Annotated in this window: 55 protein-coding genes (1 of these 55 cut by a window edge); 29 read left to right on the top strand and 26 right to left on the bottom strand. The window is 70.4% G+C overall.

The window, feature by feature from the left end:
* The 3 genes in view from ACIA5G_RS48660 to ACIA5G_RS48650 are tightly spaced (each overlapping or abutting the next) and all read right to left on the bottom strand, a layout consistent with a single transcriptional unit that may run on beyond the window.
* Positions 1-910 carry the 5' portion of an NAD(P)-dependent alcohol dehydrogenase gene (locus ACIA5G_RS48660; protein ID WP_395936414.1) on the bottom strand. The gene continues 53 nt to the left of window position 1, outside the view, so only the first 910 of its 963 coding nucleotides appear in the window; it begins with the start codon at positions 908-910; its stop codon lies off the left edge, out of view.
* Complete coding sequence (locus ACIA5G_RS48655) at positions 907-1,131, bottom strand: helix-turn-helix transcriptional regulator (RefSeq protein ID WP_257921202.1); 225 nt, start codon at positions 1,129-1,131, stop codon at positions 907-909. Before ACIA5G_RS48655 ends, ACIA5G_RS48660 begins: the two co-directional genes overlap by 4 nt.
* On the bottom strand, positions 1,125-1,577 hold the full coding sequence (locus ACIA5G_RS48650) for a hypothetical protein (RefSeq protein ID WP_395936412.1): 453 nt from the start codon (positions 1,575-1,577) through the stop codon (positions 1,125-1,127). The genes ACIA5G_RS48655 and ACIA5G_RS48650 overlap by 7 nt, the downstream gene beginning before the upstream one ends.
* A 115-nt stretch (positions 1,578-1,692) precedes the next feature.
* On the opposite strand from ACIA5G_RS48650, the gene ACIA5G_RS48645 reads away from it, so the two are divergent.
* Positions 1,693-2,043 carry a YciI family protein gene (locus ACIA5G_RS48645; protein ID WP_395936410.1) on the top strand — a complete coding sequence of 117 codons (351 nt, stop codon included), beginning with the start codon at positions 1,693-1,695 and terminating at the stop codon, positions 2,041-2,043.
* Positions 2,044-2,048: 5 nt separating this feature from the next.
* Positions 2,049-3,287, top strand: a complete 1,239-nt coding sequence (locus tag ACIA5G_RS48640) for an RNA polymerase sigma factor (RefSeq protein WP_395936408.1) — start codon at positions 2,049-2,051, stop codon at positions 3,285-3,287.
* A 50-nt stretch (positions 3,288-3,337) separates the two neighbouring features.
* Here ACIA5G_RS48640 and ACIA5G_RS48635 read toward each other — a convergent pair whose 3' ends face one another.
* Complete coding sequence (locus ACIA5G_RS48635) at positions 3,338-3,961, bottom strand: enoyl-CoA hydratase/isomerase family protein (protein WP_395936406.1); 624 nt, start codon at positions 3,959-3,961, stop codon at positions 3,338-3,340.
* Positions 3,958-4,551: a TetR/AcrR family transcriptional regulator gene (locus ACIA5G_RS48630; RefSeq protein ID WP_395936404.1), complete on the bottom strand. Its 594-nt coding sequence runs from the start codon at positions 4,549-4,551 to the stop codon at positions 3,958-3,960. Before ACIA5G_RS48630 ends, ACIA5G_RS48635 begins: the two co-directional genes overlap by 4 nt.
* Before the next feature lie 54 nt (positions 4,552-4,605).
* Here ACIA5G_RS48630 and ACIA5G_RS48625 point away from each other — a divergent pair, with 54 nt between their 5' ends.
* From ACIA5G_RS48625 to ACIA5G_RS48615, 3 genes are read left to right on the top strand one after another with little or no spacing between them, the layout of a single operon-like run.
* Positions 4,606-4,962 carry an arsenate reductase family protein gene (locus ACIA5G_RS48625; RefSeq protein ID WP_395936402.1) on the top strand — a complete coding sequence of 119 codons (357 nt, stop codon included), beginning with the start codon at positions 4,606-4,608 and terminating at the stop codon, positions 4,960-4,962.
* Between the two features lie 10 nt (positions 4,963-4,972).
* Positions 4,973-5,770, top strand: coding sequence for a thymidylate synthase (locus ACIA5G_RS48620; protein WP_395936400.1), 798 nt, complete (start codon positions 4,973-4,975; stop codon positions 5,768-5,770).
* Positions 5,767-6,225, top strand: coding sequence for a dihydrofolate reductase (locus ACIA5G_RS48615; RefSeq protein WP_395936398.1), 459 nt, complete (start codon positions 5,767-5,769; stop codon positions 6,223-6,225). Before ACIA5G_RS48620 ends, ACIA5G_RS48615 begins: the two co-directional genes overlap by 4 nt.
* On the opposite strand, the gene ACIA5G_RS48610 is transcribed toward ACIA5G_RS48615, so the two are convergent.
* Positions 6,222-7,433, bottom strand: coding sequence for a threonine synthase (locus ACIA5G_RS48610; RefSeq protein ID WP_395936396.1), 1,212 nt, complete (start codon positions 7,431-7,433; stop codon positions 6,222-6,224). The two genes, ACIA5G_RS48615 and ACIA5G_RS48610, sit on opposite strands and share 4 nt — an antisense overlap.
* 12 nt (positions 7,434-7,445) lie before the next feature.
* The gene (locus tag ACIA5G_RS48605) at positions 7,446-7,937 is read right to left on the bottom strand and encodes an EXPERA domain-containing protein (RefSeq protein WP_395936394.1); all 492 of its coding nucleotides are present in this window, start codon (positions 7,935-7,937) and stop codon (positions 7,446-7,448) included.
* A 30-nt stretch (positions 7,938-7,967) separates the two neighbouring features.
* Here ACIA5G_RS48605 and ACIA5G_RS48600 point away from each other — a divergent pair, with 30 nt between their 5' ends.
* Positions 7,968-8,762, top strand: coding sequence for a DUF1295 domain-containing protein (locus tag ACIA5G_RS48600; RefSeq protein ID WP_395936392.1), 795 nt, complete (start codon positions 7,968-7,970; stop codon positions 8,760-8,762).
* Positions 8,759-9,577: a carbon-nitrogen hydrolase family protein gene (locus ACIA5G_RS48595; RefSeq protein WP_395936390.1), complete on the top strand. Its 819-nt coding sequence runs from the start codon at positions 8,759-8,761 to the stop codon at positions 9,575-9,577. The genes ACIA5G_RS48600 and ACIA5G_RS48595 overlap by 4 nt, the downstream gene beginning before the upstream one ends.
* On the opposite strand, the gene ACIA5G_RS48590 is transcribed toward ACIA5G_RS48595, so the two are convergent.
* On the bottom strand, positions 9,561-10,844 hold the full coding sequence (locus ACIA5G_RS48590; protein ID WP_395936388.1) for a cytochrome P450: 1,284 nt from the start codon (positions 10,842-10,844) through the stop codon (positions 9,561-9,563). The genes ACIA5G_RS48595 and ACIA5G_RS48590 overlap by 17 nt on opposite strands.
* Before the next feature lie 46 nt (positions 10,845-10,890).
* Here ACIA5G_RS48590 and ACIA5G_RS48585 point away from each other — a divergent pair, with 46 nt between their 5' ends.
* Positions 10,891-11,619: an alpha/beta fold hydrolase gene (locus ACIA5G_RS48585; RefSeq protein WP_395936386.1), complete on the top strand. Its 729-nt coding sequence runs from the start codon at positions 10,891-10,893 to the stop codon at positions 11,617-11,619.
* 195 nt (positions 11,620-11,814) lie between these two features.
* Positions 11,815-15,117: a tetratricopeptide repeat protein gene (locus ACIA5G_RS48580; protein ID WP_395936384.1), complete on the top strand. Its 3,303-nt coding sequence runs from the start codon at positions 11,815-11,817 to the stop codon at positions 15,115-15,117.
* Between the two features lie 97 nt (positions 15,118-15,214).
* Here ACIA5G_RS48580 and ACIA5G_RS48575 read toward each other — a convergent pair whose 3' ends face one another.
* The gene (locus tag ACIA5G_RS48575) at positions 15,215-15,994 is read right to left on the bottom strand and encodes a methyltransferase (protein ID WP_395936382.1); all 780 of its coding nucleotides are present in this window, start codon (positions 15,992-15,994) and stop codon (positions 15,215-15,217) included.
* Positions 15,995-16,022: 28 nt separating this feature from the next.
* Here ACIA5G_RS48575 and ACIA5G_RS48570 point away from each other — a divergent pair, with 28 nt between their 5' ends.
* From ACIA5G_RS48570 to ACIA5G_RS48555, 4 genes are all read left to right on the top strand, one after another.
* A complete protein-coding gene (locus ACIA5G_RS48570; protein ID WP_395936380.1) occupies positions 16,023-17,477 on the top strand; it encodes a PLP-dependent aminotransferase family protein in 1,455 nt (484 codons plus the stop codon).
* A 161-nt stretch (positions 17,478-17,638) separates the two neighbouring features.
* Positions 17,639-19,408: an MFS transporter gene (locus ACIA5G_RS48565; protein ID WP_395936378.1), complete on the top strand. Its 1,770-nt coding sequence runs from the start codon at positions 17,639-17,641 to the stop codon at positions 19,406-19,408.
* A 66-nt stretch (positions 19,409-19,474) separates the two neighbouring features.
* Positions 19,475-20,497, top strand: a complete 1,023-nt coding sequence (locus ACIA5G_RS48560) for a hypothetical protein (protein WP_395936376.1) — start codon at positions 19,475-19,477, stop codon at positions 20,495-20,497.
* 133 nt (positions 20,498-20,630) lie between these two features.
* Positions 20,631-20,786: a hypothetical protein gene (locus tag ACIA5G_RS48555; protein ID WP_395936374.1), complete on the top strand. Its 156-nt coding sequence runs from the start codon at positions 20,631-20,633 to the stop codon at positions 20,784-20,786.
* A gap of 1 nt (position 20,787) precedes the next feature.
* On the opposite strand, the gene ACIA5G_RS48550 is transcribed toward ACIA5G_RS48555, so the two are convergent.
* A complete protein-coding gene (locus tag ACIA5G_RS48550) occupies positions 20,788-21,450 on the bottom strand; it encodes a peptidylprolyl isomerase (protein ID WP_395936372.1) in 663 nt (220 codons plus the stop codon).
* Positions 21,451-21,475: 25 nt separating this feature from the next.
* The gene (locus tag ACIA5G_RS48545; RefSeq protein WP_395936370.1) at positions 21,476-21,730 is read right to left on the bottom strand and encodes a DUF2631 domain-containing protein; all 255 of its coding nucleotides are present in this window, start codon (positions 21,728-21,730) and stop codon (positions 21,476-21,478) included.
* Between the two features lie 94 nt (positions 21,731-21,824).
* On the opposite strand from ACIA5G_RS48545, the gene dxr reads away from it, so the two are divergent.
* The 3 genes from dxr (at position 21,825) to ispG (ending at position 25,515) form a co-directional block, all read left to right on the top strand.
* Entirely contained in the window at positions 21,825-23,027 is a 1,203-nt protein-coding gene (gene dxr / locus ACIA5G_RS48540) for a 1-deoxy-D-xylulose-5-phosphate reductoisomerase (protein ID WP_395936368.1), read from the top strand.
* A gap of 3 nt (positions 23,028-23,030) precedes the next feature.
* A complete protein-coding gene (locus tag ACIA5G_RS48535) occupies positions 23,031-24,245 on the top strand; it encodes a M50 family metallopeptidase (RefSeq protein WP_395936366.1) in 1,215 nt (404 codons plus the stop codon).
* 118 nt (positions 24,246-24,363) lie between these two features.
* Complete coding sequence (gene ispG, locus ACIA5G_RS48530; RefSeq protein WP_395936364.1) at positions 24,364-25,515, top strand: flavodoxin-dependent (E)-4-hydroxy-3-methylbut-2-enyl-diphosphate synthase; 1,152 nt, start codon at positions 24,364-24,366, stop codon at positions 25,513-25,515.
* A 390-nt stretch (positions 25,516-25,905) separates the two neighbouring features.
* On the opposite strand, the gene ACIA5G_RS48525 is transcribed toward ispG, so the two are convergent.
* Positions 25,906-26,160 (bottom strand): hypothetical protein, encoded by a 255-nt coding sequence (locus ACIA5G_RS48525; protein ID WP_247062465.1) that lies wholly within the window; start codon positions 26,158-26,160, stop codon positions 25,906-25,908.
* Between the two features lie 82 nt (positions 26,161-26,242).
* Here ACIA5G_RS48525 and ACIA5G_RS48520 point away from each other — a divergent pair, with 82 nt between their 5' ends.
* Positions 26,243-27,049: a helix-turn-helix domain-containing protein gene (locus ACIA5G_RS48520; RefSeq protein WP_395936361.1), complete on the top strand. Its 807-nt coding sequence runs from the start codon at positions 26,243-26,245 to the stop codon at positions 27,047-27,049.
* On the top strand, positions 27,046-27,441 hold the full coding sequence (locus ACIA5G_RS48515; protein WP_395936359.1) for a VOC family protein: 396 nt from the start codon (positions 27,046-27,048) through the stop codon (positions 27,439-27,441). The genes ACIA5G_RS48520 and ACIA5G_RS48515 overlap by 4 nt, the downstream gene beginning before the upstream one ends.
* Before the next feature lie 5 nt (positions 27,442-27,446).
* On the opposite strand, the gene ACIA5G_RS48510 is transcribed toward ACIA5G_RS48515, so the two are convergent.
* Positions 27,447-27,653: a DUF4177 domain-containing protein gene (locus ACIA5G_RS48510; protein ID WP_395936357.1), complete on the bottom strand. Its 207-nt coding sequence runs from the start codon at positions 27,651-27,653 to the stop codon at positions 27,447-27,449.
* Positions 27,654-27,752: 99 nt separating this feature from the next.
* Here ACIA5G_RS48510 and ACIA5G_RS48505 point away from each other — a divergent pair, with 99 nt between their 5' ends.
* The 3 genes from ACIA5G_RS48505 to map all read left to right on the top strand — a co-directional run bounded on the left by ACIA5G_RS48505 (position 27,753) and on the right by map (position 31,346).
* Positions 27,753-28,607: a GNAT family N-acetyltransferase gene (locus ACIA5G_RS48505; RefSeq protein WP_395936355.1), complete on the top strand. Its 855-nt coding sequence runs from the start codon at positions 27,753-27,755 to the stop codon at positions 28,605-28,607.
* 61 nt (positions 28,608-28,668) lie between these two features.
* Positions 28,669-30,465, top strand: a complete 1,797-nt coding sequence (locus ACIA5G_RS48500) for a penicillin-binding transpeptidase domain-containing protein (RefSeq protein ID WP_395936353.1) — start codon at positions 28,669-28,671, stop codon at positions 30,463-30,465.
* Positions 30,466-30,488: 23 nt separating this feature from the next.
* Positions 30,489-31,346 carry a type I methionyl aminopeptidase gene (gene map, locus ACIA5G_RS48495; protein ID WP_395936351.1) on the top strand — a complete coding sequence of 286 codons (858 nt, stop codon included), beginning with the start codon at positions 30,489-30,491 and terminating at the stop codon, positions 31,344-31,346.
* 4 nt (positions 31,347-31,350) lie between these two features.
* Here the strand turns inward: map and ACIA5G_RS48490 are convergent, their stop codons facing one another.
* From ACIA5G_RS48490 to ACIA5G_RS48470, 5 genes are all read right to left on the bottom strand, one after another.
* The gene (locus tag ACIA5G_RS48490; protein WP_395936349.1) at positions 31,351-32,154 is read right to left on the bottom strand and encodes an ABC transporter permease; all 804 of its coding nucleotides are present in this window, start codon (positions 32,152-32,154) and stop codon (positions 31,351-31,353) included.
* Positions 32,154-33,110 (bottom strand): ATP-binding cassette domain-containing protein, encoded by a 957-nt coding sequence (locus tag ACIA5G_RS48485; RefSeq protein ID WP_395936347.1) that lies wholly within the window; start codon positions 33,108-33,110, stop codon positions 32,154-32,156. Before ACIA5G_RS48485 ends, ACIA5G_RS48490 begins: the two co-directional genes overlap by 1 nt.
* 27 nt (positions 33,111-33,137) lie before the next feature.
* Positions 33,138-33,980 (bottom strand): DUF4097 family beta strand repeat-containing protein, encoded by an 843-nt coding sequence (locus ACIA5G_RS48480; RefSeq protein ID WP_395936345.1) that lies wholly within the window; start codon positions 33,978-33,980, stop codon positions 33,138-33,140.
* Positions 33,981-34,045: 65 nt separating this feature from the next.
* The gene (locus tag ACIA5G_RS48475) at positions 34,046-34,537 is read right to left on the bottom strand and encodes a hypothetical protein (RefSeq protein ID WP_395936343.1); all 492 of its coding nucleotides are present in this window, start codon (positions 34,535-34,537) and stop codon (positions 34,046-34,048) included.
* Positions 34,538-34,659: 122 nt separating this feature from the next.
* On the bottom strand, positions 34,660-35,343 hold the full coding sequence (locus ACIA5G_RS48470; protein ID WP_395936341.1) for a FadR/GntR family transcriptional regulator: 684 nt from the start codon (positions 35,341-35,343) through the stop codon (positions 34,660-34,662).
* Between the two features lie 49 nt (positions 35,344-35,392).
* Here ACIA5G_RS48470 and ACIA5G_RS48465 point away from each other — a divergent pair, with 49 nt between their 5' ends.
* The 3 genes from ACIA5G_RS48465 (at position 35,393) to ACIA5G_RS48455 (ending at position 39,490) form a co-directional block, all read left to right on the top strand.
* Positions 35,393-36,628: a CynX/NimT family MFS transporter gene (locus tag ACIA5G_RS48465; protein ID WP_395936339.1), complete on the top strand. Its 1,236-nt coding sequence runs from the start codon at positions 35,393-35,395 to the stop codon at positions 36,626-36,628.
* A gap of 45 nt (positions 36,629-36,673) precedes the next feature.
* Entirely contained in the window at positions 36,674-37,588 is a 915-nt protein-coding gene (locus ACIA5G_RS48460) for an XRE family transcriptional regulator (protein WP_395936337.1), read from the top strand.
* 84 nt (positions 37,589-37,672) lie between these two features.
* Entirely contained in the window at positions 37,673-39,490 is a 1,818-nt protein-coding gene (locus ACIA5G_RS48455) for a proprotein convertase P-domain-containing protein (RefSeq protein WP_395936335.1), read from the top strand.
* Positions 39,491-39,535: 45 nt separating this feature from the next.
* Here the strand turns inward: ACIA5G_RS48455 and ACIA5G_RS48450 are convergent, their stop codons facing one another.
* Together ACIA5G_RS48450 and ACIA5G_RS48445 are read right to left on the bottom strand one after the other, a co-directional pair.
* On the bottom strand, positions 39,536-40,930 hold the full coding sequence (locus ACIA5G_RS48450) for a mycothione reductase (RefSeq protein ID WP_395936333.1): 1,395 nt from the start codon (positions 40,928-40,930) through the stop codon (positions 39,536-39,538).
* Positions 40,931-41,027: 97 nt separating this feature from the next.
* Positions 41,028-41,900 (bottom strand): M15 family metallopeptidase, encoded by an 873-nt coding sequence (locus ACIA5G_RS48445; protein ID WP_395936331.1) that lies wholly within the window; start codon positions 41,898-41,900, stop codon positions 41,028-41,030.
* A 165-nt stretch (positions 41,901-42,065) separates the two neighbouring features.
* Here ACIA5G_RS48445 and ACIA5G_RS48440 point away from each other — a divergent pair, with 165 nt between their 5' ends.
* Both ACIA5G_RS48440 and ACIA5G_RS48435 read left to right on the top strand, forming a co-directional pair.
* The gene (locus tag ACIA5G_RS48440; protein ID WP_395936329.1) at positions 42,066-42,878 is read left to right on the top strand and encodes a S1 family peptidase; all 813 of its coding nucleotides are present in this window, start codon (positions 42,066-42,068) and stop codon (positions 42,876-42,878) included.
* Positions 42,879-42,895: 17 nt separating this feature from the next.
* Positions 42,896-43,327, top strand: a complete 432-nt coding sequence (locus tag ACIA5G_RS48435; protein WP_395936327.1) for a GNAT family N-acetyltransferase — start codon at positions 42,896-42,898, stop codon at positions 43,325-43,327.
* A 58-nt stretch (positions 43,328-43,385) separates the two neighbouring features.
* On the opposite strand, the gene ACIA5G_RS48430 is transcribed toward ACIA5G_RS48435, so the two are convergent.
* From ACIA5G_RS48430 to ACIA5G_RS48420, 3 genes are all read right to left on the bottom strand, one after another.
* A complete protein-coding gene (locus ACIA5G_RS48430) occupies positions 43,386-44,561 on the bottom strand; it encodes an 8-amino-7-oxononanoate synthase (protein WP_395936325.1) in 1,176 nt (391 codons plus the stop codon).
* Positions 44,562-44,660: 99 nt separating this feature from the next.
* Positions 44,661-46,259 (bottom strand): DEAD/DEAH box helicase, encoded by a 1,599-nt coding sequence (locus ACIA5G_RS48425; RefSeq protein WP_395936323.1) that lies wholly within the window; start codon positions 46,257-46,259, stop codon positions 44,661-44,663.
* A 344-nt stretch (positions 46,260-46,603) separates the two neighbouring features.
* A complete protein-coding gene (locus tag ACIA5G_RS48420) occupies positions 46,604-47,587 on the bottom strand; it encodes a serine protein kinase RIO (protein WP_395936321.1) in 984 nt (327 codons plus the stop codon).
* 275 nt (positions 47,588-47,862) lie between these two features.
* Between ACIA5G_RS48420 and ACIA5G_RS48415 the strand changes: the two genes are divergently transcribed.
* On the top strand, positions 47,863-49,392 hold the full coding sequence (locus ACIA5G_RS48415; RefSeq protein WP_395936320.1) for a phytoene desaturase family protein: 1,530 nt from the start codon (positions 47,863-47,865) through the stop codon (positions 49,390-49,392).
* On the opposite strand, the gene ACIA5G_RS48410 is transcribed toward ACIA5G_RS48415, so the two are convergent.
* Both ACIA5G_RS48410 and ACIA5G_RS48405 read right to left on the bottom strand, forming a co-directional pair.
* Positions 49,393-50,286 carry an MBL fold metallo-hydrolase gene (locus ACIA5G_RS48410; RefSeq protein WP_395936319.1) on the bottom strand — a complete coding sequence of 298 codons (894 nt, stop codon included), beginning with the start codon at positions 50,284-50,286 and terminating at the stop codon, positions 49,393-49,395.
* A 97-nt stretch (positions 50,287-50,383) separates the two neighbouring features.
* Positions 50,384-50,617, bottom strand: coding sequence for a hypothetical protein (locus ACIA5G_RS48405; protein WP_395936318.1), 234 nt, complete (start codon positions 50,615-50,617; stop codon positions 50,384-50,386).
* 163 nt (positions 50,618-50,780) lie between these two features.
* Between ACIA5G_RS48405 and ACIA5G_RS48400 the strand changes: the two genes are divergently transcribed.
* Positions 50,781-52,451 (top strand): recombinase family protein, encoded by a 1,671-nt coding sequence (locus tag ACIA5G_RS48400; protein WP_395936317.1) that lies wholly within the window; start codon positions 50,781-50,783, stop codon positions 52,449-52,451.
* A gap of 52 nt (positions 52,452-52,503) precedes the next feature.
* Here the strand turns inward: ACIA5G_RS48400 and ACIA5G_RS48395 are convergent, their stop codons facing one another.
* Positions 52,504-54,234 (bottom strand): ATP-dependent nuclease, encoded by a 1,731-nt coding sequence (locus ACIA5G_RS48395; RefSeq protein WP_395936315.1) that lies wholly within the window; start codon positions 54,232-54,234, stop codon positions 52,504-52,506.
* A gap of 77 nt (positions 54,235-54,311) precedes the next feature.
* On the opposite strand from ACIA5G_RS48395, the gene ACIA5G_RS48390 reads away from it, so the two are divergent.
* Complete coding sequence (locus tag ACIA5G_RS48390; protein WP_395936313.1) at positions 54,312-55,313, top strand: hypothetical protein; 1,002 nt, start codon at positions 54,312-54,314, stop codon at positions 55,311-55,313.
* The last annotated feature ends 127 nt before the right edge of the window (positions 55,314-55,440 follow it).

Raw genomic sequence — 55,440 nt, 5'->3', positions numbered from 1 at the left:
TCGCGGCGACGGCGTCGGCGAGGGGGTAGGTGCGGTCGAGCGGCGGGGTGAGCTGCCCGGCCTCGACCTTCTCGCGCAGGACTTCGATGTCCGTGCCGCGGACGCTCGAGATCAGCCCGGCCAGTCGGTGCTTCACGAACGGGTTCAGCAGGGCCGCGCGGAACACCCGCTGGATGCCGCCCAGCCAGCGGCCGCCCTCGCCGCCGACGATGACGAGCGTGCCGCGCGGGGTGAGCGCCCGGCGCAGTTGGGTCAGCGAGCGCAGGCCCGCGGTGTCCAGGATCAGGTCGTATTGCTGCGCCGTGAAGTCCTCGCGCGTGTAGTCGACAACGTCGTCGGCCCCGAGTGTGCGGACGAGGTCGGTTTTTGTGGTGCTGCACATCGCCGTCACGTGTGCGCCGAAGCTCTTGGCCAGCTGCACCGCGAAGGATCCGACACCGCCCGCCGCGCCGATCACCAGGACACGCTGCCCGGGCTGGACGCGGCCCGCGTCGCGCAAGGCCTGCAGGGCGGTGCAACCGGAGACCGTGACGGCCGCCGCCTGCTCGAACGACAGACGGGCGGGTTTGGCCGCGAGCAAGTCTTCCCGGGCGACGGCGTGCTCGGCGAACGCCCCTCGGCAGTTGCCGAACACCTCGTCACCCGGGCGGAACCGCGTGACACCGGCGCCGATCTGCTCGACCGTGCCCGCGAAGTCGAGACCCGGCACGGGCTGCTTCGGCGCACGCAGCCCGAAACCCAGGAGGCGCAACAGATACGGCTGCCCGGTGGTGAGATGCCAGACGCCCGGGTCGACGCCGGCCGCGTGCACCCGCACGAGGACCTCGCCGGCACCGGGCGCCGGTCTGTCGACGTCCCGGAATTCGAGGACGTCGGGCGGGCCGTAGCGGTCTTGGACGATGGCTTTCACGAGGACTCCTCCGGGTACTGGAACACTTCTTCGAGCGGGACGCCGAACACGTGCGCGAGCTGGAACGCCATCTCGAGCGAGGGGGAATAGCGGCCCTGCTCGATCGCGATGACGGTCTGGCGGGTGACGCCGATCCGGGTGGCGAGCTCGGCCTGGGTCATCTGGCCGTGTGCGAACCGGAGGGCGCGGAGCGAGTTGGTGACGCGGGTCGGTTTCACCACGGCTGGAAACCCCGCCGGTAGGCGAAGATCCGGGCGATCGACCCGAGGATCGCGGAGAGCGTGAAGGCCAGGTAGACGGCGTTGGCGATCCAGAAGTGCGGCGCTTCGGCCATCGCCAGCAGCAACGCGGCGACGGCGCCGATCACGACGAACGAGTGGCCCACGTACTCGCCGAACCGGCCGATCTCGCGGTCGCGCTGGTCCTTTTCGCCGTCCCTCGAGATCACCGCGGCGAGGATGCTCGCCACGATCGTCGCCGCGATGGACACGCCGACCGTCCACAGCAGTGCGGCGACGTAGGGGACTTCGGCCAGCGGACGTCCGCCGGCCCGGCCGAGGACCAGCGCCAGGTACACCGCGTAGCTCGCTATCGCGGCGATCCCGAGGATCCAAGCGCGCTTTTCTTCGTGGGTCACCTCTTCAAAGTAAAACAAACCGGACATCATGTCAAAGTTTCTTGACATCGGGATGCTCTCGGAAGATTTTCGGGAGAGGGTGTCCAAGACGCCATGGGCCGTTCGTTGTCGTCGCGTACGGCAACCGAGCCACTGGAGGAACACCGTGAAGTACCTGATGCTGATCAACGCCTCGCTCGACGCGGACGGCGCGCCCACCGGCTGCAGCACCCCCGAGGACTGGATGTTGTTCGACAAGTCGCTCAAGGACGCCGGCGTCTACGTCGGCGGGAACTCGCTCGCGGACTTCACCACAGCCGCCGCGGTGCGCGTCGACGAGAGCGGTGAGCGGATCGTCACCGACGGGCCGTTCGCCGAGTCCCGGGAGGTGCTCGGCGGTTACTTCGTCGTCGACGTGCCGGACTTCGACGTTGCGCTCGACTGGGCGGCGCGCTGCCCGGGCGCTCGAGACGGCGGGCACATCGTGGTCCGGCCGCTCGCTTCGTACGGGGACTGACGGCGGTGACGCGGGCAGCGGCGTCGATCGAGGCGGTGTTCCGGGAGGAGCGTGGGCTGCTGCTGGCCGCGCTCGTCCGGCGGTTCGGCGACCTCGACCTGGCCGAGGAGGTGACGTCGGACGCGATCGAAGCCGCGCTGGTGCACTGGCCGGCCGAAGGTGTGCCGCCGAAGCCGGGCGCCTGGCTGATGACGACGGCGCGGCGCAAGGCCGTCGACCGGCTGCGCCGCGACCAGGCCTACGCGGCCCGGCTCGCGGTGCTGCAGGTCGAGGCCGAGCGTGCGGCACCTGCCCCGTCGCCCGGCGGCGACCTGCCGGACGAGCGGCTCCAGCTGTTCTTCACCTGCGCGCACCCGGCGCTGTCGGCCGAGGACCGCACGGCGTTGACGCTGCGCTGCCTCGCCGGTCTGACCACGCCGGAGGTCGCGCGTGCGTTCCTCGTGCCGGGCGCGACGATGGGGAAGCGGATCGTGCGGGCGAAGAACCGGATCCGCACACTGCGGATCCCGTTCCGCGTGCCGGACGCCGACGAGCTGCCCGCGCGGCTGCCGGGGGTGCTCCAGGTCGTCTACTCGATCTTCACCGAGGGGTACGCGGCGAGTTCGGGGCCGGACCTGCAGCGCCTCGACCTGGCGGAGGAGGCGATCCGGCTGGCCCGGATCCTGCGCCGGCTGCTGCCCGGCGAGCGCGAGGTCGCGGGCCTGCTCGCGCTGATGCTGCTGATCCACGCCCGCCGCGCGGCCCGCACCGGCCCGGACGGCGACCTGGTGCTGCTCGACGACCAGGACCGCGGCCGCTGGGACCGCACGATGATCGAGGAGGGAGCCGCGCTGGTGGTCGTCGCGCTGACCGGCGGACCGCCCGGGCTGTACGGCGTCCAGGCGGCGATCGCCGCGCTGCACGACGAAGCCGCGGACGTGGCGAGCACCGACTGGCCGCAGATCGTCGGGCTCTACGACGTGCTGCGCGGACTGGCGCCGTCCCCGGTGGTGGAGCTGAACCGGGCGGTCGCGGTGGCGATGCGCGACGGCCCGGCGGCGGGCCTGGCTCTGCTCGACGGCCTGGCGGAGGAGCCCCGGCTGCGCGAGTACAGCCCGTTCCCGACGGCCCGAGGTGACCTCCTCAGCCGCCTGGGCCGGCACGCCGACGCCGCGGCCGCCTACCAGGAGGCCCTCGCCCTGGCCGGCACCGAGCCGGAGCGCGAGCACCTGCGCCGTCGCCTCGCCGAGTGCCCAAAGCCGTAGCCCGGGATTGTCGGTGGCCGCCGGTAAGCTGGAAACCGGGGGCCGGAGGCCTAAGCGGGCGTGCGCAGGGCCGTGACGGCGGGGGCGAACATCGTCGCCTTGATCGCGCCCAGCGTCCCCCGGTCCTTGCCCGCCAGCGCCTGGACTCGTTCCGTAGCCACCTTCACCACGTCGCCCTCGGCCGCGATCTCGTCCACCAGCCCGACGGAAAGCGCGTCCGCACCACCGAACCGGCGTCCGGTCGTCATCGACGCGATCGCCGCCGACGGCGTCAGCTTGCCCTGGATCAGCGCCGCCATCCCCGGGGTGAACGGGATGTTGATGTCCGCCTCCGGAAAGCAGAAGTACCCCCGGTCCGAGCGCATCACGCGGAAGTCGTGCGCCATCGCGAGCATCGCGCCCGCGCCGAACGCGTGGCCGTTGATCGCCGCGACCGTCGGCACCGGCAGCGTCAGCACGCGCGCGAACAGCTCCTGCACGTCCGCCACGTACTCGGAAGCCTTGTCCCCGTTGGCCATCAGCCAGTCGAGGTCGAGGCCGTTCGAATAGAACTTGCCGCCGCCGGTGGTCACCAGCGGTCCTTCCACACCGTCCAAAAAGGAATGGGCGCGCTGCAGCCAGTCGGGCGAGAAGCGGTTCTCGTCGTCGCCCAGGTCGAACACGGAGACGGTCACGGTCGGTCCTTTTCTCGAGGGGGCACGGTCAGCACGGCCCGCACGGCGGCGGCGAGCCTCGCCCGTACCAGGGGATCGGTGATGTCCCGCCGGAAGAACGCGGTCGGCAGGTCCACGACGCAGGTGGTGACGACCTCGACGGCCAGGCCGTCACCGCGGTCCCAGAGCAGCCGGGCGAGCCGCACGAGGAGTGCGACCAGGCGTTTGTCCAGTGCGTGCAGGGCGTCAGCCAGTTCGTCGGGCAGTTCGGGACCGAAGAGCCGGTCCGCCTTGACCGCCAGCAGCATCCGGGCCCCGTCGGGACGCAGGGAGGCGAACACCGCGGGTGTGTCGGCCGCCGCGACGACCGCGTCCACCGGGGCGGAAGCGGCGTCCACGGCCGCGGTCTGGAGGTCGAGGAACGCCGTCGCCGCGCGCAGCCAGGTGCGGGCCAGCACCGCGCTGAGCGAGCCGAACGCGTGGTAGATCGTCCCGTTCGGCACGCCCGCGGCCGCGGCCAGGCCACGCACGGTGACCTCGCCCGACGAAGCGATCAGCCGCTCGGCGACGTCGAGGAGCGCGTCGAGGTCGTGGACTCGGGGGCGGGGCATGCCGCGACCGTAACAGAACGAGTGCTCCAAAACCAGGACGGTAGGCTGCCGTCCGTGGAGATCTGGGTCAACCCGGCGTGCGCGAAGTGCCGGTCCGCCGTGTCCTTGCTGGACGAAGCCGGCGCGGAGTACACCGTGCGCCGCTACCTCGACGACCCGCCGACCGCGGCGGAGCTCAAGGCGGTGCTGAAGCGCCTCGGCCTCGAGCCGTGGGACATCACGCGCACCACCGAGCCGGTCGCCAAGGAGCTGGGCCTCAAGACGTGGGGCCGCACGCCGGCCGACCGGTCGCGCTGGATCGACGCGCTGGCCGAGTACCCGAAGCTGATCCAGCGGCCGATCATCACCGCCGACGACGGCACGACGGTCGTCGCGCGGACGCCCGAAGCGGTGCGTTCGGTCCTGCCTTAGGCTCGCGGGCATGCCGGACACGCAGTACGAAGACCTGCTCCGCCACGTGCTCGACACGGGCGCCCGCAAGGAGGACCGCACCGGAACGGGCACGCGGTCGATCTTCGGGCACCAGCTGCGCTACCGGCTCGCCGACGGCTTTCCGCTGGTCACGACGAAGAAGGTCCACTTCCGCTCGATCGCCTACGAGCTGCTGTGGTTCCTGCGCGGCGACTCGAACGTCACCTGGCTGCAGGAGAACGGCGTCTCGATCTGGGACGAGTGGGCGTCACCCGAAGGGGAGCTCGGCCCGGTCTACGGCGTCCAGTGGCGTTCGTGGCCGACCCCGGACGGCGGGCACATCGACCAGATCAGCGAGGTGCTGCGCACGCTGCGCGAGAACCCCGACTCGCGGCGGATCATCGTGTCCGCCTGGAACGTCGCCGACATCCCGCGGATGGCGCTGCCGCCGTGCCACGCGTTCTTCCAGTTCTACGTCGCCGACGGCGAGCTTTCCTGCCAGCTCTACCAGCGCAGCGCGGACCTGTTCCTCGGCGTGCCGTTCAACATCGCGAGTTACGCGCTGCTCACGCACATGGTCGCCGAGCAGGTGGGCCTGCGGGTCGGCGACTTCGTCTGGACCGGTGGTGACTGCCACATCTACGACAACCACACCGAGCAGGTCCGCACGCAGCTCGCCCGCGAGGCGCGGCCGTTCCCGACGCTGAGCCTGAAGCCGGCGGACAGCCTGTTCGGCTACACCTACGAGCACTTCGCGATCGAGGGGTACGACCCGCACCCGGGCATCAAGGCGCCGGTGGCCGTGTGATCGGGCTCGTCTGGGCGCAGTCGGCGAACGGCGTCATCGGCCGCGACGGCACGCTGCCGTGGCACCTGCCGGAGGACCTGAAGCACTTCCGGTCGGTGACTGCCGGCGCGACCGTCCTCATGGGCCGCCGCACCTGGGAGTCGCTGCCGCCACGGTTCCGGCCGCTGCCGGACCGGCGCAACCTCGTGCTGTCACGCACGCCGCAGCAAGGCGTCGAGACGTTCCCCGACCTGCCCGAGGCGCTCGCCGCGGTGTCCGGCGACGGCTGGGTGATCGGCGGCGCGGCGGTCTACCGGGCGACACTGCCGTTCGCGGACCGGATCGTGGTCACCGAACTCCAGGAGTCGTTCGACGGCGACACCTTCGCCCCGGACGTCGGCCGCCCGCCGGACGCCGTCGGGGAGTGGCACGAGTCGTCGACCGGCCTGCACTACCGGTTCCTGACCTGGGGCTAGGGGATCCGGCCGTCCTTCGCGAGCAGCGGGACGTCGAGCGGGACCGTCTCCGGGTACTTGATCCCGGCGCCGGTGTTGAGGACCACGACGTCTTCGTCGCCTTCGAGCCAGCCTGACTCGCGAAGGTGCCGCAGCGCGGCGAAGCACGCTCCGCCTTCCGGGCAGACGAAGGTGCCTTCGCGTTCGGTGAGTTCCCGTTGCGCCGCAAGCAGTTCCTCGTCGGTGACGGCCACCGCGGTGCCACCGGTGGCGTAGACCGCGTCGAGCACCAGGAAGTCGCCCAGGGCCTTCGGGACGGTGATGCCGAAGGCCACCGTCCGCGCGTCCGGGAACGGCTCGCTCTCGCGGGCGCCCTGCTCGAACGCCGTGACGATCGGCGCGCACCCGGTGGCCTGCACCGCCACCAGCCGCGGCAGGTCGCCGGACACCCAGCCCAGCTCCCGCATCTCCAGCAGCGCCTTGTGGATGCCGATGATCCCGACCCCGCCGCCGGTGGGGTAGAGGATGACGTCGGGCAGCCGCCAGCCGAACTGCTCGGCGATCTCGTACCCCATCGTCTTCTTGCCCTCGATGCGGTACGGCTCCTTCAGCGTCGAAACGTCCTGCACGTCCGAACGACGCCGGACCGCCTCGGCGACGAGCTTGCCCGCGTCGCCGATCAGACCGTCCACCCGGTACAGCTCGGCGCCGGCCGCGACGCACTCGCGCATGGTGATCTGCGGCGCGTCGTCCGGCATCGCGATCAGGCTCGTCATCCCCGCGCGGGCCGCGTACAACGCCCACGCCGCGCCCGCGTTGCCGTTGGTCGGCATCGCGATCCCGCGGACACCCAGCTCGGCCGCCCGTGAGACGCCGACCGCGGCGCCCCTGGCCTTGAACGTGCCGGTCGGGACCAGGCCTTCGTCCTTCATCCACAGCCGGGACAGCCCCAGCTCACGGCCGTAACGCGGCAGGCGCAGCAACGGCGTCATGCCCTCACCGAGGCTGACGACGTTTTCGGCCGACCGCACCGGCAGCACCTCGTGGTAGCGCCACAGCGTCGGCTCCCGCCCGGCGATGTCCTTCGGCGTCACGGCTTCGCGGACGCCGTCGAGGTCGTACCGCGCGAGCAGCGGCGCGCCGGCCGGCGACAGCCCCTGGACGGCGTCGGCGTCGAGGCGCTCGCCGGTCCGGGAGCAGTCGAGGTGGCTGAGGAACGAGTGCGGCACGGCGCCTCCGGGTCAGAAACGGCGGGTGAACGGCAGCGGCGACCGCATCCGGACCAGCAGCAGGAGCGGCACCAGCACGTAGGGCAGGTTGAACGCGAGGAACTTCGCCGGGTTGCCGGTGCGCATCGCCGGGTCGCCGAAGAACTCGACACCGAAGACGACGACCCCGGTGAGCGTGACGATCATCGTCGCGTAGATCACCGACGGCAGCTGGATCCAGTTCCGGCCGGTCAGCAGCGCGAACACGAGCACGACGTAGAACGGCATGTAGACGAACGCCGAGAGCCCGGTGACGATCCGCATCCAGTCCGGCGGGTGCATGAACAGCTGGTCCGCGTCGTGGGCGTACCAGTAGTTCGAGTTGACGAAGAAGTTGTCCGACGGCTTCGAGAAGTCGACGCCGACGGTGGGCAGCAGGTCGCTGATCAGCGACGTGACCGTGAAGGCCGAGAACAGCACCGCGAAGAAGATGTCGATCTTCCGGTCCCGCAGCGGCAGGTTCATGTGATCGATCCTAGGTCCTATTGTGAGCGCATGGACGCGCTGCGGGTCTGCCTGTACGTCTTCGCCGGGGTGACGCTCGGCACCTGGCTGGTGTCCGTGCTGACCAGGGAGTACTCCTGGGTCGACCGGATCTGGTCGATCGTCCCGGTGGCCTACCTGGCGATCTTCGCCGGCGCGGCCGGGTTCGCCGACGCGCGGCTGGACGTGATGTTCGCGCTGGTCACGCTGTGGGGCATCCGGCTGACGTTCAACTTCGCCCGGAAGGGTGGTTACGCCCGCGGCGGGGAGGACTACCGGTGGGCGGTGCTGCGCGAGCGGATGGCGCCGTGGCAGTTCCAGGTGTTCAACTTCTTCTTCATCTCGCTCTACCAGAACGCGATCCTGCTGCTGATCACGCTGCCGGCGTACACGGCGCTGGAGCACCAGGGCTCGTTCGGCGTGGCGGACGTCGTCGTCGCGGTGATCTTCGCCGCGTTCCTGGTCGGCGAGACGGTCTCGGACCAGCAGCAGTGGGTGTTCCACCGCGAGAAGCACGCGGGCCGGGCCTCGACGCGGTTCCTCCAGGAGGGGCTGTTCCGCTACTCGCGGCACCCGAACTTCTTCTTCGAGCAGGCGCAGTGGTGGATGATCGCGGTGTTCGGCGTCGTTGCGGCCGGTCTGCAGTGGACGGTGCTCGGCGCGGTCCTGCTCACCCTCCTGTTCGTCGGCTCGACGCGGTTCACCGAAAGCATCACCAAGTCGCGGTACCCGGAGTACGCGGACTACCAGCGGCGGACGTCCGCGGTCGTGCCGTGGTGGCCCCGGCGCGAACCGGTCCGCGGATGACGGTGGTCGGCGCGCTCCAGATCGGGACCGGTGTTCCCCTGGAGCGGGTGCTGGCGTTCGAGGACGAGATCCGCGCGTCCGGCGCCGCCCTGGTCGTGCTGCCCGAAGCCGTCCTCGGCGGATATCCGCGCCGGGAGCCGTTTGTCGGCTACTTCCGCTCGTCGGTCACGGTGCCCGGACCCGAGGTGACGGCGTTGGCGGGGCTCGCGTCGCGGACCGGGGCGAGCCTGGTGGTCGGTGTCATCGAGCGGGACGGCTCGACGCTGTACAGCACGGCGGTGTTCCTCGACCCCGGGCTCGGGCTGGTCGCGAAGCACCGGAAGCTGGTGCCGACCGCACGCGAGCGGCTGGTCTGGGGCCGTGGTGACGGCTCGACGCTCCCGGCCGTGCCGACGGCGGCGGGCCTCGCCGGGGCGGCGATCTGCTGGGAGAACCACATGCCGCTGCTGCGCGCGGCGATGTACGCGAAGGGTGTCGAGATCTGGTGCGCCCCGACGGCGGACGACCGCGAGGTCTGGCAGGCCTCGATGCGCCACATCGCCGACGAGGGACGGTGTTTCGTGATTTCGGCGTGCCCGTACGAGACTTCGGCGGACGACCCGTTCCGGGGCGGGAGCGTGATCGTCGGGCCGCTGGGGGACGTGCTCGCGGGCCCGTTGCGGGACGCGGAGGGCCTGATCACGGCGTCGATCGACCTCGACGAGATCGTGGCCGCACGCCACAGCCTCGACGTTTCAGGGCACTACGCGCGGCCGGACGTCTTCGCGCTGACCGTGGACGAGCGGCCCCAGGACGGCGTCACCTTCCGGCGGTGACGGCGGTGACGGCCCAGCGGATCGGCAGCGACTTCAGGCCGTTCTGGAAGTTCGACCGCAGCCGCACCGGTTCGCCGGCGAGTTCGGCTTCGCCCAGCAGGTCGAGCACCGCGCCGAACATCGCGCGCAGCTGGACCCGCGCCAGGTGGGCGCCGAGGCAGAAGTGCGGGCCGTGGCCGAAGGTCAGGTGGTCGTTCGGTGTGCGCGTGATGTCGAAGGTGTCCGGGTCCTCGAAGACGGCCGGGTCGCGGTTGGCCGCGGAGAACCAGACCACCACCTTGTCGCCTTCCCGGATGTCCACATCGGACAGCCGGGTGTCCGCGGTAGCCGTGCGGCGAAAGTGCATGACGGGCGTCCAAAAGCGCAGCATTTCTTCGACCGCGGACGGCAGCAGCGACCGGTCGGCCAGCAGCCGCCGGTACTGCTCCGGGTGGGAGAGCAGCGCGAGCATCCCGCCGGGCAGGCCGTTGCGGAGGGTTTCGTTGCCCGCCAAGGAAAACAGCCAGAAGAGGTTCTCGAACTCGGCGAGCGAGACGCGCCCGCCGTCGTCGGCGACGTGCTGCATGAGGTTGCTCATCACGTCGTCGCCGGGGTGCTCGCGCTTGTACTCGCCGAGCGCGTTGGCGTACGCGTAGAGGTCCGGCATGCCCGCACGGGTCCGCGGATCCGGCATCACGCCACCGGGGCCGGGGGAGGGGCGGACGGCGAGCGCGGCCCGGGCGAGGTCGGTGACTTCGGCGGTGTCGACACTGGCGCTGACCGCGTACTCGGCGTCCTGGTAGCCGATCACGCGGTTGCTCCAGTCGTACATCAGCCGCCGGTCCTGCTCCGGCACGCCGAACACGGCGGCGAGGGTGAGCAGCGGCAGGTCGGCGGCGACCTTCGCGAAGTCGCATTCGCCCTGCCCGGCGACGGCGGTGACGAGGTCCCGCGCTTGCGTCTCGATCCGCTCGGTCAGCTTCGCGACGGCGCGCGGGGTGAACGCCCGGGTGAGCAGCCCGCGCAGCCGGCCGTGCTCCGGCGGGTCCATGTTGAGCATCATCCGGCGCACGTAGGCCAGGTCGGCTCCGGTCGCCGGGTCGCGGATCTGCGTCCCGCCGAGCTGCGAGGAGAACAGGCCGGGGTCGCGGAGCACGTCGCGGACGTCGGCGTGCCGCAGCACGGCCCAGAAGTCGTCCACCCGCACCACCGGCGACCCGCGCCGCAGCCGCGCCAGCTCGTCGTACGGGACACCCCGCACGTAGGTGTCCGGATCGGTGATCCCCACTCGCCCGACCCTAGCCGGGCTCGGCGACGTCAGGCAGTCTGCTCCGATGGACACGCTGAACATGCGCACCGGCGGCGAGGGCGAACCGGCCATCCTCTTCCTGCACGGCCTCGGCGCGACCGGCGCCGTCTGGGCCCACCTGACCGAGCTGGTGCCGCGGCGCGTGCTGGTGCCCGACCTGCCCGGCCACGGCCGGTCCTCGCCGCTCCCGCACTACAGCTTCGAGACGCTCACCGCCGCCGTCGCGCGGGCGTTGCCGGACGGCAGGCCGCTGATCGTCGCCGGGCATTCGCTCGGTGGGGTGCTTGCGCTGGAACTGGCGTCCGGGAAGTACGACGTCGAAGTCACCGGGGTGCTGGCGCTCGGGGTGAAGGTCGAGTGGAGCCAGGACGACCTGGGCCGCGCGGCGTCGTTCGCGGTGCGGCCGCCTCGGGTGTTCGAGACGCAGGCCGACGCCGACCAGGCGTACCTGAAGGTGTCCGGGCTGCTGGGGATCGCCCCCGCGGACCCGGCCGGGCTTCGCGAGACCGAGGGAGGTTGGCGTCTCGCGATGGACCCGGCCGCGTTCGGCGTCGGCGCGCCGGACATGCCGGCGCTGCTCGCCGCGGCGCGGTGCCCGGTCGTGCTGGCGGCGGGTGAGACCGACCCGATGAGCCGTCCCGAGCAGCTGCGCGCGCTCGATCCGGACGCGGTCGTCCTCACCGGTCTTGGGCACAACGCCCATGTCGAGGATCCAGCCGCCGTCCGCGCCCTTTTGGCGCGCTTCGACGTCTGAAGGCTCGGGGGCAGCCGTCGTACCCCACGCGACGGCTGCTCCGAACCCCTCGCCACCACCGGACGCGAAAAGCTTAGGAACTCGTGGTGGACGAGCGCCTGTACTCGCGCGATACGCCGTCGTCACCCTCGGTACCTGCGGAAACGGTTATCTTCGCCGTTCGGTGGTACTCGTGGAGCGGCACGATCGTGATGCTTGAGGGGTACGTTCCGCTGGGGCACGCGGGAGAGGACACCTGTGGAGGAAGGCCTGTCGTTCGCAGGCTGGCTGCGAGAGCGGCGCGTGCTCGCCGGACTCACCCAGGCGCAGCTGGCCGAGCGCGCCGGCGTGAGCCAGCGCGCGGTCCGCAACGCCGAGCTGGGCAGCGTCCGGCGGCCCCGGCCGGAGACCGAACGGCGGTTGCGGGAAGCGCTTGCCGAGGCTCCGCCGGAGCCGGTGCGGATCGGCGTGCTGGGGCCGCTCGTGGTGCGGTGCGGCGATGCGCCGGTCGAGATCGGCGCGGAGAAGCAGCGCCTGCTGCTCGCGATGCTGGCTCTGCAGCCGAACCGGACCGTGCGGCGCGAGGACCTCGTCGACGTCATCTGGGACGAGCCGCCGCCGTCGTGCCTGGAGCTGCTTCACACCTACGTCGCGCGGCTGCGGCGGGCGCTGCGGCCCGCCGACCTGATCACCACCGACAAGGGTGGCTACCGGCTCTCGGCCGGTGAGGACGAGCTGGACCTCCTCGAGTTCGAAGCGCTGCTGGCCCGCGCCGACCGGGAGCCGAAGGCCTACCGCGAGGCGCTGGACCTGTGGCGCGGCCCGGCGCTCGCCGACGTCGAACCGCTCCGCCAGCACCCGGCCCGGCTGGCGCTGGGGATGAAGCGGGCCCAGGCCGTCCTGGCCTACGCCGGGGTCGCCGAGCCCGAAGACGCGGCCGTGCAGCTGCGGGTGCTGACCGCGGAAGAGCCGCTGAACGAGTCGGCGCACGCCCGGCTGATGCTCGCGCTCGCCGCGTCCGGACGGCAGGCCGCCGCGCTGGACGTCTTCACCGAGGTGCACCGGCGGCTGGCCGGTGAGCTGGGCATCGAACCCGGCCCCGAGCTGCGCGCGGCCCAGCGCCAGGTGCTGCAGCAGGACTTCGCCGTCCCCGGGCGGCCGTCCCGGGCCCCGGCGCAGCTGCCCGCGGACGTCCCCGGCTTCCGTGGCCGCGCCGCGCAGCTGGCCGAGCTGGACACCCTGCTCGAGCGCGACGAAGACGACACCGGCGCGCGCATCGCCGTCCTGTCCGGGACCGGCGGGGTCGGCAAGACCGCGCTCGCCGTGCACTGGGCGCAGCGGTCCCGGCCGGAGTTCCCGGACGGTCAGCTCTACCTCGACCTGCACGGGTACGGCACGGTCCGGCCGGTGGAGCCGGGCGACGCGCTGTCCGGGTTCCTGCGCGCCCTCGGGGTCGACGGCGCGGACATCCCCGCCGAGCCGGACGAGCGCGCCGCGAAGTTCCGCACCGTGCTGGCCGGCCGGCGGATGGTGCTGGTGCTGGACAACGCCGGGTCGGTCGGGCAGGTCCGCCCGCTGCTGCCCGGCTCGTCGTCGTGCCTGGTGCTGGTGACCAGCCGGGACGCGCTGCCGGGGCTGGTCGCCCGGCACGGCGCCCGCCGGGTGCTCGTCGACCTGCTCACCGGTGACGAGGCCCGCGACCTGCTGCGGACGCTGCTCGGCCGGCGGGTCGACGACGAGCCCGGCGCCACCGCCGCGCTGATCGGCTACTCGGCCCGGCTGCCGCTCGCGTTGCGGCTCGTCGCGGAGCTGGCGCTGAGCCGGCCGGGGGAGCGGCTCGCCGCGCTCGCGGCCGAGCTGGCCGACGAACGGAAGCGGCTGGACCTGCTCGACGGCGGCGGTGACCCGCTGACCGCGGTCCGCGCCGTGTTCTCGTGGTCGTACCGGCACCTGGCGGCCGATGCCGCGCGAGTGTTCCGGCTCTGCGGCCTGCACCCGGGCCGCGACCTGACCCCGGCCGCGATCGCCGCGCTCGCCCGCGTCCCGCTGCCGGAGGCGGAACGGCTGATCGGCACCCTGGTGCGCGCCCACCTCGCCCAGGAGATCGGCGAGGACCGCGTCCAGCTGCACGACCTGCTGCGCGTCTACGCCGCCGAGCTCGCGGCCGAGTCGGCCGGCGAGAGCCACGAGGCGCAGGAACGGCTGTTCGACTTCTACGTCCGGTCGGCCGCGCAGGCGATGGACGTCGTCCTGCCGCAGGAACGCCACCTGCGGCCGGAAGTGCCGGATCCCGACGTCAAGGTGATCGACGCGCCCGCCTGGCTGGAGGCCGAGCGCCGCAACCTCCTCGCGGTCGCCGCGCACGCGACGCGGCACGGGTGGCCGGACCACCTGCGGCTGCTGTCCGGGATCCTGTGGCACTACCTCGACGTCGGCGGTTACCACGAGGAATCGCTGGTGCTGCATTCGCACGCCATGGCGCTGGCCCACGACGCCGGTGACCGGGTGGCCGAAGCCGAGCCGCTCATCCTGATCGCGCTGGGCCACTGGCGCGTCGGCCGGTCACGCGAGGCGCGGCGGTACCTGGAGGAGGCGCTCGTCCTCGCCCGCGAGACCGGCGACCGGCGCACCGAGATCCACTCGGTCAACACCCTCGGCCTGGTCTGCCGGGCGCTGGGCCGGTTCGCCGAAGCGATCGAGTACTCGACGGAAGCGCTCGCGCTGGCCCGCAAGACCGGCGACCGCACCAGCGAAGGCCTCGTCCTGGTGGTGCTCGGCTGCTCCTACCGCGGCATCGGCCGATACGGCGAAGCGATCGCCCACCACGAAGACGCGCTCGCCCTCGCCCGCGAACTCGCCGACCGCACCGGCGAGGGCTACGCCCTGGTCAACCGGGGCGACGCGTTGTCCGCGCTGGGCCGCCACGACGAAGCCGCGCGTTCGCTGGCCGAAGGCCTGGAACACTTCCGCGCCATGGGCGTGCGGGTCAGCGAGGGGTACGCGCTGGGCATCCTCGGCGACGTCGACCACGCGCGGGGCCGCTACCCCGAGGCTGCGGCCCACCTGGAGCGCGCGCTGGAAATCGCACAGGAGACCGGAAGCCCGATGAACCGGAGCATCGCGCTGAAGCACCTGGGCGACGTCCGGCTGGCGCAGGGCCGGCCCGCGGAAGCGGCTCAGCACCTCGAAGAGGCGCTGGGGCTGGCCCGCGAATGCGGCGACCGGGGTGTCGAATCGCGGGTGCTCAACAGCCTCGGTTCGCTGGCTTCCGCGCGCGGAGTCTCGTCGGACGCGCTCAGGTACCACCGGGAAGCCCTTGCCGTGGCGAAGGAAACAGGCTGCCGGCCCGAGCAGGGCCGCGCCCACTGCGGGCTCGGCGAAGTCCACTGTGGACTCGGCGAGCCCGAGTCGGCACGTGAGCACTGGGAGCGGGCCGCGGCTTGTTACGCCGGGGAGTGGGTGCCCGGGGCGAGCCGGGTCCAGGACCACTTGGCGGCCTTGGACCGCGTGGCCGGATAGCGCCGCTCGAGGGCGACGAGGTCGCCTTCGACGCGCTGGACGTCCCGGTCGACGAAGTTCGTGCTGCCCGCCAGGCGGCGGGAACGGCGCCAGGTGCTCACGACGTGCCTCCGGTGGCCTTGAAGAACGTGTAGTGGAAGGTGCCTTTGGTGGTGCGGTGCAGATCCGCGACGCCGCGAGCCCAGGCGGCTTCGGTGCTGAGCCCGGTCGCCACGGCGGTCTCGCCGACACCTTCGACCATCGCGGTGAAGGTGTCGCGGGTGAACCCGGTGACCAGGTCGGGCCGGGACGCGTCGACGTAGACCGTTCGCGGTTCGACCACCACGTCGGCGAACCCGGCGCCATCGAGCAACGGGTAGAGGCGACGGCCGATGAGCGCGTCACCGCCGGCGTCGGCCTGGAGCCGGATGAGGCAGTCGATCGCGGCCTGGGCGTGCTCGCTGCGCGGGTGGTGGAAGGCCGAGCCGTGGTCACCCTCGATCACCGTGATGGTGCCGCCCGGCCGCAGCAGCGTCTTCAGGTGGGTGAGGGCCTTCTCCGGCTCCGGCAGGTGTTCCAGTACGAAGCAGACGAAGAGGTGGTCGTAACGGCCGTCGAGGTCGAACAAGTCGGCTCGGAGCCATTCGACGCGGTCGCCGACGCGCGCTCGGGCCTGCGCCAGGGATTCGGCCGAGACGTCGACGGCGGTCAGGTGCACGTCCGGGCTGCGGGCGACGAGGTGGACGGTCTGCGCGCCGACACCGCAGCCGACCTCCAGCACGCGGCTCCCGGCGGGGTAGGCCGTGCCGGCGTGCAGCAGCTCGGCCAGGGTGTCGGCCTGGTCGCCCAGGCGGCGGGACTCGGGTTCGGTGTATCCGTGCACGTAGGTGGTGTCCATGAGTCCAGCGTGCTGCGACAATGGCCTGATGGACAGGGCCAAAACCGCGCTCCCGGAGGGGTCCATAGGTTCGGACTTCCTCCAGCTCGACGTCCGTGAGGCGCCGCCCGGCGGGCTCGCGGACTGGCTCGCCGGCCAGCTGCGCGCCGCGGTCGCCGACGGCCGGCTCCCGGTCGGCGGCCGGTTGCCCGCGTCCCGGGTGCTCGCGGCTGAACTGCAGGTCTCGCGGGGTGTGGTCACCGAGGCCTACCAGCGGCTGATCGACGACGGCCACGCCGCGGGCCGCGGCCGGGCAGGCACCGTCGTGGTCGCCGCGCCCGTTGTCGCGCCGGACCCTTCGCCGGTTCCGCCTCCCGCGAAGGTGATCACGCCGATGCCGGGCGTCGGGGTCTTCGACGAGATCCGCGCGACCCCGGCCCGGATCGACCTCACGCCCGGCGTGCCCGACCTGACGGCGTTCCCCCGCGCGGCGTGGCTGAAGGCCGAACGCGCGGTGCTCGACGAGCTCGAGCCGGCCCACTTCGGCTACGGCGACCCGCGCGGGGCGCCGGCGATGCGGCTGGCGGTGTCGCACTGGCTGGCGCGCAGCCGCGGCATCCGCGCCGACCCGGGCGAGATCATCGTGGTCGCCGGGGTCGCGCAGGCGTTGACGCTGGTCGGGGAGGTGCTCCGGCAGCACGGTCTCGACACGATCGCCGTCGAGGACCCGAGCTCGCTCGGCGCGCGGCAGCACCTGCACCACTGCGGCCTGGTCACCCCGCCGGTCCCGGTGGACGACGACGGCCTGCGCGTCGCCGACCTGCGCGCCGGCGGCGCCCCGGCGGTGCTGCTGACCCCGGCCCACCAGTTCCCGACGGGCGTGGTGCTCGGCGGCGAGCGCCGTCGCGACCTGATGCGCTGGGCGAACGACGGCGGCGTGGTCATCGAGGACGACTACGACGCCGAGCACCGCTACGACCGCGCGCCGGTGCCCGCGGTCCGGTCGATGCTGCCCGAAGTCTGTTACACGGGAAGCGTTTCGAAGCTGCTGGCGCCGGCGTTGCGGGTCGGCTGGCTGCTCGCGCCGCCCCGGTTCCGTGACGATCTGGTGGCTGCGAAACGGTTCGCGGATCTCGGCAACGCGGTGCTGGCGCAGCTGGTGCTGGCCCGCCTGATGGAGACCGGCGAGCTGGAGCGGCAGCTGCGGGTGGTCCGGACCCGCCACCGCCGTCGCCGCGACGCGATGATCCGCGCGGTGGCCGAGGAGCTGCCGGGCGCGGTCGTCCACGGCGCGGCGGCGGGCCTGCACCTGACGATCACGTTCGGCACCGACGTGGACGACGTCGCGGTGGCGGCGGCCGCGCTGGGCGAAGGGGTGAAGGTGCAGCCGCTGTCGTGGCACCGCCAGCGCCCGGGGCGGCCGGGGCTGGTGCTGGGCTACGCGGCCCGGACGGCGACCGAGATCGCCGAGGGTGTTGCACTGCTGGGCCGGTTGCTGCGCTGACGTCGGGTCGACTCCTGCCGTGCGGTCCTGAGTAAAGGTTCTACAAAGGACAGTCAAGCGGGTGTGATCATGCTCTCCCAGGCGATTCCGGAACTTGGTTGCCATACGCAAGCAAGTTGCTTAGCCTAGCTAAGGGACTTTGCGAGCAGAAGGGTTGCACAGTGGCGAAACGCCGGACGTATTCGATCGCGGAACTGGGGCCGCGGTACAAGTGGATCGCGCTGTCCAACACGACGCTGGGCATGCTGATCGCCACGATCAACTCTTCGATCGTGCTGATCGCGCTGCCCGACATCTTCAAGGGCATCGGCATCAACCCCCTCGAACCGGCCAACACGAGCTACCTGCTGTGGATGATCATGGGCTTCCTCGTGGTCACCGCGGTGCTGGTGGTGAGCTTCGGCCGGCTCGGAGACATGTACGGCCGCGCGAGGATGTACAACCTCGGCTTCGCCGTCTTCACCGTTTCTTCCGTGCTGCTGGCCGTCACCTGGTTCGACGGTGACGCAGCCGCGTTGTGGCTGATCGGCTGGCGGATCGTGCAGGGCGTCGGCGGCGCTTTCCTGATGGCGAACTCCTCGGCGATCCTCACCGACGCCTTCCCGGCCAACCAGCGCGGCCTCGCGCTCGGCATGAACGGCGTCGCGGCCATCGCGGGCTCGTTCCTCGGCCTGGTCGTCGGCGGCGTGCTGGCGCCGATCGACTGGAACCTGATCTTCCTGGTCTCGGTGCCCTTCGGCGTGATCGGCACGATCTGGGCGTACCTCAAGCTGCACGACACCGGCGTCCGCAAGCACGCGCGGATGGACTGGTGGGGCAACATCACCTTCGCCGTCGGCCTGATCGCGGTGCTGGTCGGCATCACTTACGGCATCCAGCCCTACGGCACGTCGCAGACCGGCTGGGCCAGCCCGATGGTGCTCTCGTGCCTGATCGGCGGCGTTGCGGTGCTGGTCGCGTTCGTGATCATCGAAACCAAGGTCGACAACCCGCTGTTCCGGCTCTCGCTGTTCAAGATCCGGTCGTTCACGTGGGGCAACGTCGCGAACCTGACGGCGTCGCTCGGCCGCGGTGGGCTGCAGTTCATCCTGATCATCTGGCTGCAGGGCATCTGGCTGCCGCAGCACGGCTACACGTTCGAGCAGACGCCGTTGTGGGCGGGCATCTACATGCTGCCGATGACGGTCGGGTTCCTGGTGGCCGCGCCGACGTCGGGCATCCTCGCCGACCGGATCGGCAGCCGCATGCTCGCGTCGAGCGGCCTGGCGATCACCGCGCTGACGTTCCTGCTGCTGATCATCCTGCCGGTGAACTTCAACTACTGGGCGTTCGCGGCGATCCTGCTGATCAACGGCATCGGCATGGGCATGTTCTCCTCGCCCAACCGCGCCGAGGTGATGAACAGCCTGCCGGCGGACTCGCGCGGCTCCGGCGCGGGCATGATGACGACGTTCCAGAACGCGGCGATGGTGCTCTCGATCGGCTTCTTCTTCAGCCTGATCATCTCGGGCCTGTCGAGCACCCTCCCGTCGACGATGAAGGCGGGCCTGCTGGCCCACGGCGTCCCCGACGCGGCGGCCACGCAGGTGGCGAGCCTGCCGGCGGTGGCGGTGCTGTTCGCGGCGTTCCTCGGGTACAACCCGATCCAGCAGCTCCTGGGCGGCCAGCTGTCGTCGCTTCCGCCGGAACAGGCGTCCTTCCTGACCGGCCGCAGTTTCTTCCCGAACCTGATCTCGGGCCCGTTCCAGTCGGGTCTCGCGGTGGCGTTCGGCTTCGCGATCGCGGTCTGCCTGATCGGCGCGGTGGCGTCGCTGCTGACGAAGGACGCACGCCCGAAGGACCGCGAGTCGGTGGGCGAGGAGCTGGCGGCGGTCGCCGGGGAGTCCGGTGGCGGGCCGAGCGAATTGGTGTCGCCGGTCAGCGAACGCTGACGGTAGTTTCGGAAGCCGGGTGCCGCGCTCTGCGGCACCCGGCTTTTCACGTCCTGGGGGAGCGGAATGGCGCGCACGTACGAAGCCTGGTGCGACCGGGAACCGGAGCTGCCGGTGGTGGCCCGGCTGGCGACGCCGATGATGCGCGACCTGACCGGGGCGGACGACGAGGTCGTCGTCGAAGGCAGCGAGTTCCGCTTCGGCTCGGCGTCCGTGCAGATCCAGGTGACCGGGCGGGAACCCGTTGGCCTGCGCACGATCGCCGAGAATCCCGAGAGCACCTCCCTCGCGCTCGTGACGGCGGTCTTCGCGGCCCTCGAGTACCACGGCTACCTGGGCACCGATCCCCCTCCGGAGGAGCGGCAGCTTGCCCGCCGCGCCTTCCGGTCGAGGTACGGCCCGGTGCTGACCGCCGAGCACCTCGGCGAGCTGCTGGCCGAGGCCGGTACCGAGGCAGCCGCCCTCGCCCGCGAGGCGCTGCTGGCGGGCACGACGGCCGATCTTCCGGACCGCGCAGGTGCGGCCTGGGCCGCGCGGTCGCGTTACGGCCGCCGCGAACGCACCAGCCGCCGGGCCGGGCAGGGTTCGGTCGGCTTCGAGACGGCTCTGCGCGCGCTGGGGGCGTACCCGGGTGTCGCGCTCACGCATGCCCAGATCGACGACCGTTCGCGCGAGCGCTACTTCTTCGAGGTGTTCCTGACCCCGGACTTCAGCCGCGTCATCGCCTGTTTCGGCGTCGCGCGGCCGCAGGCGTCGCGGGCGCCGGACGCACCCCCGTGGTCACGCCTGGACGAGATCGTGCTCAGGACGATCCCGGAAGCAGCCGAGAAGGTCGCCGCACTGCGCGAAGAGGGCGTCTCGGACGTGGCGGCGGGGCTGGTCGCCGGGCTGGAGAAGTACCTCGCGACTCGGGGCTGGTCGTACTTCGGGAGGTACGCCGAGCTGGTGCCCGCGTTCCCGTCACCCGAGGCCGCGCGCTACCTCACGGCCGCACTTGAAGACCCCTACCTCGACGATGCCCTGATCGCGATCGTGGAAGACGCGCTGGCGGTGGTGAGCGTCAGACCCGGGCCGGAGCGGGCTCGGTGACCTCGGCCCAGCGGTAGCGCAGGTCGGCGGCCGGCAGCCCGACGACGGCCGTCTTCGGGCCGGTAGCGAGTCCCCGCCCGTGGGCGGCGAGCGGAGTCCTCGCGACAGGGACTGGTCTTCCTTCGACCAGTACGTGAACGTGCTCCACGACTTTCCTTCTCGCCGGTACGCGCTGCACATCGACACACCGGAGTCCCGCGCGGCGCTGGCGGCCGCGGTCGACGACGACCGCGAAGCGGTCCGCGAACTCGCTCAGGAGGTGGCGGAGCGGCCGGCGGATTTCTGGTGACCTACCAGCCGACGGAAGCCCGCTGGATCTTCACCGGGTGCGCCGGCGCCCCGTCCAACGGCCCGTTCGGGTCGGTCGGGATGATCCCGTCCGCCACCATGTGATCCAGCGCCGACATCCCGCGAATCACGGTCCCCAGCACCGAGTAGTTGGCCGGGATGTTCGCGAACGAATGCACGATGAAGAACTCGGACCCGTTGGTTCCCGGCCCCTGGTTTCCCATGGCCACGGTCCCGCGCGGATAGGTCTCCGCGCCGGTCACCTCGTCCGGGAACTTGTACCCCGGCCCGCCCTTCTCGACCTCGTAGATGTCCCCGCACTGCAGGACACCGAGGCGAGCGGAGTTCGACAGCCGCCAGCACTGGGACCGGTCGTAGAACCGCTGGAGGATCAGCGAAACCATGTTGTGCACCGCGCACGGCGCCGCGCCCGCGCGGTTCAGCCGCACCGTCACCGGCCCGTAGTTGAAGCGGAACGTCACGTCCACGGTGCCGCGCGTCAGCGCGAACGGCAGCGGACGCACCACCGGCCGGGCCGCGGGGTTGTCCGGCGTCGGCGTGAAGGAGCACCGGACCACCGGTGAAGACGCTGCCGAAGCCGGGGCCGGAGCCACCAGCAACGCACCCAGAACACCGACGAGAGCCAGACCCCAGCGCAGCTTCATGCCGGGCACGTTAGCCGGAAACGAACTACTTGCGCCAGGCCGTGCGCTGCTTACGGATGTCCAGCACGAGCAGCAGGATCAGGGTCAGCGAGAGGCCGACGAGCCAGACGTTCTCGGTGTTGTTCTCGTGGTTGCCCTTGATCATCACCAGCAGGATGATCGCGCTGACCCAGCCGGCGATCCGGGTGGCCTTGGGGAACGACCCGTGCCAGCCCCAGGCGGCGGACGGCTCGTCGCGGGGGTCGACCTCGGGCCGCTTCTCGACCGCCTTGCCTGCCACGATGAACTCCTCAAGACCCATGAACCACGGACGTCCCGATGATCCCACACCTCCGGGTGCGCCGCGGACACGCCCCGCGCGACAATGACCGGCGATGACTACCTCGCGAAGCGTTCTCGTGCTCGGCTCGACCGGGTCCATCGGCGTGCAGGCCCTCGACGTCGCGGCGCGCAACCCGCACCTGTTCCGGGTGGCCGGGATCGCCGCCGGTGGCGCGGATCCGGCGGCGCTCGCCGCGCAGGCGCTCGCCCACGGTGTCGAGGCCGTCGCCGTGACCAAGGCCACGGCGGCCGAAGACGTGCAGCTCGCGCTGTACGCCGAGGCGCAGAAGCGCGGCTACGACCAAGGCGAGTTCAAGCTCCCGCGGCTCTTCGCCGGCTCGGACGCGGTCACCGAGCTGATCGACGCCGTGAAGGTCGACACCGTCCTCAACGCGCTGCCCGGCTCCCGCGGCCTCGAGCCGACGCTGCGGGCGCTCGCCACCGGCGCCACCCTGGCGCTGGCCAACAAGGAGTCGCTGATCGCCGGCGGGCCGCTGGTGCTCGCCGCGGCCAAGCCCGGCCAGCTGGTGCCGGTCGACTCCGAGCACTCCGCCATCGCGCAGGCCCTGCGTGCCGGGCGACAGAGCGAGGTCGCCCGGCTCGTGCTCACCGCGTCCGGTGGTCCGTTCCGCGGCCGCAAGCGCACCGAACTGGCCGATGTCACCGTCGAGCAGGCGATGGCGCACCCGACCTGGTCGATGGGCCCGCTGATCACCATCAACTCGGCCACCCTGGTCAACAAGGGCCTGGAGCTGATCGAGGCGGCGCTGCTGTTCGACATCGAGCCGGCGCGGATCGACGTCACCGTGCACCCGCAGTCGATCGTGCACTCGATGGTGACGTTCACCGACGGCTCGACGATCGCCCAGGCCAGCCCGCCCGACATGCGGCTGCCGATCGCGCTCGCGCTGCACTGGCCCGACCGGGTGCCCGACGCGGCCGCCGCCTGCGCCTGGGACAAGGCCGCGACCTGGACTTTCGAGCCGCTGGACAACGAGGCCTTCCCGGCCGTCGAGCTGGCCCGGCACTGCGGCACCGAGGGCGGCTGCCTGCCCGCGGTGTACAACGCCGCCAACGAGGAGCTCGTCTCGGCGTTCCTGGCGCAGAACACCCGCTTCACGTCGATAGTGGACACTGTTTCCGAGGTGGTGGGAGCCGCCGACGAATGGCGTCGCGAACCTCGCGACGTCGAGGACGTTCTCGCGGCCGAGCGCTGGGCTCGCGCGCGGGCCGGTTCGATCATCGAGGGGAAGTAGCGGGTGCTCGCCTACATCATCGGCGTCGTGCTCTTCGCGCTGGGGATCTGCGTCTCCGTCGCCTTGCACGAGGCCGGGCACATGGTCACCGCGAAGGCCTTCGGCATGAAGGTCCGCCGGTACTTCGTGGGCTTCGGGCCCACGGTGTTCTCCTGGCGCCGCGGGGAGACCGAATACGGCCTGAAGTGGATCCCGCTCGGCGGCTTCTGCGACATCGCCGGCATGACCGCGCTCGACGAGGTCACCCCGGACGAGGCGCCGCGCGCGATGTGGCGGTTCAAGACCTGGAAGCGCACCGTCGTCATGTCCGCGGGGTCGGTCACCCACTTCATCCTGGGTTTTGTCGTCCTCTACCTGATGGCCGTGACGATGGGGCTGCCGAACCTGGCGCCCGCCGACACCTCGCCGGTGCTGGCGTCGACGTCCTGCGCGCGGTCGGCGACGACCGAAGCCCAGGCCAAGGACACCACCTGCCCGCCGGGCTCCGTGCGCCCGGCCGAGGCGGCCGGCCTGCGGGCCGGCGACAAGGTGCTCTCGGTCGGCGGCAAGCCGGTCGCGTCCTGGACGGAGATGCTCGCGGCCGTGCAGGCCACCAGCGGTCCCACCGAGTTCGACGTGGTCCGGGACGGCCAGAACCTGGCCCTCGTGGTCGACGTGCCGAAGGTGCAGCGGTGGACCAGCGAGGGCGTCCGCGACGTCGGCATGATCGGGGCGTCGCCCCAGCAGCCGGCGCTCACGACGCAGTACGGCCCGGTCGCCGCGATCGGCGCGACGTTCAGCTTCACCGGCACGATGTTCGCCGAGACGGCCCAGCGCCTCGTCGAGTTCCCCGAGCGCATCCCGGCCGTGGTCACCGCGATCTTCGGCGGTGAGCGCGATCCGAACACCCCGGTCAGCGTGGTCGGCGCCAGCCGGATCGGCGGCGAGGCGGTCGAGCGCGGCATCTGGGTGCTGTTCTTCTTCCTCCTTGCCAGCTTGAACTTCTTCATCGGCGTGTTCAACCTGCTGCCGCTGCTCCCGCTCGACGGCGGGCACATCGCGGTGGTCTGGTACGAGCGCATCCGCGACTGGATCCGCGGGCTGCGCGGCAAGGCGGCCGGCGGCCCCGTGGACTACACGAGGCTGTCCGGGATCACGATGGTTCTGGTGCTCATCGGGGGTGCGGTGACCCTACTCACGGTGACGGCCGACATCGTCAACCCGATTCGTCTGCAGTAGCGGTCCGCCACGGAGGGGTTCCGGCCCCTCCGTGGCGGGGCGCACAGGCCGTAATGCTGCTCACCGTGACGGTTGACTTGGAGAAGGGCGTCCACCCGGAGTAGGTACGCTGGAGGCCGTGACCGTCGCACTCGGTATGCCAGCCCTGCCCCCGCCCGTCCTCTCCGACCGCCGCAAGACCCGGCAGCTCCACGTGGGCTCGGTCGGCGTCGGCAGCGACTTCCCGATCTCCGTCCAGTCGATGACGACGACGCTCACCTCCGACGTCAACGCGACCCTCCAGCAGATCGCCGAGCTGACTGCGGCGGGCTGCGACATCGTCCGCGTCGCCTGCCCGTCCGCCGACGACGCCGAGGCGCTGCCCGCGATCGCGAAGAAGTCGCAGATCCCGGTGATCGCCGACATCCACTTCCAGCCGAAGTACGTCTTCGCCGCGATCGAAGCCGGCTGTGCCGCGGTGCGCGTCAACCCGGGCAACATCCGGAAGTTCGACGACCAGGTCAAGGAGATCGCGCAGGCCGCGAAGGACCACGGCACGCCGATCCGGATCGGCGTCAACGCCGGCTCGCTCGACAAGCGCCTGCTCGAGAAGTACGGCAAGGCGACACCGGAAGCGCTGGCCGAGTCGGCGCTCTGGGAGGCGTCGCTGTTCGCCGAGCACGACTTCCACGACATCAAGATCTCGGTCAAGCACAACGACCCGGTGGTCATGGTGCGCGCCTACGAGCTGCTGGCCGAGCAGTGCAACTACCCGCTCCACCTCGGCGTCACCGAGGCCGGCCCGGCGTTCCAGGGCACCATCAAGTCGGCCGTGGCGTTCGGCGCGCTGCTGCGCCAGGGCATCGGCGACACGATCCGCGTCTCGCTGTCCGCGCCGCCGGTCGAAGAGGTCAAGGTCGGCATCCAGATCCTGCAGTCGCTGAACCTCAAGCAGCGCAAGCTGGAGATCGTGTCGTGCCCGTCGTGCGGGCGCGCGCAGGTCGACGTCTACACGCTCGCCGAGCAGGTCACCGCCGGGCTCGAGGGCATGGAGATCCCGCTGCGCGTGGCCGTCATGGGCTGCGTCGTCAACGGCCCGGGCGAGGCCCGCGAGGCCGACCTGGGTGTGGCGTCGGGCAACGGCAAGGGCCAGATCTTCGTCAAGGGCGAGGTCATCAAGACCGTGCCCGAGCACGCGATCGTCGAGACGCTGATCGAAGAGGCCATGCGCATCGCCGAAGAGGCGGGCGAGTCCCTGGGCGAGGGTGAGCCGGTCGTCACGGCCGGCTGATTTCCGGACGTTCGTGAGGGCCTCCTCACCGGCTCCGGTGGGGTCGATGAGGAGGCTTTCGCCGCCTTCTCGGCCTTGTTCGCATCGCCTGACGAGGTGCGTGGCGGTGTTTCCGGCGTTGCGAAGCGGCTTCGGCTTGGGGACGCAGAGGCGCCGGATCCGGCATGCGGCAGGGCGAACGGCTCTCTGCCGAGCCGCCGGACCACGCCTGCGGGCTCGTCGTGCGCTGCGGCCCGTTGAATCTGCCGCTGCCCGGCCGTCTTGCCGAATTCGGCGGCCTTCATCACCTTCAAGTTCGGCTAACGCGGTGCGCCGTTCCGCTACCTCGGCGCGGACGACCGGGCCGGCCCCAACTACACGGGCCAGCCGGCGGTCCACTCGTACTACGAATCAACCCTGTAGGTGGTGCTGGGCGGCGTCGCGGATCTGCAGGCGGACGTTCTCCAGCGCGGCCGCGACCTCGTCGATCTGCTGTGACGCCAGCTGGATCGAGCCCTGGATCGCGGTGGCGGTCGACGTCTCCCCGAGCAGGCCCATGACCTGTGCCTGCAGGTCTTCGAGGTCGCTCTTCGTGGCGAGCGCGATTCCGGTGGGCACCTGGTCGGCGAGCAGCTCCAGCTGCTGTGCCTGCTCCTGGATCGTCATGGGGGTTCCTTCCGCGGTGGGGACGCACCTTCCGTGTTAGCAGAAACCCGAACCGTCGGTGGTGACGTTTACGCTGGTATTCGTGAGCGTGGCCTGGGCCGTCCGACAGCCGCACCCGGTGGTGCGGCCCCTGGTCACGCGCTATGTCGGGTACGCGCAGGACGACGTGACCCTGGCCGTGCACCGCGGGCTGCCGTCCCGGCACGTGACGTTGGTCATCAGCCTGGCCGGGCCGGTCCGGATGGCCGGGCGCAGCCTGCAGGCGCTGGTCGGCGGGCTGCACACCCGCCCGGTGCTGATCCGGCAGGACCGCGTGCAGGAGGGGCTGCAGCTGGAGCTCGACCCGCTGGGCGTGCGCACGCTGTTCGGCGTCACCGCGGCGGAGCTGAGCGGCGAGGTGGCCGACCTCGCCGAGTTCGGCCTCGGCTCGCTGGCCGATCGGCTGCGGGAGCTGCCGACATGGGCCGAGCGGTTCACGCTCCTCGACGACGTCCTGGCGGCCCGGGCCGTCGAGCCGGTGGCGGCGCCGCCCGAGCTGGGGGAGGCGTGGCGGCGGATGCGCGGCGCCGATGGGCAGGTGCGCGTCGCGGACCTGGCGGGCGAGGTCGGCTGGAGCCGCCGTCACCTCGGTGAGCGGTTCCGCACGGAGCTGGGTCTGGCCCCGAAGCAGGCGGCGCGGGTGCTGCGGTTCGAGCGAGCCGGCCGGCTGCTGCGGCGCGGGCACCTCGACCTGGCCTCGGTGGCCGTCGAGTGCGGCTTCTACGACCAGGCGCACCTGACCAACGAATGGCGCGCGCTGGCCGGGTGCACGCCGGGCACGTGGATCGCCGAGGAGCTCCCGTTCCTCCAAGACGAGCAGGTGGGGGCCGGGCAAGACTCTCCGGTATGACCACTCCCGCACCGAACGTCTGGCCCGCCCTGCGTTACGACGACGCCCCGGCGGCAGTCCGCTTCCTCGTCGACGTCCTCGGCTTCACCGAAGCGCTGGTGGTGCCCGAAGGCGACCTGATCGCGCACGCCGAACTGCGATGGCCCGAAGGCGGCGCGGTGATGCTGGGCAGCGTCCGCCCGCCGGACGGCGTTCACGACGCGATGAAGCCCGGCACCGGTGCGGTGTACGTGGTGTCGGACCACGTCGACGAGATCCACGCGAAGGCGCAGGCGGCGGGCGCCGAGATCACGATGGCGCTGACCGACACCGACTACGGCTCGCACACGTTCAGCCTGCGCGACCCGGAGGGCAACGCCTGGACGATCGGCACCTACCGCGGCGCGCCCTGAGCGGCCTACTGCACCGGCCGCTCGAACGTGACCAGCAACCCCTCCACCCCACCGGGCCCGACGCGCCCCTTCACCTCCGCCGAGGTGATGGCCTTCAACTGCCAGCCGTCGGCGGCGTGGTCGTTGAGCAGCTTCTCGAGCTTCCCGCCGGACATCTTGCCCCCGACGAGCTTCTCCCGGACCTCGACGACCTTGTACGTGAACCGCTGCATACCCCGATTCTGCCCGTGCCGCGCGGCCCCGGCCGTTCATCTGAGCGTGTCCGGGGCCTCGCGTTCCGTTTCGGCTGTTCATCTGGCACCCTGGAGCCCGTGTTGCGGCTTGCAGGTGCACGGCTGCTCGATGATCGGGACTATCCGGCGGTCCGTGCCGCGCTCGCCGCCGACCCGGTGGGCAGCTGCATGGTCAGCGCCCGGGTCGAGGCCGCGGGCCTCGACCCGTGGCGGCTCGGTGGTGAGCTCTGGGCCGCCGACAGCCGTCCGGTCCGGGCCGGACGGCTCCAAGGGCTGTGCTTCTCCGGGCCCAACCTCATCCCGCTTCGTGGCAACGCCCCCGCGTTGCGTTCCTTCGCCGATCGCGCGCTGCGCCGCCAGCGGACCTGCTCCTCGCTGGTCGGCCCGGCCGAGCAGGTGCTCGGGCTGTGGGACGAGCTGGCCGACGAGTGGGGCCCGGCCCGCGAGATCCGGGACGACCAGCCGCTGATGGCGCTGGACGGCACGCCGCTCGTCGCCGCCGATCCGCACGTCCGCGCGGTGCGCCCGGACGAGCTCGAGCGGTACCTGCCCGCGGCCGTCGCGATGTTCATCGAAGAGGTCGGTGTCGACCCGCGCAGCGGCGACGGCGGGGCCAGCTACCGCGCCCGCGTCACGGAGCTGATCGGCGCCGGGCGCGCGTTCGCCCGCTTCGAGCACGGCGAGGTCGTGTTCAAGGCCGAGATCGGCGCGATGTCGGCGACCGTCGGGCAGATCCAGGGCGTCTGGGTGCACCCCGACCGCCGCGGTGACGGGATCGGCACCGCCGGCACCGCCGCGGTCGTGAACCGGCTGGTCCGCGGCCTGGGCCGCACCGCCAGCCTCTACGTCAACGCCTTCAACACCCCCGCCCTCGCGGCCTACCGCAAGATCGGGTTCCGGCAGGTCGGCCAGTACGCGACGGTGCTGTTCTAACACTCTTCCGTGGCGGCGTTTCAGGCCCGGCCGCATCGCGCTGACCAGGCATCATCCCGCCATGAGTGCACGTCGAGGCCGCGGTGCGCTCGCGGTCCTGCTGCTCGCCGCCGCGACCACGGCCGGGTGCTCGGGTGACGGGCCCGAGGACGCCCTCTCCGCCTTCCTGGACGCCGTCGCGTCCGGGGACATCACCGCGGCCGCGGCGAACACCGACTCGCCCGACGCCGCCAAGACCGTGTTGTCGCAGGTCCGCGCGGTGCTCGACCCGGAGTCCCTCGACTTCGACGACGAAGAGGTGAAGCAGCCGGCCGCCGGTGACACCGTCACGGCCGGCTACCAGCTCACCTGGCACCTGCCGCACGACCGCACCTGGACCTACCGCGCCGACGCCCAGCTCCGGGCGGCCGAAAACGGCTGGCAGGTGCACTGGCAGCCGACGGTCGTGCACCCGCAGCTCGCCGTCGGCCAGACCCTCGGCCTGCTGCCGCAGCTGCCGGAGACGGCGCCGGTGCTCGACCGCGACGGCGTGCCGCTGATGCGCCCGCAGACCGTGATCGGCGTGGTCGTCGACCCGCAGAAGGCCGGCGACGCGAGCGCCGTCGCGGGGTCGCTCGCGAAGGCGCTGCACCGGTTCGAGCCGTCGGTCACCGGGCGCTCGGTGCTGGACGGGATGAACAAGACCAAGCCCGGCGACGCCTACCCGGTGATCACCCTGCGCGCCGGCGACTACCAGCGGGTCAAGCCGGTGATCTACGACCTGCCCGGCGTCCGGTTCGCCAGCCAGGAGCGGCTGCTGCCGGTCACCCGCGGGTCGGGGCAGCAGGTGTTGCCGTCCATCCGCGCGCTGGTCGAGCAGGAGCTGGCCGGGGCGGCGGGCTGGCGGATCGTCACCCGGGACGTCACCGGCGGTGAGGTCTCCGAGCTGCGCGCCGAGCCGCCGCGGGTCGCGCCCGCGGTCACCAGCACGCTCAGCGCGAGGATCCAGGACGCCGCCGAGAAGGCCCTCGACAGCGAGGACTACCCGGCCGCGCTGGTGGCGATCCAGCCGTCGAGCGGGGACATCCTCGCCGTCGCGCAGAACACCGCCGCCGACGAGGAAGGCTCGCTCGCGCTGTCCGGGCGTTACCCGCCGGGCTCGACGTTCAAGATCGTCACGGCGGCGGCCGCGATGGCCGGGGGTGACGTCGACGCCGGCAGCCCGGTCGACTGCCCCGGCACCACGACGATCGAGAACCGCGTCGTGCCGAACGAAGGCCGGTTCGACCTCGGCCGGGTGCCGTTGAAGACGGCGTTCGCGCGCTCGTGCAACACGACCTTCGCGCGGCTCGCCGCGGGCCTCCCGGCGTCGGCCCTCACCGACACCGCGCGCTCCTTCGGCCTCGGTGCGGACTTCGTGGTCCCCGGTCTGACCACGGTCACCGGCGCCGTCCCGGCCAGCGACTCGGCCGTCCAGCGTGCGGAGAACGGCTTCGGCCAGGGCACGGTGGTGACCAGCCCGTTCGGCATGGCCCTGGTCGCCGCGACCGTGCAGGCCGGGAAGGTGCCGACGCCCTCGATCGTCAAGGGGATGCCCGCGGCCACGAACAACGTCGGTGACGCGCCGTCGGAGGCTGTGCTCGAAGCGCTGCGCGGGATGATGCGCGAGGTCGTCACCTCGGGCACCGCGACCGGCCTGCGCGACCTCCCCGACGTCGCCGGGAAGACCGGCACGGCCCAGTACGGGGACGGCTCCCGCTCGCACGGCTGGTTCGTCGGCTACCGCGGTGACCTGGCGTTCGCCGTGCTGCTGACCGAGGCCGGGTCGTCGAAACCGGCGGTGCAGGCGGCACACCGGTTCCTGGCGGGGATCGGCTGAGCGGGCCGTCGTAAGGTGGAGGCATGTCCGTTCGTGCCCCGCTGGTTCCCGGCGTCCAGACGCCGCGCCGTGACGTCCCCAGTTCCATCGCCCGTCCCGAATACGTGGACAAGCCGGCGCCGAAGCGGGACACCGGCAGCGGCGTGCGCACGCCCGAGGTGATCGAGGCGATGCGGGTCGCGAGCCGCATCGCGGCGCAGGCGCTGGAGGAGGGCGGCAAGGCCGTCAAGCCGGGCGCCACCACCGACGACATCGACAAGGTGGTGCACGAGTTCCTGCTCGACCACCACGCCTACCCCTCGACGCTGGGCTACCGCCGGTTCCCGAAGTCGTGCTGCACCTCGCTCAACGAGGTCATCTGCCACGGCATCCCGGACTCGACGCCGATCGAGGACGGCGACATCTGCAACATCGACGTCACCGCCTACATCGGCGGGGTGCACGGCGACACGAACGCGACGTTCCTGGCCGGCGACGTCTCCGAGGAAGCCCGCCTGCTGGTGGAGCGCACCCGTGAGGCGACGCTGCGGGCGATCAAGGCGGTCCGGCCGGGCCGGCAGCTCAACGTCATCGGCCGGGTCATCGAGGCCTACGCCAAGCGCTTCGGCTACGGCGTGGTCCGCGACTTCACCGGCCACGGCGTCGGCCCGGCGTTCCACACGCCGCCGACGGTCCTGCACTACGAAGAGCCCTCCGTCGACACGGTGATCGAGGAGGGCATGACCTTCACGATCGAGCCGATGATCACCCTGGGCACCATCGACTACGACATCTGGGCCGACGACTGGACCGTCACCACGAAGGACAAGAAGTGGACGGCCCAGTTCGAGCACACCCTCGTGGTGACGGCCGACGGCAGCGAGATCCTCACGCTGCCCTGAGTCGTCAGTGGCTGGTCGCCTTCTTGTAGCAGCGCACCGAAAGCGGCACGAACACCGCCAGCAGCACCACGATCCACAGCACCGACGCCAGCACCGCGTGCTGCATCGGCCAGACGTCGTGCGGCGGCATCGTCGCGCTCGTGTTGCCGAACAGCTCCCGCGCCGCCTGCGTGATCGCCGAGATCGGGTTCCAGTCGGCGATCACGCGCAGCGGTCCCGGCAGCCGGCCGCTGTCGACGAACGTGTTGGCCAGGAACGTCAGCGGGAAGATCGCGATGCTCGAGACGTTGTTGAACACCTCGGGCTTGCGCACGGCCAGGCCGATCGTCCCCATCACCCACGACAGCGCGTAGGCGAAGGCCAGCAGCAGGAGCACCCCGCCCAGCGCCTCGAAGACGCCGGTGTGGATGCGCCAGCCGACCAGCAGGCCGACCAGGCCCATGATGAGCAGGCTCGCCACGTTGAGGATGAGGTCGGCGGTGGTCCGCCCGATCAGCACCGCCGCGGGGGACATCGGCAGCGAGCGGAAGCGGTCGATGAGGCCCTTCTGCAGGTCGTCGGTCAGCCCGTAGCCGGTGACGATGCTGCCCATCGCCACCGCGAGGGTGAAGATCCCCGGCAGCATGAACTCGCGGTACGACATGCCGGGGATGTCGATCACGCTGCCGAACACGTAGCCGAAGAGCAGCACGAACATCACCGGGATGAACACGATGGACCCGAGCAGGTCCAGTGACCGGAAGATCTTGATCGAGTTGCGCTTGGCGACGGTCACGCCGTCGGTCACGGCCATCTGCACCGCGTTCATCACACGGCCTCCTTCGCGGGTTCGGTCACGTCGTGACCGGTGAGAGTGAGGAAAACGTCGTCGAGGGTGGGGCGGCGGACACCGACGTCGCGGACTTCGACCCCTTCCGCGGCGAGCAGGGCCAGCGCTTCGGTAAGCGCTTTCGCGCCGTGGGTCACGGGCACGGTGAGCCGGAACGCCTCGGCCTGCGGCTCGCCGCTGGCCAGCCGGGCGAGCGTCCGCTGCGCGACGGCGACGTCGGCGTGCGTGCCGACGGTCAGCTCGATCCGCTCGCCGCCGACGAGGTCCTTCAGCTCGTCGGCCGTGCCGCGGGCGATGACCCGGCCGTGGTCGACGACGGCGATGCTGTCGGCCAGCCGGTCGGCCTCTTCGAGGTACTGCGTGGTCAGCAGCAGCGTCGTGCCGCCGGCGACCAGCTCGGTGATGACCTCCCAGAGATCGGTGCGGGCGCGCGGGTCGAGCCCGGTCGTGGGCTCGTCGAGGAACAGCACCGGCGGGTTCGCGACGAGCGCGCCCGCCAGGTCGAGCCGGCGCCGCATGCCGCCGGAGTACCCCTTCACCGGGCGGTCGGCGGCTTCTTCCAGGCCGAACCGGGTCAGCAGCTCCCGGCCGCGGGCCTTGGCCCGCTTGGTGCCCAGGTGGTAGAGCCGCCCGACCATCTCGAGGTTCTCGGCCCCGGTCAGCTCCTGGTCGACGGCGGCGTACTGGCCGGACGCGCCGATGTGCGAACGCAGCTCGTGCGCGTCCTCGACGACGTCGAACCCGGCGACCGTCGCCCGGCCCGCGTCCGGTTTCTGCAGGGTGGTGAGGATCTGGACGGTGGTGGTCTTCCCGGCGCCGTTCGGCCCGAGCACCCCCAGCACGGTGCCCTCGGGCACCGCCAATGTCATCCCGTCGAGCGCGGTGACGCTCCCGTACTTCTTGACGAGCCCCTCGGCCACGATGGCGTCCGGCATCGGATTTCCCCTTCTGTGGATGGAAGTTCAGGCCCGGCGGATGACTACGTCGCCGGTGTAGGTGTGGGCTTTGACCTGGACCGTCTCGGTGGTCCCGCCCGGTCCGTCGGACGGCGTGAGCGTGTTGTGCACGCTGCCGGTCAGCGAGTTGAGCTCGAGCCACGCGGCGCTGCCCTCGCGGATGCCGACCTCGATCTCGCCGACCGCGGTCTCGAGGACAACGGCGTCGCGGATGACTTCGCCGATCCGGATGTCGCCGGCGGCGGTCTTGGCGTGCACCCCCGCGTGGGCGAGGTCGACGAGGATGTCGCCGTTCGCGGTGCTGACCCGCAGGTCGCCGGTGATCTCGCCGACGCGGGTTTCGCCGTTGGAGTTCTTCAGCACGGCGGGGCCGTCGATCTCGCGGATCCGCAGCTCGCCGGAGCCGGTGTTGACCTCGGCGTGCCCGGTGATCCGCTCGACGGTGACGTCGCCGGTCGCGGTGCTCACCTCGAGCCGGTCGGCTTCTCCGAGGTGGATGTTGCCGACCGACGTCTTGACGCGGCTTTCGCCGATCCGGCCGTCGATCCGGACGTCGCCCATGGCGGTGGTGGTCTTGACCCGAGAGCCGGCCGGCAGCTCGATCGAGATGTGCAGGGCGCCGGCCTTGCCGAACAGCTTGGTGGTGTACTTCGGGCCCTTGACCAGCAGGTGGCCGTCGGCGAACTCGACGCGGGTCTTGGCGACCGCCTTCACGTCCTCACCGTCGGCCGGGTCGGCGGGCTCGACCTCGACGGTGGTTTCGGCCCGCTCGCCGGCGACGATCCGGACGTCCGCGAGGCTGACGTCGATCGTGGCCGTGATCGGCTCGGGGGTGGCGAAAAAAGGCATGGCTGCGCCCTCCTGGGGTGCTCGGATGGTGTTTTTGCAGGTCGGAGACGTGGGGGACGGCGGGGTTACTGAACCCAGCCGGTGTACTTCTCGCCGAACGCGGACCGGCGTGGGGCGGGGTTGCCCCGGCCGGGGCCGAGCGCGGCGTTCGCGGCCCGGACGAGCCAGGCGTTGGTGGAGAGCTGGTCCCGGTTCGCTGCTTCTTCGACGCGCTGCTTGAGCTGCTCGGGCAGCCGCAGATTGATCCGGGCGACGGCGCCGTCCGCGTCCTCGGGCGGAGGCGCCGGCGCTTCCTGGGGCTCCGGCTCGGGCTTCGCCGGCAGGGCCACCGCGAACTCGGCTTCGCGGCGGCGCAGGCGCACCTCGACGGAGCCGGGTGCGAGGTCGCGGGTGATCTCGTCGGCCGCGGCCGACAGCGCGTCGAGCAGCGTCAGCCGGATCGCCGACTCGAGCGGCGCGGTGAGCCGCTCGGCGAGGGCGACGGCTTCTTCGCCCGCCGCCTCGGCGGCGACCGCGAGCTCCCGCCGGAGTTCGTCCACGTAGGGCGTCAGGTCCATGGCACTACTGTGGCACCGCGATGGCACCACGACAACCCTGAATTGGCACCCTTAGGGGTCAAGAGTGGTGCCAGGCACGGCAAACCCCCAGCTCAGCGCACGGTGTCAGGCGTATGGGGCGGTCAGGTGCGCTCGATGCGGTCCAGCAGCTCGTCCAGGAAGCCGCACGCCTCGGCGGTCGCGCGGTCCGGGTTGCGCTCGGCGATGGCGTCGGCGAGACCTTCGTGACCGATCTCGGGCTCGTGGTCGGCGCCCGGCGTGATGCTGGACGTCGCCGCGACGCTCGCCGTGATGACCTCGGTCAGCCCGCGGTAGAGCTCGGTGAGCAGCTGGTTGTGGCCGCTGCGGACGACCGCGTAGTGGAACTCCGCGTCAGTGCGCGCGAAGTCCTCCCAGCGGCCTTCGTTCAGCTCGACCTCGCGGCGGGCGAGGAGGGCCCGGAGCTCGGCGACCTCTTCCTCGGTGCGTGACAACGCGGCGAGGCGAGCGCCCTCGACCTCGAGCGTGCGCCGGACCTGGAGGACTTCGCGCAGCTCGGAGCCGCAGAGCCGGCGGATCGCGCCGGACACCTCGCTGGTGGCGCGCACGTACGTGCCGTCGCCTTGGCGGACCTCCAGGATTCCCGTGTGCGCGAGCGCGCGGACGGCTTCGCGGACGGTGTTCCGCCCGACGCCGAGCTGGTCGACGAGCTCGGCCTCGGTCGGGATGCGTTCGCCGATGGGCCATTCGCCCCGCGTGACCGCGGTGCGGAGCTGCTCGATGACCTGGTCGACGAGGCCGGCCCGCCGGGTGGTGGCCAGAGGCACAGCAGTTGTCCCTTCATCCAATCATCCTACGTATGCGATAGTAGCGGTCATGCACGTCGAACACCGTGAATCCGGCCTCGAACCCGAACTGGACGGTGCCGTGGAACTCCGGACGCCGGGTGTGGTCGCCGCCGGGGCACTGCTCGCGGTCGCGGTGGTGCTCACCGCCCTCAACCTGCGCCCGGCCATCACCGGCGTCGGCCCGATGCTCGCCGAAATGCGTGCCGACCTGGGCACGTCCGGGGTCTGGGCCGGCGTGCTCACGACGTTGCCGACACTCTGCTTCGCCGGTGCCGGGCTGGCCGCGCCGCTGCTCGCCCGTCGCGCCGGGATCGGCGCCGCCATCGCGCTCGCCTTGACCGCGCTCGGTGCCGGGCTCGTGCTGCGCGTGCTCGACGGCCCGGCCGTGGTGCTCGGCGGGACGCTCGTCGCCACCGCCGGGATCGCCCTGATCAACGTGCTCATCCCGGTGGTCATCAAGGACTCCTTCCCGGCTCGCATCGGCCTGATGACCGGCGTTTACACCGCCGCCCTGCAGGGTGGCGGCGCGCTCGGGTCGGCGGTGACCCCGCAGCTCGGCGACGCTTTCGGTGGCTGGCGCCCGGCGCTGGGCAGCTGGGCGGTGGTGGCCGTCGTCGCGCTCCTCGCGTGGATTCTCGCAGCCCGCGGCACCGGCCGGGCGCCGCGGCACACCGATGCGGCCGACGCCGGCCGGTCGCTGCTGGGCAACCGGCTGGCCTGGATCGTCACGGTCTTCTTCGGCCTGCAGGCCTTCTACGCCTACGCCGCGATGGGCTGGTTCCCGCAGGTCCTGATGGACGCCGGGGTGTCGCGTGACGACGCCGGGCTGCTGTTCGGCCTGGTCTCCCTGATCGCCGTGCCGATCAGCCTGTTCGTCGCGCCGATGGCGGCCCGGCAGCGCGGGCAGAGCGCGTGGATCGTCGCCCTCGGTGTGGTCGGCTTCGCCGGCACGGTCGGGCTGATGGTGGCTCCGGCGTGGTCGCCGCTGCTCTGGAGCCTCCTGATCGGCCTCGGCATGAGCGTTTTCTCGCTCGCCCTGACCGTGATCGCACTGCGCGCGCGGACCGGCGCCGACACCGCCCGGCTGTCCGGCATGGCGCAGGGCTTCGGGTACCTGTTCGCCGCGCTGGGGCCGTTCCTGTTCGGCCTGCTGCACGACGTCGCGGGCGGCTGGACCGTGCCGCTGGTGATGCTGCTCGGCCTGCTGCTGGTCCAGATGGTGTTCGGCGCGCTCGCCGGCCGTCACCGCTTCGTGGAGTCTTAACTGTTAACGCTGCTCGCCGCGGCGAAGGCGGCTTAAGCTCACCGGATGGCCGTGCCGTCCCCTGACCTCGGGACGTTGCTGCGCGAGGGCCCGTTCGACGCCGCCCTGCGCGCGGCCATCCGCGCCCGCGGGCTGAGCCTGGACCGGCTCCGCGAGCACCTGCACGCCCGCGGCGTCTCGGTCACGACGGCGACGTTGAGCTACTGGCAGTCCGGCCGCAGCCGCCCCGAACGGCGCGATTCGGTGCGCGGGCTTCGTCAGCTCGAAGCCGTTCTCGAGGTGCCGGCGGGTGCGCTCGTCGCGCTGCTCGGCCCGCCCCGGGCCCGGCCCCGCCGGACGGGGGTCGCGGACATCGGCCACTTCTGGCCGGACGGCGGGCGCATCGACGCCGCGGTGTCCGATGTGGACACCCGGTGGGACGAGCGGCTGACCCGGCTGAGCCAGCACGACGTCGTCTCCGTCGGGCCCGGGCGCGAAGAGCTGGAGTTCCATTCGCGGCAGGTGCTGCGGGCCGAGGCCGACGGCCCGGACCGGTGGGTGGTGATCCTGCACCTCGACGAGCACGACCGGCCGCTGCCGGAGTTGCGTTCGCTGCGCGGCTGCCACATCGGCCGCAGCGTCCACAAGCCCGAAGACGGCCTCCTCGTCGTCGAGCTGCTGTTCGGCCGCCCGCTCGTCCGCGGCGAAACGGTGCTCACCGAGCACACGCTCGTCAACCGCGCGCCGCACCCGCTGGCGACGAACTACGAACGCAAATTCCGGCTCCCGGTCCGCGAATACGTGCTCGAAATCCGCTTCTCGCCGACGGCGGTCCCGGCGGTGTGCCGGCGTTTTGCAGAGCAGGACGGAAAACCCGGTGAATACACCGACGTCGTCCCGGAAGCCGCTGCGGTGCACGGGGTCGCGCTCGGCTTCGGTCCCGGCCGGTACGGATTCGAATGGGATTGGCCTGCCAGTTAACTGTTAAGGACTTCCGGATCTTCAATTCGGCGTTTCCCGCGTTCTACGGTCTGCGCACCGACTCCCCGAACCGAGGAGAACACGATGCGCAAATTCGTTTCCGTCGCGAGCGTGGCCGCACTGGCCGCGCTGGGACTGGGGCTGCAGCCCGCCGAGGCGGCGCCACCGCCGGACCACCCGCAGGCCGAGGTGGACGGCGTCGCGGCGGCGTTCGGGCTCACCGCGGACCAGGCCCGGGCGCAGCTCACCGCGCAGGACGACGCCCACCGGCTGGCCGCGGCCCTGCCCTCGGCGGTGCGCGCCCAGTCGGCCGGGCAGTGGTTCGACGCCGCCGCCGGGAAGCTGACCGTCGCCGTCACCTCGGCCGCGGCCGCCGACCAGGCGCGTGCCGCGGGTGCCACGGCTCAGGTCGTCGCCCGCAGCCAAGCCGACCTGGATCGCACCGACGCGGCGGTCCGGACCCTCGTCGGGCCGGGTGTTCCCGGCGTTTACGGCTGGGGTGTCGACGTCCGCGGCAACCAGGTCGGCGTGTCCGTCGACCGGACGAAGAAGACCGCCGCCACCGAGAGCTTCCTTTCCCGCGTGCGGGAAATCGGTGTCCGGATCACCGAGACGGACTCGTCGCTGCGGCAGCAGTCCGGCACGATCCAGACCGGCAACCCGTGGTGGCCGGGCAGTGAAAGCAACTGCTCGGTCGGCTTCCCGGTGACGGATGCCAGTGGTGCCAAGCACTTCCTGACCGCCGGCCACTGCACGAACGACCGCGACCAGGCCGCGTACGGCGCTTCGGGCCAGCAGAACAAGGTCGGCACGTCGAACGTCGGCGGCACGCACAGCGTCAACGCCCGCGAAGGCGACATGGGCGTCGTTGCGGTGACGGAGGCGGGCTGGAACCTCTCGGCGTCAGTGAACACCTGGGGCCAGCCGGCGGTCACGCTCACCGGCGCGGCCGAGGCGATGGTCGGCGACCGCGTCTGCCACTCCGGCAACACCTCGCACTGGCAGTGCGGTGAGGTCAAGTACACACACAAGTCCGCGGACTACGGCGGCGGCCTGATCATCGACGACCTGACCTGGACGACGGCGTGCTCCCTCGGCGGCGACTCCGGCGGCGGCTGGCTGCTCGGCGACAAGGCCACCGGCCTGCACGACGGCGGTCCGTCGCAGTGCGTCCAGAACCCGGGTGACGGGGACATGTCCCTGTTCCAGCCGGTGATCGAGGCGCTGAACAAGTGGCAGCTCACCCTGGTGACCAGCGGCGGCACCGGGGACACGACGGCTCCGAGCGCGCCGGGCAACCCGCGTTCCACCGGCACGACGTCGGACAGCGTCTCGCTCGCCTGGGACGCTTCGACGGACAACGTCGGCGTCACCGGTTACGACGTCTACAACGGCTCGGCGCTCGCCACGAGCGTCGCCGGGACCAGCGCCACGGTCAGCGGACTGAACCCGGACACGGCGTACACCTTCACGATCAAGGCGAAGGACGCCGCCGGGAACGCGTCTCCGGCGAGTGCGGCGGTGTCCGCGCGCACCCAGGCGGGCGGCGGCGGCAACCGCACGCTGACCAACAACACGGACTACGCGATCCGTGACTACCAGCAGGTGTTCAGCCCGATCGGCTCGACCCTCACCGGCAGCGCGGCGGCCACGATCGGCGTCTCGCTGACCATCCGCCACACGTGCGCCGAAGACCTCGGCATCACGCTGCTCGACCCGAAGGGCAAGGCGTACGCGCTCAAGTACAGCGGTGGCAGCACCTGCACGCCGTGGAGCGGGGCCCGGACGTTCAGCGTCCCGGCGACGGCGTCGTCCCCGGCGGCCGGCAAGTGGCAGCTGCGCGTGACCGACTACGGGCCCGGCGACACCGGCACCCTCGACGCCTGGTCGATCACACTCTGAGGGCTCCCGCGGGCCGGGCGGTCACCCCGCCCGGCCCGCGGTGACTCAGTCCAGGGGCAGGTTGAGCAGCGCGTTCTCGATCAGCTCCGGCATGGCCGGGTGGATCCAGTACTGCCCGCGGGCGATCGAGTGCGCGTCCTGGCCGAAGCTCATCGCCTGGATCAGCGGCTGGATCACCGACGACGCCTGCGGGCCGATGATGTGCGCGCCCAGCAGCTGTCCGGTCGCCGGGTCGGCGAGCAGCTTCGCGAAGCCGGTCGTGTCCTCCATCGCCCAGCCGTACGCGATCCCGGCGTAGTCCTGCTTCGAGGTCACGTAGGAGACGCCCTGGTCGCGCGCCTTCTGCTCGGTGAGCCCGACCGACGCGACCTGCGGGTGGGTGAACACCGCGTGCGGCACGAACCGGTGGTCGGCCTTGATCCGCTCGTCCGGGTGCAGCAGGTTGTGCTGCACCACGCGGGATTCGTGGTTGGCGACGTGCTTCAGCTCGTGCGGCGAGGAAAGGTCGCCGAGCGCGTAGATGCCCTCGACGGCGGTCTCCTGGTAGTCGTCGACCACGACGTGCCCACTGTCCAAAGTGGTCACGCCGGTGGCGGCGACGTCGAGGAGGTCGGAGTTCGGCTTGCGGCCGGTGGCGATCAGCAGCAGGTCGGCCTCGACGGTTTCGGCGCCCTGCGGCCCTTCGAGGTCCAGCGCGACACCGCTGTCGGTCGTGCGGGCCCGCACGGTCTTGCGCTCCAGGCGGACGTCGAAGCGTTCCGAAGCCAGCTCGGTGAAGCGCGCGCTGACGTCCTCGTCCTCCGAGCGCAGCAGCCGCGCGGAGCGGTTGACCAGCGTGACCTGCACCCCGAACGACGCGAAGACGTGGGCGAACTCGGCCGCGATGTAGCCGCCGCCGAGGATCACGATGCGCTCGGGCAGCTCGTCGAGCCGCATGACCGTGTCGGAGGTGTAGTAGTCGACGTCGCCGAGGCCCGCGATGTCCGGGATCACCGGGCGGCCGCCGGCGGCCAGCACGAACTTGTCGGCGGTCAGCACCTCGTCGGGACGGCCGTCCGGGAAGCTGACGCGCAGCTCCTTGTGCCCGGTGAAGCGGCCGGTGCCCTCGTAGACGTCGACGTTCTTGTTGTCCTCGTGGCTACGCCGGTACTCCGCGCCACCCGCCGCGATCGGGTCGATGCGCCCGAAGATGCGGTCGCGGATGTCGCGCCAGCGCACGCCCTTCAGCTCTTCGTCGACGCCGTACTTCGCGCTGTGCGAAGGCGTGTACGCGACGTCGGCGGCGTACACGAACATCTTCGTCGGGATGCAGCCGACGTTCAGGCAGGTGCCGCCGAAGGTGCCCTTCTCCACGATGGCCGTCTTCTTGCCGGCGAAACCGGGGCCGAGGATCGAGTTCCCCGATCCCGTCCCGACGATCACCAGGTCGTAGTGGGGCACTGCATCCTCCGCGGGGGTTCGGTCCGGTCGATTCACCCTAGCCAACCGTCTCCGCGAGGCGGGTGTTCCCGGCTGTGCTTAACGTCGTATTACGTGGTCAGTGGCCGTTGCCGGTGAAGTGCATGCGGTCGGTCGGGCTGGTCCACGCGCCACCCCAGCTCCAGCCGATCGCGGCGAAGGCGCGCACGGTCGCGTCACCGGCCACGACCATGCCCGGCCGGCGGTTCGAGCGGTCGAGGTAGGCCGACGCCAGCTCGGGCAGCACGAGCTTGCCCTGGGTGTAGGGGTTGCAGAACGGGTTGACGTCCACCGCGAGCCCGTACGCGTGCGCCGACCAGGACGTCTGCCCGCGTGCCGGGCGGCAGACGAACGCGCTGGTCGAGTTGCCGTCGCCGGTCGGTGGCGCGGTCAGCTCGGCAGGGCTCGTCACGCGCATCTCTTCCAGCGGGAAGTGTGCCGTGAAGAGCTGCCCGAACACCTTGGTGATCCCGGCGGCGCTCTTCGTGTTGACCAGCATCTCGCCGGTGTGCGCGCGGCCGTCGAACCCCCAGAACGACATCGTCAGGTAGCGCAGGTCGCCTGCCTTGACCGGGCAGGCGGGCTGCCAGGTGCTGCGCGCGAGGACGTCGGCGGGCACCACGCTGATCGTCGAGGCGTACTTACCGCCGGCCGGGGGCGGAAGGAGGTCTTTTGTCGGAAGTGCCCGGTTCACCAGTTCGGGTGGTGTCGGCTCGACCTCGCCGAACCCGTCCGGGCCGACGGGGAGGGGCCGGGCACCCACCTGCCAGGTGACGGCCGGGGCGCTGGACGTCTTCGGCGGCGTCGAAGTCACTGGTGCGGGGGGTTTGGACACGGTGGTCGAGAACGGCGTCGCGGCCACCGGCTGGGGTGCCGAAGGGACCTCCGACGAGCATGCGGCCAGCGTGAGGGCCATGACCGCCCCCGCTGCCGCCGTCGCTGTCCGTCGCACCCGGCCAGCTTGACAGAAGCGCTCGGTGAGCGCGGAGTCCACCCGTTTCAGTGACACCGTTTCGGGCCCACTCCGATTAGGGTATTCAGCGCCACTCCTTCACGCACCGGAGTCGTCCGGGTGCCGAGTGTTTGTCTTCTGTTGTGCCGAAGAGGGGAACGACCCATGTCCGTGAAGTCCCGCCGATCCCTGCTGCTCGTGAGCGGCGCGCTCCTCGCGGCCGCCGCGGTGGTCGTCCCGGTCGTGGTCGGCACGGCGTCGGCGGACCCGGCGTCCGCCAACCAGCCGCGGATCGTCGGCGGCAACCAGGCGTCCCTTTCCGACCACCCGTACGCGGTCTACCTGACCGACGCGAGCGGAAACCAGTTCTGCGGCGCGGTGATCGTCAGCTCGACCGCGGTCGCGACGGCGGCCCACTGCGCCAAGGCCGTGGACCGCAAGGACGTCCGCGTGGTGGCCGGCCGGGAGGACAAGCGCACCGACGAGGGTCAGGTGCTGGGCGTCTCGAAGGTCTGGATCAGCAAGGGGTACAGCGAACCGACGCAGGGTGGCGACATCGCCGTGCTGACGGTCCGCGGCCAGCTCGACTACCGGCCCGCGAAGCTGCCCGAAAGCGCTGATGCCCGGCTGTACAGCGAAGGCACGAAGGCGACCGTGCTCGGCTGGGGCCGCGTCGCCGACGGCGGCGCGCGGTCCGACTACCTGCGCAGCGCCCAGGTCCCGGTGGTCTCGGACACCGAGTGCCGCACCGACTACGACGTCTACGACCCGAGGTCCATGGTCTGCGCCGGTTACGCGGACGGCGGCATCGACGCCTGCCAGGGCGACTCGGGCGGCCCGCTGGTCGTGGGGGACACGCTGATCGGGATCGTGTCGTTCGGCGACGGCTGCGGCAAGGCGGGCAAGCCGGGCGTCTACACGCGCGTCTCGGCGTACGTGGACGACATCCAAGCCCAGGCCAAGCCCCGCATCTTCTGAGCGTGGTAAGCAGGGGTATGCCGACCCTGCACGACGCGTCCGGACCCGGGCTGACCGCCGCCCAGCTGCACAACATCCTCCGCCTGCGCGTCGACGTGTTCGTCGTGGAGCAGAAGGCCGCGTACCCTGAGATCGACGGCCGTGACCTGCTGCCGGACACCCGCCACCTGTGGTTCGAGGACGCCGGCGGCGTGTTGTCCTACCTGAGGGTGCTCGCCGACCCGGGTGGCGTCCGCCGCATCGGCCGGGTCGTGACGGCGGCGTCCGCCCGCGGCACCGGCCTGGCGGCGCGTTTGATGGACGCGGCCCTGACGGTGCCGGGTGAGTACGTCCTCGACGCGCAAACGTACGTCCAGGGTTTCTACGCGCGCTACGGCTTCGTCGCGGAAAGCGAGGAGTACGTCGACGACGACGGCATCCCGCACATCACCATGCGCCGCCCCGCCTGATGCCCGCCCAATCACGCGTGATGCCCCTTCAATCACACGTGATGCCTCTCTGATCACATCAGGCGGTCGCACCCGGCGGCGCCGTCGCCGTGATCACCTTCACCGCACGGTCCACATCGGACTCCGTGAGGTCGGCCCGCGCGGTCAGCCGCAGCCGCGAAATGCCGTCCGGCACCGACGGCGGCCGGAAGCACCCGACGCGGATGCCCTGCTCCGCACACGCCGCCGCCCACGCGACGGCCGTCTCGGCGGACGGCGCCTGAACCGAGATCACGGCCGCGTCCGGCAGGCTCACCGTCAGCCCGGCCGCCTTCAACGACATCGCCAGGTTGCCCGCGTTCTCGACGACCTTCTCCGCCAGCCCCGGCTCCTCCTTCAGCGCGTGCAACGCGGCCAGCGCGGCGGCGGCGCTCGCGGGCGCCAAAGCCGTGTCGAAGATGAAGCTGCGGGCCGTGTCGATCAGGTGCTTGATCACGCGACGCGGCCCCAGCACCGCCCCGCCCTGCGCGCCGAGGGACTTCGACAGCGTCAACGTCGTGACGACGTCGGGTGCGCCCGCGAGCCCGGCCGCGTGGACCGCGCCCCGGCCGCCTTCGCCGAGGACGCCGAAGCCGTGCGCGTCGTCCACCAGCAGCGCCGCACTGTGCGAGCGGCAGATCCCGGCCAGCTCCTCCAGCGGGGCGAGGTCACCGTCGACCGAGAACACCGAGTCGGTCACCACCAGCGCCCGCGGTTTGCGCCGGGTCGCCAGCGCGTGCTTGATCGCCGACGGCGTCGCGTGCGCGACCGCGGCGATGTCCGCCCGCGACAGCCGGCAGCCTTCGATCAGCGAGGCGTGGATGTACTTGTCGGTGACGATCGCGGCCTCGGACCCCGAGAGCGCCGTCACCGCGCCGAGGTTCGCGGTGAACCCGGACGAAAAGACGAGCGCGGCCTGCGTCCCGCAGAACCGGGCGAGCTCCATTTCCAGCTCGGTGTGCAGCTCGGTCGAACCCGTGACCAGCCGGGACCCGGTCGACCCGGCGCCCCAGCGCAACGCGGCGGCCGCGGAAGCCCCGGCGACCCGCTTGTCGCGGGCCAGCCCGAGGTAGTCGTTGCCGGCCAGGTCCAGCTCGTCGGTCCGCGCGGGACGCGGTCGCAGCTGCCGCACGAGCCCCGCGTTCGCCCGCTTCTCCGCCTCGGTGTCGAGCCAGTCGAAAACCTCTTCGGGCGGGAGCGTCGGCGGCGTAGTCACATCCCGCAGTCTCGCATCCGGGCCCCGCACAACCGGGAAGCGGGCCCGGAAACGCCGGAAGCCCCGGACCGCGAGGTCCGGGGCTTCCGAAACGGGAAATCAGCTGTCGTAGCCGCGACGCGGGCCACGGCTCGGGCGGCCGTAACCGCCGCCGTTGCCCGAGCGGGGCTGACGGCCGCGGCCGCCGAAGCCGCCGGGGCGGCCGCCTTCGCGCGAACCCTGGTAACCGCCACGGTCGCCACCGCGGTCACGGTCGCCGCCGTAGCTGCTGCTGCCGCTGCGGTCGCCGCCCTGGCTGCTGCTGCCACCGCGGTAACCACCGCGGCTCGAGCCGCCGAAGCCGCGGTCGCCGCGGAAGCCACCGCCGCCGCCGCGACGCGGGCTCTCGCGCCGACGCTCGATGACCGGCTCGCCACTGGGCTCGCGGGCGCCGGTGATGCGGCTCAGCGCCTCGTCACCCGGACGGACCATCGTGGACTCGGCGCGGACGCCGGCCCGGTCGGTCATCCGCTTGACCATGCGGCGCTGGTCGTTGGTGACCACCGTGACGACGACCCCGGACGCCCCGGCGCGGGCCGTGCGGCCGGCGCGGTGCAGGTAGTCCTTGTGGTCGGCCGCGGGGTCCACGTGCAGCACCAGCGAGATGTCGTCGACGTGGATGCCGCGCGCGGCGACGTCCGTGGCGACCAGCACCGGGGTGTGGCCTTCCTTGAAGTCCGCAAGGACGCGGTTGCGCTGCCCCTGCGTCTTGCCGCCGTGCAGCGCCGCCGCGTTCACGCCCTGCTCGCGCAGGCGCTCCGCGAGGCGGTCGACGTGGTGCTTGGTCCGCACGAACATGATCGTGCGGCCCTCGCGGGCGCCGATCTGCGTGATGACGTCCTGCTTGTCCTGGTGCGAGACCTGGAGCACGTGGTGGTCCATGGTCGTCACGCTGGCGGTCGACGGCGCGACCGAGTGCGTGACCGGGTCGCTCAGGTACTGCCGCACGAGCCGGTTGACGTCACCGTCGAGCGTCGCGGAGAACAGCAGCCGCTGCCCGCCCTGCGGGGTGAGGTCCATGATCTCGCGGACCTGCGGCATGAAGCCCATGTCCGCCATCTGGTCGGCTTCGTCGAGCGCGATGAAGTTGCAGTCGCCGAGGTGCGCGGTGCCCTGCCGGACGTGGTCCGACAGCCGGCCCGGGGTGGCGATCAGCAGGTCGACGCCACGCGAGAGCGCGTCGGCCTGACGGGCGAAGGCCATGCCGCCGACGGCGGTGCGGCACCACAGGCCGAGGGACTTGGCCAGCGGGGTCAGCGAGTCGGCCACCTGCATGGCCAGCTCGCGGGTCGGCACCAGGATCAGCGCGCGGGGGCGCTTCGGGCGGGCCTTGCCGTCGGCGAGCCGGGCCAGCATGGCCAGGCCGAAGGCGAGGGTCTTGCCGGAGCCGGTCTGGGCGCGGCCCAGGACGTCGCGGCCGGCCAGTGCGTCCGGGATGGTCGCGGACTGGATCGGGAACGGGCTGTTGATGCCCGCGTCGGCCAGCGCGCGGAGCAGCGGCTCCGGCAGGCCCAGCTGGGCGAAGGTCTTGGTGGCCACCAGCTCGACCGCGTCGTCGCGCAGCATGTCCCCACCGGCGGGGCGCTGACGCGGCCTGCGGTCGGGACGGTCCGCGTGCGCGGACGTCGAGGAGGGACCAGAGTTGAACGTGACTGTCACAAATGCCTCTCGGACGTGGTTCGTCACAAGGAGGCCCGGGCTCCCCGCGCGCAGGCAGGGCAAGATGGTGTGCGGTGGGCGTTCACAGGGACGGACCCCGGCACACTGTGTCTTGTTCGCTTTCTGACACTGCGCGCCGCATTTTTGGAAAATTACGGTGGGATTGCGGATCACCGCGAGCCATTCGGTGGCTCTGGAGGCGACGGACACCAACTCATCCACGCCGCCGGTTGCGGTCTGTACATACTGTACCCGAGCCGGAGCTGGGACTACGCATCGAGGTCACCGGTTGTGGGCGGCGTCGCAGTCGTGTTCCCCACCACAGCCGCGACGCCGCCGCGCGATCACCCGAGCCCGGCCGTCGCCACCAGGTCCGCCAGCAGCTCATCGGTCCTGGTCACGTGCTCGCCGAGGCCCCGGCCGTGGAACCAGCCGGCGAGGTTGCGCACGTCCCTGGCGAGGAATTCGACGCCGCCGGGGTTGGCCACGACGTCGACCACCTGGGGCAGGTCGATCACCACGAGCCGGCCCCGGTGCACGAGCACGTTGTACGCCGAGAGGTCACCGTGGGCGAGCCCCTCGGACGCGAGCAGCTCGAGGGCCGCGGTGGCCTGGAACCACAGATCGGTCAGCTCGTCCGGGTCCGGGCGCACCTGGGCCAGCCGTGGCGCGGCCGTTCCGTCGTCCTCGCCGAGGAACTCGAGCAGCAGTTCGGTGCCGTTGCGCTGCACCGGGTACGGCACCGGCGCGCCGAGCGTCCACAAGCGACTCAGCGCGGCGAACTCCGCGACCGTCCACTGTTCGGCGATGAGGTTGCGGCCGAACGCGGTGCGCTGCGCCATCGCGCGGGTCTCGCGGGAGCGGCGCATCCGCCGTCCTTCGAGGTAACCCGCGTCGCGGTGGAACAGCTTGTGTTCGTCGCTGCGGTAGCGCTTCGCGGCGAGCAGGATGCCCGGGGTGCCGGGCAGGCCGCGCCGCAGCAGGTGGACGTCGGCCTCCTTGCCGGTTTTGAGGACGCCGAGGTCGGTGTCGACCGCGGCGAGCTCGGTGACGACCCAGTCCGGCCGGGGGAGCGGGCCGTGTTCGGCGTCGTCCCAGGTGGACCAGCGGTCGGCGCCCTCGGGCAGCTGGTTTTCGGTGTAGGCGTCGTCGCGCAGCTTTGCGAGGCGGACCCGTTCGCCTTCGGTCAGCCGGCCGCTGCGGGTGGGTTCGGGTTCGTCGTCGAACCGCGCCGCCCGGCGGGCTCGCGGGGTCTCCTCGGATCGCGCGCGGCGGCGGGTGGGGCGTTCGTCGAAAAGGTCGAAGTCTTCGAAGTCGTGCTGGCGCACTGGTGGGTTTCTCCTTGTTCAGGGATGCCCCACCGGGCGCGCGTGGTCAGCGCCGGGGGGCGGGTGGGTGAGGGCGCGAGAGGGCCCGGACAGTCATCACGACAGGCACCTCCCTGCTCTTCACGCACCGGCTCCCTGCCGGAACGCGTTCAGCTTGCCGGACCGGTCCGGGGCCGCGCAACCGAATAGCGCGAAAGGACCGTTCGTGCGCTTTCCTTGAATTCCGCCGAGGGGCGTGGTCACGATGAAGGGGCAAGCCGATCGAGGAGGGGCGGATGGATTCGTACGACGTCGTGGTCGCCGGCGGTGGCCACAACGGGCTGGTGGCGGCCGCGTACCTGGCGCGGGCCGGCCGGTCGGTGCTCGTGCTCGAACGACGGGGCGAGACCGGGGGCGCCGCGGTGTCGTTCCGCGCGTTCGAGGGTGTCGACGTCCGGCTTTCGCGCTACTCCTACCTGGTCAGCCTGCTGCCGAAGAAGATCGTCGCCGATCTCGGGCTCGACGTGGAGCTGCGGCGCCGGCGGATGTCGTCCTACACACCGGCGGACGGCTCGGGTCTGCTTGTCGACACGGGGGACGAGCGGCGCACCGCCGCGTCGTTCCGCGCGCTCACCGGGTCCGCGGCGGACTTCGCGGCGTGGCAACGGTTCTACGAGCTGACCGGGCGTGTCGCCGAACGCTCCTTCGGCACGCTCACCGAACCGCTGCTGTCCGAAGTGGACTTTCGTGACCGGGTCGGCGACGCCGAGGCGTGGTCACTGTTGTTCGAGCGGCCGATCGGCGAGACGCTCACCGATCGGTTCGGCGACGACACCGTGCGCGGCGTTGTGCTCACCGACGCGCTGATCGGCACGTTCGCCCCGGCGGGCGGCGAGGACCTGCGGCAGAACCGGTGCCTGCTCTACCACGTGATCGGCAACGGCACCGGCGACTGGGACGTGCCGGTCGGCGGCATGGGCGCGGTCACCGGCTCGCTCGCGGCGGTGGCGGCCGCGGCGGGGGCACACCTCGTGACCGGTGCGGAGGTGCTGTCACTCGACCCGGACGGCGAAGTGCGTTACCGGCGTGACGACACCGAGCACGTCGTGCGGGGCGGGCACGTCCTGGCGAACGTCGCGCCGGCGACCCTTGCGCGGCTGCTGGGCGAGGAGCCGCCGGAGCGGCCGGAAGGCGCGCAACTGAAGGTGAACATGGTGCTGTCCCGGCTGCCGAAGCTGCGTGATCCGGCGGTCGACCCGAGGGAGGCGTTCGGCGGCACGTTCCACGTCAACGAGACCTTCAGCCAGCTGGAGACGGCTTATCGCGAGGCGGCGGCGGGGAAGATCCCCGCGCTGCCGCCGTGCGAGATCTACTGCCACTCGCTGACGGACCCGTCGATCCTCGGCCCGGCCGAACGCGCGGCCGGCGCCCAGACGCTCACCCTGTTCGGCCTGCACATGCCCGCGCGCCTCTTCGAAGGACGCAACGAAGAGGCGCGCGAAGCGGCGTTGCGCGCGACGTTGGCTTCGCTGAACAGTGTGCTGGCCGAACCGATCGAGGACTGCCTGCTGACCGGGCCGGACGGGAAACCCTGCGTGGAGGCGAAGACCCCGCTCGACCTGGAGGCCGAGCTGGGCCTGCCGGCCGGGCACATCTTCCACCGGGACCTGTCCTGGCCCTACGCCGAGGATCCGGCACAGGCCGGCAAATGGGGCGTCGAGACGGCGCACAACCGCGTCCTGCTCTGCGGCGCCGGTGCGACGAGAGGAGGTGGGGTCAGCGGCATTCCCGGCCACAATGCGGCGATGGCGGTGCTGGGCGCGTGATCACGGCGTTCCCGCGTGCTCGGCGCACAGGCAGCTGACGCCCGGTTCGATCCACTCCTGCCCGGCCCATTCGGGGTGACGTTCGAGGAGCAGCGCCCGGACCTCGGTGACGATGTCTTCCCGGCCCATCGCGGAGTCGCGCCGTCGCCAGGTTTCGTCGCGCAGCTCGCCAATGTAGTCGCGGACGTCGGTGAGCACCGCACCACCACCGACCTCTCCGTGCCCCGGAACGACCACGCGCGGCTCGCCTGCGGCCAGCTTGTCCAGGACCGCGAGCCAGCCGACGCCCGAGACGTCCGTGTCGTGCGGCGGGAACCACGGGAAGATGGCGAACTGCCCGGTTTCGGCGAGGTCGCCGGTGAACAGCACACCGGCGTCCGGCACCTCGACGACCTGGTCGCCGTTCGTGTGCCCGCGGCCGGTGGGGCGCAGCCGGACTGTCCGGCCGCCCAGGTCGAGGTCGTACGTGCCGTCGTAGACGACGTCAGGGGTGGGCACCTGGACGCCTTCGAGGCGGCGGGCGATCACGTCGCCGAGGCCGCGGAACATCTCGAGGTAGCCCGTGCCCTTCGAGCTCAGGTCGTCGGCCTGGCCGCGGTTGACCAGGTACGTGGCTTCGCCGGCGAACACCTGGGCGCCGAAGGCGTGTTCGGGGTGGAAGTGCGTTGTGGTCAGGTAGAGGCGACGGCCCTTCGCGACTTCGGTCGCGAAGGCGAGGACTTCGGCGGCGTTGGCGGTGCCGATGCCGGTGTCGACGACCAGCACGGCGTCCGTGCCGCCGACCACGCCGATGTTGGGCACCAGGTCGACGCGGTCGTTCGGGATCACCAGCAGGTCCGGGGCGATCTCGCGGGCGCCGCCGACATGGACGGCGGGATCGGTCAGTTCGGTCATGCCCCGATTCCACCGCCGGGTGCGGTGGTGCGTCCAAGACCGATTGTGGAGCGCCGATACCCGGCGGACATCGTCGCCGGTCACCGGGCTGCGGGCGCTAGTCCTCGTGCAGCTCGAGCAGCGCGAAGCCGACGCCGTTGCAGGACGGGCAGACCACCGTGTCCAGGACGGTGCCGCCGCCGTGGCACTCCGGGCAGAGGCCGTCGTGCCAGATTGCTCCGTTGATGTCGCGATGAGGACGGGGGTAGTGGGAATCGGTGAGACAGCACTCGGCGCCCGTCTCGGCGTGACGCCGGAGACAGAGGTCGGCACCTGGTCGTTTGCTTATCACCGTTGAATTATGTCGGGCTGCCGGGCAGGAAGCCAGGAAACGGCCGCGCCGGACCGGAGGTGCCGCGTCGGCAGCGGGCGTTTATCGTCGCTCGTCATGGAGCTACGCACGCTGCGGTACTTCGTGGCCGTAGCTACGACTCTTCTAGTGCACACTGGCTGTCATGGGATCTTCACAGCCACTCCGCGAGCGCGGCCGGACGCTGATCGAACACGCCCCTGACCAGCTAGTTTGGATCCTCCAAGCCCGTGAGTCCAGGGTCGTGCCCGGCCAGGATGCGCCGGGCGAAGGGCAGGTTGACTACCAGCTCAGCGACCTGCGGAAGTTCGTCAAGGGGATCGGTGGCCGGGTGGATCGGGAGGTCCCCGAGCCCAACGTGTCGTCCTTCACCCGCAAGCGCGTGCTGCTGGCCGACGGCACCTACGGCTACCGCGTGGTCCGTCCGGACTGGGAGGCGATTCTCACCGCCTTGCGCCGTGGTGAATGCAACGCGCTCGCCTCGGCGGATATCGACCGGGCGACCCGCGATCCGCGCATTTTGGAAGATCTCATTGATGCGGTCGAGCTGTACGGCATTTATGTCGTCAGCATGACCGGAAACATCAACCTGACGACCGATGAGGGAATCGACTCTGCGCGACGTCTGGTAAATCAGCGAAACTCTGAATCCCGCAACACATCCCGCCGTGTCACCGACGGGAAACGTCGCGCTGCGCAGGCGGGAAAGACTCACGGGGGCCCCAACCGTCCGTTCGGATGGCGCAAAGACCGAATCAAGGTGAACAGACGGGAAGCAAAACACATCCTTGCTGCGATTCCGCGTATCGTCGCCGGTTTGAGTCCACTGACACTTGCGAGGGAATGGAACGAGCGCAAGATTCCTACAGTTACCGGCGCTCAATGGCGTCAGGCAACCATTCGAAACATGTTCACCCGGCCGCGCATGTGCGGAATGGTCATCTATCGCGGTGAGGTTCTCAAAGGGGAAGATGGAAAGCCGGTTCGCGGCAGGTGGGAGTCAATTCTCACCGACGATCAATACGCGGCGGTCGTGCGAGCATGGATTCCCTCGGCAGGCCAAGAGCAATCTCGACTGGGCGGAAAAGGTCGTGGCTATCGGACCCTCCACTTGCTGTCGCCGTTTGTCCGGTGTGGAAAGTGCAACGCGCGCATGATTGGCTCTTACCGGCGCGACCAGCGATCCCGTGAATTGGTCGAGATCTATCGGTGCCCCGGGAAAGGTCAAGGGGGCTGTGCGGGTGTATCGCGCGATGCTGCACCTGTGGACGCCTATATCAGGGCTTTGGTGACAGCGGAGCAGCGAAGGATTCAGTCACGAAAGTTGGAGAAGCTCCCGGAGTGGCCAAAAACGCAAGAGCTCATTGACTTGGAAGGGCGGATCCGCGAATCTACTCTCAGGTACGAATCAGGCAACTACCCGGCGGAACATTATTTCCCCAGTCTGGCGCGGATGGAATCCACGCGCGCGCAGCTGCGGCGCGAACAGCGCAAGTATTCGGCGCGGCAGGATGCGCGCGATGCAGTTATCGCGAATATCGACAAAGAGTGGGATAAGCCAAGCTTTGCAATGGAGCTGAAGCAAGCCGCAATCGCGCAGAGCTTGATTGCAGTCATCATAAGTCCTGCCGGTAAGGGTGTTCGCTTTCATCCGGATCAAATCAAGCCGATTTTCCGGCATGAGAACGCTGGTCAGAGTGAGGAAGAGGCTCAAATGAGCCGCACGATTGACCTCGGTGCTGGACCGCTTCCCGAAGTAATCGAGGACGCCGCACGGGCGGCGGCGCTAACCTACGCGAGGAGTGATGAACCGTAACGGTCCCCGAGGGCTCCACTGAGTCGGCGTTTGCGCCGTCGCCCACTTCAATCTACTGCTTTTCCTCTAGATACTTGACCACTGCAGTCACAAACTTGCGTGCCTCAGTGTCACCTTTGTACGCCTCGGACTCAAGAACTTTCCGTAGCCACTCCGGCTTATTTGTCGCTGATATCTCGCGATGAAAACACTCAAGTTCACCAAAGGGAACAATAAATATCCCAATTGAGCGAAGATCCTCATCGACCTTCTTGAAAGACTTCAAGGCATCCCCGGACAGCCCGTTCATGCCGTCACTCTTAAAGCGTCGCCACCCGCTCGTGCCGCCGAGCGCCTCGGTAATCCGCTTTACGTCGCTGGACACAATATTCTTGTCCTCCTTCGAGTCCAAGATGGCTTTAATTTCGGCTCTCGCGCTGATGCGCGTGACAGGTTTACTCCAACTGTTAACCATGTCGCGAATGACAGTTAGCGCCGTCTTGTAATCCTCCGGATTGCCTCCGTGGGCAGTGACAATTTCATTAAACTCTTTGTCTCCACGCAGAAGATCAATATCAAGGATTGATGCAACGGGAACTTCTGCGGCTCGAAGCACCTTCGCTGCATTGCCAACGCGCGACTTTCCGCCGCAATGGGAAAAGTGAACATCAAGTTCGATCGAGTTCTTGTCCTTGTCTTCGCTTGCCGCTTCTAGCGCTGCGCGATAATAAGTGCAATCCGAGTCCGCCTCGCAGATTATTACTCCCTTGGCGAAGAGTCCGTCAACAATTGGGTAGTACCTGACCAAAGGGTCGTCATAGAGGGCTCGCACTTCAGCGGAAGTGACGTTCGATACGTGGTTAATTGTTTCTTTTCGGGTAATCCTGGCGATAGAAATTTCACGATTTGACTTAGCGGCGGTTATGCCCTTAACTATGTCGGCACTGTGAGTCGCGACGACAATTTGGACACCTTCCGCCGCTTGTTCGGCAAGCATTTTTCCGAGTAGGTATGCTTGCGGAGGATGCAAGAAAGCTTCCGGTTCATCGATAATGACCAGCGAATATTGACCGAACATGATCGTAAAGATCATGCCAGTAAAGGCTCGGAATCCGTCGCCCTGCAGGCTTAAGCGTGGTAATGAGTTGAGCTCGTAGATATATTCCTTGGTTTGCGGTGGTGCAACTTCCTTTTCCGTCATCTCTCCCACGTGCACGGTGATTTCCGGCGATGCGTATCTGTTAACCGTTAGACTTTTGCCGAAAGCGCGCTTAAGTACACTGCTTAGATGTTTTTCAAGATCTCGATCATCGTACAAAACCTGAGCTATTCCAACTGCCGATGTGTTGTGAGGATTAAAAGCTTGCCCGTCGAGTCCCTGGCCTAGTCGTCCTTGAGCATCAAGATACAAGTTGAAGAGCTGCGCCAAGATCCCGAGATTTGAAAAGTCGGAATTCCAGGCTTGTCGGATCTGGCCAAAAGTTAACGCAACTCCGGTTCGAGTGCGAATATGTTCTTCATAATAGAGGCCATCGGTATACTGGCCAGGCGGCCGGACAGTGTGAAGTGACCGAATCTTCTGCTCAAGTTCATCGTATGACCCGATCCATTTCAGGTCGCATGAGTCCAACACGATAAATGGCGGCATCGGCTGTTGTCCTGAGCTAAGCCCAAGATGCTGATTAAGCTCCCGCAGTAGTACGCTTTTGCCGGAATTATTGGGGCCAACTATTACCGTTAGACCGTCCGCCACTGAGATAGTTTCACCAGATTTAAGTCGTAGCTCGCGGAGCTTAGTACTCATCACACGATGATGTCACACCTACTTGAGAGCCCGAAGGGGCAGTCGAGGTATTCGGCCTGACAGGCTGGTGCTCCGCCGTGTCGCGTTTGGAGGTTGCCGGTCGTCTGTTCGCTGAGGTGGCGTTGTCGCAGGTCACGGCGCATCCTGGGCGGATGGGTGGAGGATCATTTTTTGACCGTCTGGCCGCTGCCGGGGAGAGGGCAGCGGCCCGAGATGAGGCTAGCAACCAGCGGCGGGCGGCGATCGAGCGTGCCGTACGGCTACCGGTGCTGATCAGTGCGGCAACGCTTGCGCTGGTGGCGTGGTGGTTGTCTGACTGGGCAATGTGGCCCTGGCTGTTCGGCGGCGTCGGCGGTCTGGCGGTGGTGCTGGTATTCGGCCGGGGCGCGCCGCATGCGTGGCGGTTGTCGGTGCCGCTGCTGATTATCGGCGTGTGGCTGCTGACCTACGTCAACCCGTGGTGGTGGGTGTTGCTGGTCGGGGTTGTGGTGACCGGTGCCGGAGTGGTCGCCCTGCTGCGGTTACGTCTGCGGGTGCGGCGCTGGCAGACACTGCGGGCGCTGGCTTTGGGCGTGACGATGGTGACGGCCGGATCGGTCATGCTGGCAGTCAACGCATCCGAGCAGAAACGCCAAGCTCAGGCAGAGCTCAACGAGGCTCACGACGAAGCGGTGGCCCGCATTCTGCCGCGCGGTGGTAAGAGCATGGTCGACTTTCTGGCGGAGCACATTGCACGGTTCAAACCGGATGATCGGCTGGCTTGCTTCGTGTTCACTCCGCAAGCGCAACGTCAGTTCGCCGAAGCCTTGCACGCGCCGGACTGCCCGGCTGCCGTGGCCGTGATGGCGAGCAAGGTGGAGTCGGGGGCGGCAGGTGACTACGTGAATCACCTCTACCTGCCTGGGCAGGCGACGCAGTCCAATCCGGACGGCACGCTATCGGTGGACGCGTGCCACCTGGAATTCGGCGGGCTGCTCGATGACACCCCACACCCGAACCCTGGACCACAAATCGGGATGCTGACGCTGTCCCAGCAACGGGGGCAAGGACATCTCATCGTTGGCTACCGCCCCTGCTGAGTTGTTGGAGACTGACCGTGTAACGACGAACGGCGGGGGGGGGGGGGGGGCCCCCCCCCCCCCCCCCCCGGGCGCGGGGGGGGGGGGGGGGGGGGCACGGAAGGCCCGGGGGGTGGGCGGGGCAACG

Source organism: Amycolatopsis sp. NPDC051758, assembly GCF_044453095.1.
Classification (GTDB): Bacteria; Actinomycetota; Actinomycetes; order Mycobacteriales; family Pseudonocardiaceae; genus Amycolatopsis.
Note: the sequence above shows the minus strand (reverse complement) of the source record. Positions and strands in the feature narration are given on the sequence as shown.

Excerpts from the sequence above, each read along its gene's own strand:
- ACIA5G_RS48410 (WP_395936319.1), bottom strand. The coding sequence starts at position 50,286 with ATGACCGAACTGACCGATCCCGCCGTCCATGTCGGCGGCGCCCGCGAG.
- dxr (WP_395936368.1), top strand. The coding sequence starts at position 21,825 with ATGACTACCTCGCGAAGCGTTCTCGTGCTCGGCTCGACCGGGTCCATC.
- ACIA5G_RS48485 (WP_395936347.1), bottom strand. The coding sequence starts at position 33,110 with ATGCCGGACGCCATCGTGGCCGAGGGGCTCGTCAAGAAGTACGGGAGC.
- ACIA5G_RS48415 (WP_395936320.1), top strand. The coding sequence starts at position 47,863 with ATGGATTCGTACGACGTCGTGGTCGCCGGCGGTGGCCACAACGGGCTG.
- ACIA5G_RS48600 (WP_395936392.1), top strand. The coding sequence starts at position 7,968 with ATGGACGCGCTGCGGGTCTGCCTGTACGTCTTCGCCGGGGTGACGCTC.
- ACIA5G_RS48525 (WP_247062465.1), bottom strand. The coding sequence starts at position 26,160 with ATGACGATCCAGGAGCAGGCACAGCAGCTGGAGCTGCTCGCCGACCAG.
- ACIA5G_RS48650 (WP_395936412.1), bottom strand. The coding sequence starts at position 1,577 with ATGATGTCCGGTTTGTTTTACTTTGAAGAGGTGACCCACGAAGAAAAG.
- ACIA5G_RS48620 (WP_395936400.1), top strand. The coding sequence starts at position 4,973 with ATGCCGGACACGCAGTACGAAGACCTGCTCCGCCACGTGCTCGACACG.
- ACIA5G_RS48605 (WP_395936394.1), bottom strand. The coding sequence starts at position 7,937 with ATGAACCTGCCGCTGCGGGACCGGAAGATCGACATCTTCTTCGCGGTG.
- ACIA5G_RS48465 (WP_395936339.1), top strand. The coding sequence starts at position 35,393 with ATGCACGTCGAACACCGTGAATCCGGCCTCGAACCCGAACTGGACGGT.
- ACIA5G_RS48560 (WP_395936376.1), top strand. The coding sequence starts at position 19,475 with ATGGCGCGCACGTACGAAGCCTGGTGCGACCGGGAACCGGAGCTGCCG.
- ACIA5G_RS48595 (WP_395936390.1), top strand. The coding sequence starts at position 8,759 with ATGACGGTGGTCGGCGCGCTCCAGATCGGGACCGGTGTTCCCCTGGAG.
- ACIA5G_RS48475 (WP_395936343.1), bottom strand. The coding sequence starts at position 34,537 with ATGGACCTGACGCCCTACGTGGACGAACTCCGGCGGGAGCTCGCGGTC.
- ACIA5G_RS48570 (WP_395936380.1), top strand. The coding sequence starts at position 16,023 with ATGGACAGGGCCAAAACCGCGCTCCCGGAGGGGTCCATAGGTTCGGAC.
- ACIA5G_RS48515 (WP_395936359.1), top strand. The coding sequence starts at position 27,046 with ATGACCACTCCCGCACCGAACGTCTGGCCCGCCCTGCGTTACGACGAC.
- map (WP_395936351.1), top strand. The coding sequence starts at position 30,489 with ATGTCCGTTCGTGCCCCGCTGGTTCCCGGCGTCCAGACGCCGCGCCGT.
- ACIA5G_RS48455 (WP_395936335.1), top strand. The coding sequence starts at position 37,673 with ATGCGCAAATTCGTTTCCGTCGCGAGCGTGGCCGCACTGGCCGCGCTG.
- ACIA5G_RS48480 (WP_395936345.1), bottom strand. The coding sequence starts at position 33,980 with ATGCCTTTTTTCGCCACCCCCGAGCCGATCACGGCCACGATCGACGTC.
- ACIA5G_RS48435 (WP_395936327.1), top strand. The coding sequence starts at position 42,896 with ATGCCGACCCTGCACGACGCGTCCGGACCCGGGCTGACCGCCGCCCAG.
- ACIA5G_RS48395 (WP_395936315.1), bottom strand. The coding sequence starts at position 54,234 with ATGAGTACTAAGCTCCGCGAGCTACGACTTAAATCTGGTGAAACTATC.
- ACIA5G_RS48510 (WP_395936357.1), bottom strand. The coding sequence starts at position 27,653 with ATGCAGCGGTTCACGTACAAGGTCGTCGAGGTCCGGGAGAAGCTCGTC.
- ACIA5G_RS48630 (WP_395936404.1), bottom strand. The coding sequence starts at position 4,551 with ATGCCCCGCCCCCGAGTCCACGACCTCGACGCGCTCCTCGACGTCGCC.
- ACIA5G_RS48400 (WP_395936317.1), top strand. The coding sequence starts at position 50,781 with ATGGGATCTTCACAGCCACTCCGCGAGCGCGGCCGGACGCTGATCGAA.
- ACIA5G_RS48500 (WP_395936353.1), top strand. The coding sequence starts at position 28,669 with ATGAGTGCACGTCGAGGCCGCGGTGCGCTCGCGGTCCTGCTGCTCGCC.
- ACIA5G_RS48440 (WP_395936329.1), top strand. The coding sequence starts at position 42,066 with ATGTCCGTGAAGTCCCGCCGATCCCTGCTGCTCGTGAGCGGCGCGCTC.
- ACIA5G_RS48550 (WP_395936372.1), bottom strand. The coding sequence starts at position 21,450 with ATGAAGCTGCGCTGGGGTCTGGCTCTCGTCGGTGTTCTGGGTGCGTTG.
- ACIA5G_RS48585 (WP_395936386.1), top strand. The coding sequence starts at position 10,891 with ATGGACACGCTGAACATGCGCACCGGCGGCGAGGGCGAACCGGCCATC.
- ACIA5G_RS48490 (WP_395936349.1), bottom strand. The coding sequence starts at position 32,154 with ATGAACGCGGTGCAGATGGCCGTGACCGACGGCGTGACCGTCGCCAAG.
- ACIA5G_RS48460 (WP_395936337.1), top strand. The coding sequence starts at position 36,674 with ATGGCCGTGCCGTCCCCTGACCTCGGGACGTTGCTGCGCGAGGGCCCG.
- ACIA5G_RS48575 (WP_395936382.1), bottom strand. The coding sequence starts at position 15,994 with ATGGACACCACCTACGTGCACGGATACACCGAACCCGAGTCCCGCCGC.